This is a genomic window from Streptomyces sp. NPDC059454, assembly GCF_042749965.1.
In the GTDB taxonomy this organism is placed as follows: Bacteria; Actinomycetota; Actinomycetes; order Streptomycetales; family Streptomycetaceae; genus Streptomyces.
The window spans coordinates 1-43331 of the sequence record NZ_JBHYVC010000066.1 but is presented as its reverse complement, the minus strand read 5'-3'; the positions used below and the strand labels follow the sequence as shown (position 1 = coordinate 43331).

Annotated in this window: 33 protein-coding genes; 16 read left to right on the top strand and 17 right to left on the bottom strand. The window is 71.6% G+C overall.

Going from position 1 to position 43331, the window contains the following annotated elements; genetic code table 11:
- Window positions 1–149: 149 nt before the first annotated feature.
- Window positions 150–671, top strand: a complete 522-nt coding sequence (locus tag ACFXAE_RS30695; RefSeq protein ID WP_384721030.1) for a hypothetical protein — start codon at window positions 150–152, stop codon at window positions 669–671.
- Here the strand turns inward: ACFXAE_RS30695 and ACFXAE_RS30690 are convergent.
- From ACFXAE_RS30690 to ACFXAE_RS30680, 3 genes are all read right to left on the bottom strand, one after another.
- Window positions 664–1818, bottom strand: a complete 1155-nt coding sequence (locus ACFXAE_RS30690; protein WP_384721027.1) for a serine hydrolase domain-containing protein — start codon at window positions 1816–1818, stop codon at window positions 664–666. The two genes, ACFXAE_RS30695 and ACFXAE_RS30690, sit on opposite strands and share 8 nt — an antisense overlap.
- A gap of 150 nt (window positions 1819–1968) precedes the next feature.
- Window positions 1969–2679 carry a glycerophosphodiester phosphodiesterase gene (locus ACFXAE_RS30685; protein WP_384721024.1) on the bottom strand — a complete coding sequence of 237 codons (711 nt, stop codon included), beginning with the start codon at window positions 2677–2679 and terminating at the stop codon, window positions 1969–1971.
- 20 nt (window positions 2680–2699) lie between these two features.
- Window positions 2700–3761, bottom strand: a complete 1062-nt coding sequence (locus ACFXAE_RS30680) for an adenosine deaminase (RefSeq protein ID WP_384721021.1) — start codon at window positions 3759–3761, stop codon at window positions 2700–2702.
- 171 nt (window positions 3762–3932) lie between these two features.
- Here ACFXAE_RS30680 and ACFXAE_RS30675 point away from each other — a divergent pair, with 171 nt between their 5' ends.
- Window positions 3933–4649: a DUF4190 domain-containing protein gene (locus ACFXAE_RS30675; RefSeq protein WP_384721036.1), complete on the top strand. Its 717-nt coding sequence runs from the start codon at window positions 3933–3935 to the stop codon at window positions 4647–4649.
- An 84-nt stretch (window positions 4650–4733) separates the two neighbouring features.
- Here ACFXAE_RS30675 and ACFXAE_RS30670 read toward each other — a convergent pair whose 3' ends face one another.
- From ACFXAE_RS30670 to ACFXAE_RS30660, 3 genes are all read right to left on the bottom strand, one after another.
- A complete protein-coding gene (locus ACFXAE_RS30670) occupies window positions 4734–6179 on the bottom strand; it encodes an aldehyde dehydrogenase family protein (protein WP_384721018.1) in 1446 nt (481 codons plus the stop codon).
- A gap of 266 nt (window positions 6180–6445) precedes the next feature.
- The gene (locus ACFXAE_RS30665; protein WP_384721015.1) at window positions 6446–8002 is read right to left on the bottom strand and encodes a PucR family transcriptional regulator; all 1557 of its coding nucleotides are present in this window, start codon (window positions 8000–8002) and stop codon (window positions 6446–6448) included.
- Window positions 8003–8128: 126 nt separating this feature from the next.
- Window positions 8129–10252: an ATP-binding protein gene (locus ACFXAE_RS30660; protein WP_384721012.1), complete on the bottom strand. Its 2124-nt coding sequence runs from the start codon at window positions 10250–10252 to the stop codon at window positions 8129–8131.
- 355 nt (window positions 10253–10607) lie between these two features.
- Here ACFXAE_RS30660 and gabT point away from each other — a divergent pair, with 355 nt between their 5' ends.
- Together gabT and ACFXAE_RS30650 are read left to right on the top strand one after the other, a co-directional pair.
- Window positions 10608–11942 carry a 4-aminobutyrate--2-oxoglutarate transaminase gene (gene gabT, locus ACFXAE_RS30655; protein WP_384721009.1) on the top strand — a complete coding sequence of 445 codons (1335 nt, stop codon included), beginning with the start codon at window positions 10608–10610 and terminating at the stop codon, window positions 11940–11942.
- A gap of 432 nt (window positions 11943–12374) precedes the next feature.
- On the top strand, window positions 12375–13013 hold the full coding sequence (locus ACFXAE_RS30650) for a phosphatase PAP2 family protein (protein WP_384721006.1): 639 nt from the start codon (window positions 12375–12377) through the stop codon (window positions 13011–13013).
- Between the two features lie 27 nt (window positions 13014–13040).
- Here the strand turns inward: ACFXAE_RS30650 and ACFXAE_RS30645 are convergent, their stop codons facing one another.
- From ACFXAE_RS30645 to ACFXAE_RS30620, 6 genes are read right to left on the bottom strand one after another with little or no spacing between them, the layout of a single operon-like run.
- Window positions 13041–14459: an NAD(P)/FAD-dependent oxidoreductase gene (locus tag ACFXAE_RS30645; protein WP_384721003.1), complete on the bottom strand. Its 1419-nt coding sequence runs from the start codon at window positions 14457–14459 to the stop codon at window positions 13041–13043.
- 36 nt (window positions 14460–14495) lie between these two features.
- Window positions 14496–15296 carry an ABC transporter permease gene (locus tag ACFXAE_RS30640; RefSeq protein WP_384721000.1) on the bottom strand — a complete coding sequence of 267 codons (801 nt, stop codon included), beginning with the start codon at window positions 15294–15296 and terminating at the stop codon, window positions 14496–14498.
- A complete protein-coding gene (locus tag ACFXAE_RS30635) occupies window positions 15297–16223 on the bottom strand; it encodes an ABC transporter permease (protein WP_384720997.1) in 927 nt (308 codons plus the stop codon). It abuts the gene before it with no gap.
- Window positions 16220–17395 (bottom strand): ABC transporter ATP-binding protein, encoded by a 1176-nt coding sequence (locus ACFXAE_RS30630; protein ID WP_384720994.1) that lies wholly within the window; start codon window positions 17393–17395, stop codon window positions 16220–16222. The genes ACFXAE_RS30635 and ACFXAE_RS30630 overlap by 4 nt, the downstream gene beginning before the upstream one ends.
- A 4-nt stretch (window positions 17396–17399) precedes the next feature.
- Window positions 17400–18647 (bottom strand): spermidine/putrescine ABC transporter substrate-binding protein, encoded by a 1248-nt coding sequence (locus tag ACFXAE_RS30625; protein ID WP_384720991.1) that lies wholly within the window; start codon window positions 18645–18647, stop codon window positions 17400–17402.
- Between the two features lie 49 nt (window positions 18648–18696).
- Complete coding sequence (locus ACFXAE_RS30620) at window positions 18697–20232, bottom strand: gamma-aminobutyraldehyde dehydrogenase (protein WP_384720988.1); 1536 nt, start codon at window positions 20230–20232, stop codon at window positions 18697–18699.
- 197 nt (window positions 20233–20429) lie between these two features.
- On the opposite strand from ACFXAE_RS30620, the gene ACFXAE_RS30615 reads away from it, so the two are divergent.
- The gene (locus ACFXAE_RS30615) at window positions 20430–20999 is read left to right on the top strand and encodes an NADAR family protein (RefSeq protein WP_384720985.1); all 570 of its coding nucleotides are present in this window, start codon (window positions 20430–20432) and stop codon (window positions 20997–20999) included.
- A 64-nt stretch (window positions 21000–21063) separates the two neighbouring features.
- Here the strand turns inward: ACFXAE_RS30615 and ACFXAE_RS30610 are convergent, their stop codons facing one another.
- Window positions 21064–21522: a DUF4190 domain-containing protein gene (locus ACFXAE_RS30610; protein WP_384720982.1), complete on the bottom strand. Its 459-nt coding sequence runs from the start codon at window positions 21520–21522 to the stop codon at window positions 21064–21066.
- A gap of 231 nt (window positions 21523–21753) precedes the next feature.
- Entirely contained in the window at window positions 21754–24594 is a 2841-nt protein-coding gene (locus ACFXAE_RS30605; RefSeq protein WP_384720979.1) for a glycoside hydrolase family 3 C-terminal domain-containing protein, read from the bottom strand.
- A gap of 358 nt (window positions 24595–24952) precedes the next feature.
- Here ACFXAE_RS30605 and ACFXAE_RS30600 point away from each other — a divergent pair, with 358 nt between their 5' ends.
- The 7 genes from ACFXAE_RS30600 to ACFXAE_RS30570 all read left to right on the top strand — a co-directional run bounded on the left by ACFXAE_RS30600 (window position 24953) and on the right by ACFXAE_RS30570 (window position 35880).
- On the top strand, window positions 24953–26647 hold the full coding sequence (locus tag ACFXAE_RS30600) for an extracellular solute-binding protein (protein WP_384720976.1): 1695 nt from the start codon (window positions 24953–24955) through the stop codon (window positions 26645–26647).
- Window positions 26648–26674: 27 nt separating this feature from the next.
- Entirely contained in the window at window positions 26675–27709 is a 1035-nt protein-coding gene (locus ACFXAE_RS30595; RefSeq protein WP_384720973.1) for an ABC transporter permease, read from the top strand.
- Window positions 27706–28641: a carbohydrate ABC transporter permease gene (locus tag ACFXAE_RS30590; RefSeq protein WP_384720970.1), complete on the top strand. Its 936-nt coding sequence runs from the start codon at window positions 27706–27708 to the stop codon at window positions 28639–28641. The genes ACFXAE_RS30595 and ACFXAE_RS30590 overlap by 4 nt, the downstream gene beginning before the upstream one ends.
- A gap of 119 nt (window positions 28642–28760) precedes the next feature.
- The gene (locus ACFXAE_RS30585; protein ID WP_384720967.1) at window positions 28761–30950 is read left to right on the top strand and encodes a 1,4-beta-glucanase; all 2190 of its coding nucleotides are present in this window, start codon (window positions 28761–28763) and stop codon (window positions 30948–30950) included.
- A complete protein-coding gene (locus ACFXAE_RS30580; protein WP_384720964.1) occupies window positions 30950–32920 on the top strand; it encodes a beta-galactosidase in 1971 nt (656 codons plus the stop codon). Before ACFXAE_RS30585 ends, ACFXAE_RS30580 begins: the two co-directional genes overlap by 1 nt.
- Window positions 32917–35130 (top strand): glycoside hydrolase N-terminal domain-containing protein, encoded by a 2214-nt coding sequence (locus ACFXAE_RS30575; RefSeq protein ID WP_384720961.1) that lies wholly within the window; start codon window positions 32917–32919, stop codon window positions 35128–35130. The genes ACFXAE_RS30580 and ACFXAE_RS30575 overlap by 4 nt, the downstream gene beginning before the upstream one ends.
- Window positions 35131–35166: 36 nt before the next feature.
- Window positions 35167–35880, top strand: a complete 714-nt coding sequence (locus tag ACFXAE_RS30570; protein ID WP_384720958.1) for a hypothetical protein — start codon at window positions 35167–35169, stop codon at window positions 35878–35880.
- 513 nt (window positions 35881–36393) lie between these two features.
- Here the strand turns inward: ACFXAE_RS30570 and ACFXAE_RS30565 are convergent.
- Window positions 36394–37404, bottom strand: a complete 1011-nt coding sequence (locus tag ACFXAE_RS30565; RefSeq protein ID WP_384720955.1) for a LacI family DNA-binding transcriptional regulator — start codon at window positions 37402–37404, stop codon at window positions 36394–36396.
- Between the two features lie 318 nt (window positions 37405–37722).
- On the opposite strand from ACFXAE_RS30565, the gene ACFXAE_RS30560 reads away from it, so the two are divergent.
- Complete coding sequence (locus tag ACFXAE_RS30560) at window positions 37723–39663, top strand: acyl-CoA dehydrogenase family protein (RefSeq protein ID WP_384720952.1); 1941 nt, start codon at window positions 37723–37725, stop codon at window positions 39661–39663.
- Here the strand turns inward: ACFXAE_RS30560 and ACFXAE_RS30555 are convergent.
- Window positions 39628–40089 (bottom strand): PIN domain nuclease, encoded by a 462-nt coding sequence (locus ACFXAE_RS30555; protein ID WP_384720949.1) that lies wholly within the window; start codon window positions 40087–40089, stop codon window positions 39628–39630. The genes ACFXAE_RS30560 and ACFXAE_RS30555 overlap by 36 nt on opposite strands.
- Window positions 40086–40295: a type II toxin-antitoxin system VapB family antitoxin gene (locus ACFXAE_RS30550; protein WP_384720946.1), complete on the bottom strand. Its 210-nt coding sequence runs from the start codon at window positions 40293–40295 to the stop codon at window positions 40086–40088. Before ACFXAE_RS30550 ends, ACFXAE_RS30555 begins: the two co-directional genes overlap by 4 nt.
- A gap of 123 nt (window positions 40296–40418) precedes the next feature.
- On the opposite strand from ACFXAE_RS30550, the gene dxr reads away from it, so the two are divergent.
- The 3 genes from dxr to ACFXAE_RS30535 all read left to right on the top strand — a co-directional run.
- Complete coding sequence (dxr, locus tag ACFXAE_RS30545) at window positions 40419–41681, top strand: 1-deoxy-D-xylulose-5-phosphate reductoisomerase (RefSeq protein ID WP_384720943.1); 1263 nt, start codon at window positions 40419–40421, stop codon at window positions 41679–41681.
- Window positions 41682–41689: 8 nt separating this feature from the next.
- A complete protein-coding gene (locus tag ACFXAE_RS30540) occupies window positions 41690–42982 on the top strand; it encodes a M50 family metallopeptidase (RefSeq protein ID WP_384721033.1) in 1293 nt (430 codons plus the stop codon).
- 182 nt (window positions 42983–43164) lie between these two features.
- Window positions 43165–43331: flavodoxin-dependent (E)-4-hydroxy-3-methylbut-2-enyl-diphosphate synthase (locus tag ACFXAE_RS30535; RefSeq protein ID WP_344644859.1), on the top strand; the 167-nt coding region annotated here is incomplete at its 3' end.

Below are 43331 nucleotides of genomic sequence, written 5' to 3'. Positions count from 1 at the left end.
CACCCGCCACTACAACAACGTTTAGCCGCCCTTCCGTTGATTGCGGTGTAACGGGCGCCCCCGGACGGTGAACCACCGTCCGGGGCCGACGTGTCTCCAGGGGACGATTCTTTTTTGAACATGTTCAATTATCGGCGTACGCTCCTGCCATGAGCGACAGAGCCGCCCTGCTCAAGGGCATTCGCGCCTGGCTGGCCTTCTTCGTCGTCTGCCTGGTGCTCAGCGGCGCCACGGCCTTTCCGCTGGTGCACGAACTGCGCTGGACCGAGGACCTGCTCCGGTCCCTGTCGGCACCGGAGCACCTCCCCGCCCTCATGGACTGGATCGAGCGCGTGCGCCAGGGGCTCGACACCGCCGACGCCGAGTACCCCTTCCTCCTCTACGGCACCGACTGGCTCGCCTTCGCGCACCTCGTGATCGCCGTCGCCTTCTACGGCCCCTACCGCGACCCCGTCCGCAACATCTGGGTCGTCGAGTTCGGCATGATCGCCTGCGTCGGCATCATCCCGCTCGCGCTGATCTGCGGCCCGATCCGCGGCATTCCCTTCTGGTGGAGCGTCATCGACATGGCGTTCGGTGTGTTCGGCGTGATCCCGCTGTACGCCGTACGCCGGAAGATCAAGCGGCTGGAGGCGCTCACGCCGGACGCGGGTCCGGTGCTCGCTACTTGAGGGCGGCCTCCCGGATCCGGTCGGCGACCGGGTTCGAGGTCTCGTCCTTGGCATCGGTGTCGGAGAGCGAGTACACGAGAGTGAAGCTCAGGTCCTCGGTCGCGGCGATCATCGTGCTGTAGCCGGGGCGGGCGCCGCTCTTGCCCCAGTAGACCGTGCCCTGGAGCTCCAGGCGGGTCAGGCCCGCGCTGTGGGCGGCGTCCTTGATGGTCGTGGGGACCGTGAACATCTCCCGCAACTGCGGTTCGGGCACGATCTGCCCGCTGAAGAGGGCCGTGACGAGCCGTTCCAGGTCGGCGGTGGTCGAGATCATGTCTCCGGCCGCCCAGCGGTCGGCGACGTTCCACTCGGTGACGTCGATCAGCCGGGTCGTCCCGTCCGGTCGCTCGACCGTCTGGTATCCGCGGTGGTGCGGTCCCCGGATGCGGGGGTCCGTGCCGGGGAAGTACGTGTGCCGCATCCCGGCGGGACGCAGCACGAGCCGGGTGGCCGCGGAGGCGTACGACCGCCCGGTCACCTTCTCGATCAGCATGCCGAGGATCGTGTAGTTGATGTTGAGGTACTGCTGCTGATCACCGGCGGTGAACGCCGGTCCCTGCGCGACCGCCGTCTCCACGACCCGCCGCGGGGTGAGCGTGTCGTAGCGGTGCGCGTACAGCTCCTCGAAGGTGTCCCCCCAGCTGACGCCGGGCTGGATGCCGCTGGTGTGGTTCAGCAGGTTCCGTACGGTGACGGGCGTTTCGAAGTCGGGACCTAGCAGGCCGGGCAGGTAGCGCTCGATCGACGCGTCGAGGTCGACCTCGCCCTGGGCCGCGAGCCGGAGGACGGCGGCGGCCGTCACCACCTTGGTCGTCGAACCGGCCCTGAACCGCGCGTCCGGGTCGGCCGCCCGGCCGCTCTCCAGGTCCCGCACCCCCGAACTGCCCCGCCAGGAACCCTCGGTACCGCCCCGCCGGACGAGCGCGGCCGTGGTGCTCTCGTCGGGGAGCCCTCCGATCGCCTCGCACAGTGCCTTGTCCGACGGGGCGGCACTGCACACGGGCGCCGACGGGGCGGGGGAGGCGAACGCGGGCGCGGCGAGCGGGCCCGCGCCCAGGGTGAGGACGAGGGAGGCGGCGAGAAGGGTGGTGCGACGACGAGGGCGCATCGGTTGCTCCTCGGGGGAGTTCGGCGGAGGGACGCGATCATCCTCCGGCCGTGCGGGCCACCTCCGGATCGTCAGCGGGGAGGGTGCACACCCTGGCGCATCCCCGACCAACTCCCCTGAACGTGCAGGGGAGTTGTCGGGGGTTTGCCCTTAAGGCGACTGCCGCCCCGACCGGCCTCCGGTGTCACGCAGCGTGCACAGGACGTCGATGCGGTTCGTGGTGATCGAGTCGACGCCCAGGGCCAGCAGGCGGCGCATGGAGCGGCGGGTGTCCGGGGTCCAGACGGAGAGCAGGTAGCCGGCGTGGTGGACACGGTCCGCCAGGGCGCGGTCGACCAGGCTGAAGCGGTAGTTCAGCCAGCGCGGCCGGATCGCCTCCAGCAGACCGGCGCGGGCCGGTGCCAGGGTCGTGCGCGTGAGCGCGATCTCGGCGGACGGGTCCGCCGCCCGTACGGCGAGCATGGCGAGGGCGCCGGCGCAGTAGTAGACGCGGTCCTGGGCGTCCCGCTCGCGCACGGTGTCCACGACCCGGCGCACCGCGCGGACGTCCGGCGTGCCGGGCAGGTCGATCATCACCCGGCCGCCGTCCGTCGCCGCCAGCGCGTCGGAGAGCGTGGGCACCCCGTCGCCGGTGAGCCCGCGCACCTCCTCCCACGACAGCGACAGCAGCGGACGGTCGTGCCCCCAGAGCCGCTTCAGCGTGTCGTCGTGCAGCAGCACCGGGACGCCGTCCCGGGTGAGGCGTACGTCGATCTCCACCGCGTCCGCGCCCCGGTGGAGCGCGGAACGCAGCGAGGCGAGGGTGTTCTCGCGGACACGGTAGGGGTCGCCGCGGTGGGCCACGGCGGTCACGTTCTGCATGGCGGCCCTTCGCGGGGTGGTCAGGAGGCGAGCCAGGACGAGGTGTAGGCGTCGATCTCGGCGGCCAGCCGCGCCTTGCCCGCCGGGTCCATGAACGACGCCTCGACCGCGTTCTTCGCCAGGCCGGCCAGTCCCCGCTCGTCGAGCTCCAGCAGCCGCGCGGCGACCGCGTACTCGTTGTTGAGGTCGGTGCCGAACATCGGCGGGTCGTCGGAGTTGACGGTGACCAGGACGCCGGCCCGCGTGAACTCCTTGATGGGGTGCTCGTCGAGGTCGGTCACCGCGCGGGTGGCGATGTTGGAGGTGGGGCACACCTCCAGCGGGATGCGCCGCTCGGCCAGGTGCTGGAGCAGCTTGGGGTCGCGGGCGGAGCTGGTGCCGTGCCCGATGCGCTCGGCGCCCAGTTCGTTGAGTGCGTCCCACACCGTCTCCGGCCCCGTGGTCTCGCCGGCGTGCGGCACGGAGTGCAGCCCGGCGGCGATCGCGCGGTCGAAGTACGGCTTGAACTGCGGCCGGGGCACGCCGATCTCGGGCCCGCCGAGACCGAAGGAGACCAGGCCCTCCGGACGCAGCCGGTCGTCGGTGGCGAGCCGCAGGGTCTCCTCGGCGGACTCCAGCCCGGCCTCGCCGGGGATGTCGAAGCACCAGCGCAGCACGGTCCCGAACTCGGTCTCGGCCGCCTTGCGGGCGTCCTCGATCGCGTCCATGAAGGCACGTTCGTCGATCCCGCGCCGGGTGGAGGAGAACGGGGTGACGGTCAGCTCGGCGTACCGCACCTGCTGCCGGGCCAGTTCGCGCGCCACCTCGTAGGTCAGCAGCCGTACGTCCTCGGGGGTGCGGATCAGGTCGACGACGGACAGGTACACCTCGATGAAGTGGGCGAAGTCCGTGAAGGTGAAGTAGTCGGCCAGGGCCTCGGGGTCGGTGGGGACCTTGGAGTCGGGGTGGCGGGCGGCCAGCTCCGAGACGATGCGGGGGGAGGCGGACCCGACGTGGTGCACGTGCAGTTCGGCCTTCGGCAGCCCGGCGATGAAGGCGTGCAGATCGCGTGGGACGCGCGGCTCGACGAGACGGTCGGTCAAGGTTCCTCCCCGGAACGGCGTCCCCGGGCCGCACGGGCGGCGGGACGCGGATGATCGGCTGATCGGTGACTCGGGGTCATCGTAGGCGGTCGCGGGGAGGGGGCGCGGGGCGGCGCGGGGCGGCGGAGCCGTAGCATGGCCGGACGATCGAGGGCCAAGGGGGAACTCCAGATGACGGACGCGACGCAGCCGGGCGGGGACACGGGCGCCGACGACCCCTGGGCAGCCCCGGAGGACAGGACCTCACTGGACAAGGGCCGCACGTCCGGCACCGGCCGGCCGCCGGGGGCACCGGCCACGCCGACCGTCGCCGACGGGCTGTCCGTGCCGCGGCCACCGTCCGTGCACGACCAGCCCACCGTCGTGGGGATGCCGGGCGCCGGCTTCGTCCCGCCCGCCGGGGGCATGCCCCCGGGCGGCAGCGCGCCGTACGACACCCAGGGCTCCGCGCTGCCCCCGCCGCCCGTCGCGCCCACCGGCCCCGGCGCACCCGGCGGCTACGGATACCCCGGCTACCCGCCGGGCTACGGCTGGCCCGGCATGCCGGTGCAGCGGCAGAACGGCATGGGCGTCGCCGCCCTGGTGCTCGGCATCCTGGCCTGCTGCCTGTTCTGCCTGTACGGCGTGGTCTCCGTCGTCCTCGGCATCCTCGCCATCGTCTTCGGCATCAAGGGCCGCCAGAAGGCCGAGCAGGGCCTGGCCGACAACCACGGGCAGGCCCAGGCAGGCCTGATCACGGGCATCATCGGCCTCATCCTCGGCATCGCCGTGATCGTCCTGATAGCGGTCGGCGTCGTGGCCGCCATCAACAGCGAGGAGGACGGCTGGGAGGACGAGGACTACTACGGCGCCCACCGCCCGGTCGTCACCGCTCCCGCCCTCCGCTGACCGGACCGGTCGTCACGGACCGGATACGCCGACGGCCCGAGCCCCCGCACAGCGGGCTCGGGCCGTCGGTCTGCCGGAGGCGGGTCAGAGCGCGAGGCCCGTCAGGACCATCACGCGCTCGTAGGTGTAGTCGTCCATCGCGAACTTCACGCCCTCGCGGCCCACACCGGACTGCTTGGCGCCGCCGTACGGCATCTGGTCGGCGCGGTAGGAGGGCACGTCACCGATGACCACACCGCCGACCTCCAGGGCGCGGTGGGCCCGGAAGGCGGTCTGCAGGTCGTGCGTGAACACACCCGCCTGGAGGCCGTACTTGGAGTCGTTGACGGCGGCGAAGGCCGCCGCCTCGCCGTCCACCTTCTGTACGGTCAGCACCGGTCCGAAGACCTCCTCGCGGGAGATCGTCGCCTCGGCGGGTACGTCGGTGAGCACGGTCGGCGCGTAGGAGGCGCCGTCGCGCTTGCCGCCGGTGTGCAGCGTGGCGCCCGCGGCGGTGGCCTCGTCGACCCAGGACTCCACGCGCTGCGCGGCGGCCTCGCTGACCAGCGGGCCGACGTCCGTCGCGTCGTCGTTCGGGTCGCCGGTGACCTGCGCCTCGACGGCGGCGACGATGCGCGGCAGCAGACGGTCGTACACGGAGGCGTCGGCGATCACGCGCTGCACGGAGATGCAGGACTGGCCGCCCTGGTAGTTGGAGAAGGTCGCGATGCGCTGCGCGGCCCGGTCCAGGTCCTCGTCGCGTCCGAAGTCGGCGAGGACGACGGCCGCGCCGTTGCCGCCCAGTTCCAGGGTGCAGTGCTTGCGCGGCACCGAGTCCATGATCGCGTAGCCGACCGTCTCGGAGCCGGTGAAGGAGATCACCGGCAGCCGCTCGTCCCGGACCAGGGCGGGCATACGGTCGTTGGGGACCGGCAGGACGCTCCAGGAACCGGCGGGCAGCTCGGTCTCGGCGAGCAGCTCACCGAGGATCAGGCCGGAGAGGGGCGTGGCGGGCGCGGGCTTGAGGATGATGGGCGCGCCCGCGGCGATCGCGGGGGCGACCTTGTGAGCACACAGGTTCAGCGGGAAGTTGAACGGCGCGATGCCGAGGACGACGCCCTTGGGGAAGCGGCGGGTGAAGGCGAGCCGGCCCTGGCCGCCGGCGTCGGTGTCCAGGCGCTGGGCCTCGCCGCCGTTGAAGCGGCGGGCCTCCTCGGCGGCGAAACGGAACACGGAGACCGCGCGGCCGACCTCTCCGCGGGCCCACTTGACCGGCTTGCCGTTCTCCGCGGAGATCAGGCGGGCGATCTCCTCGGTGCGCTCGGCGAGACGGCGGCTGACGTGGTCGAGGGCGGCGGCACGGACGTGGGCGGGAGTGGCGGCGAAGTCCTCGCGGACGGCGTGGGCGGCGGAGACGGCGTCTTCGATCTGGGCGTCGGTCGGGACGCTCACCGTGCCGACGGTGCGGCCGTCCCAGGGGGAGGTGACGTCGAAGGCGGTCTCGCCGGTGGCCTGGCGGCCGGCGAGCCAGAAGGCGGTGGTGGAAGTCATGTGCGGGGTCCGGCCCTTCCGCGGTCGGGGGTGGTCCATGGGGTGTGGGGTCCACGGTAGGGGCGGGGTCGTCGCGGGAGGGTTGGCCGAGTCGTAGTGGTGGGGGTGTGCGGGTTCTACGGTTTGGCGGGGTGGGGTGGGGTGCGGGCTTTTGGGTTCTCGCCCCCGCCGCCCCTTCCCTTCCCGTCCCTGGGGGCTGCGCCCCCAGACCCCCCTTGTCCTCGAACGCCGGACGGGCTGACAGTGCCGGACGGGCTGTAGGGGCGCTACTCGGACGTCGTCGCCTTCAGGGCCAGCCACAACTCCATGCGGGTGTCCGGGTCGTCGAGGGAGCGGCCGAGGATTTCCTCCACCCGGCGCATGCGGTAGCGGAGGGTGTGGCGGTGGACTCCGAGGTCGGCTGCCGCCGCGTCCCACTGGCCGTGGCGGGAGAGCCAGGCGCGGAGGGAGGCGACGAGGTCGCCGCGGCCCGTCGCGTCGTGTTCGCGCAGGGCGCGCAGCAGTCCGTCGGCGAACGCCCTGACCGCGTCGTCGGCGAGCAGCGGCAGGACCGACCCGGCGGCCATGTGCTCGTGCTCCACCAGCACCCTCCCCCGTCGCCGCGCCACCGAAAGTGCCTGTTCGGCCTGCTTGTAGGCGGCGGACGCGGCGATCGGTCCGGCCGGTGCGGACAGTCCGGCGACCAGCTCGTCGTCGTCGGCCTTGCGGGCCGCCTCCCGCGCGGCGGCGTGATCGCAGCAGGCGGCCACGACGGCGCCGCCGTCGCAGGCCAGTACGACCAGCCGGTTCCCCTCCGGCACGACCAGGACCACCTCCCCGGAGCGGGCGGCGGCGGACTCCGCGACCTCGGCGAGGGCTCCGAGGGCGTCACCGTTCGCCTCGCCCCCCGCGGCCACGATGATCCGGAAGGGCGCGTCGAGCAGGCCGCCGTACAGGTCCCCGGCCACCGCGCGGGCGTGGTCCGGCTCCCCGGCGAGCAGCATGCGCAGCACGGCGCCGCCGATGCGCTGCTCGGCGGCGTGCAGGGAGCGGGAGCGCTCCGTGGTCAGCGTGAGCAGGGCGATCGCGGAGTGGACGGCGTACCGCTCGGCGGTGCCCAGGGCGGCGGCCGTGCCGACGGCGAGCGCCGCGCGGGGGCGCCGGCCGGTGCCGAGGGAGTGCAGTTCGACCCGGTCCTCGTTCTCCGGGCCGGCCACGACCGAGGAGGCGGGCGCGGGCCGCTCCCGCAGCCGGGTCACATCCGGGACGAGCCGCGCGGCGCGCCGCACCGCCCATTCCGGTGCCGTGGCCACGACGGCGCCCGAGGCGTCGTACAGCGCGGCCCACCCGTCGACCTGGGCGGCGAGTGCGGCCAGCAGCCCTTCGGGGCCTTCCGCCAGCGCCTGTCTGGTCAGTTCCCGCTGGGCCGCGAAGCCCGCGGTCACCGCGCGGTACTGGTCGGCGGCGATGGCGGCGGACACGGCCTTGCTGATGGCGAGGAAGGGGGTGCGGCGCGGTACCTCCAGGAGCGGCAGGCCCTCCGCGCGGGCCGCCTCGACGAGGGCGTCGGGGATGTCGTCGTAGTGGACGCCGACGGCGAAGCCGAGACCGACGACCCCCGCCCCCGCCAGCCGCCTCACATAGCGGCGCATCGCCTCCCGGTCCTCCGCGTCGAGTTTCAGCGCGGTGATCAGCAGGAGTTCCCCGCCCTCCATGTAGGGCACGGGGTCGGCGAGCTCACTGGCGTGCGCCCAGCGGACCGGCACGTCGAGGCGGTCCTCGCCCGCGCGCACGGTCAGTTTGAGCGCGGAGTGGTGGACGAGCGAGGCGAGCGTCGGGGGCATGGGTGCCTTGAGCCTTCGGGTCTGCGTCGGGTGTGTGAGAACACGGTGATCTTTTGGCCGCCGCGTATGAACGGCCTGTGCCGATTCTGCCTCACTGTACGGTCCCCGGCTGCCCGACCGGACAGCTCACCCCCGCAGGTCCACCAGCAGCGGCGGCGCGTGCTCGCCCTTGACGTCGGTCAGCGAGAGCACCGCGTGTCCGGCCGGCACCGCGTGCGCCAGCTCGGAGGCGGACCACCGTTCCCGCTCGACCTGCCGCACGGTGACCGCCCGCGCGGTCGGCGCCTTGCCGGTGATGGCCCGCCGCAGCGCGTGCACCGCCTTGCCCGCAGGGCTCTCCGCGATGATCTGCCGGTCGGTGACGTCCCGGGCCTCGGTCCATTCCTTGCCCCACACCTCGGCGAAGTCCTGGCCGTCCCAGGGGGTGACACCGGCCAGCGCCATCCGGCATCCGGTCGCCCCGAGCAGCGGTCCGCGCAACGGCCTGGGCACGTCGTCCAGGGTGCGCAGCGTCAGCACCGCGCCCGCGTTGGCCGACCGCAGCCGCTGGATGCCCCGCACGGCCTCCGGGGTGACCACGCCGGTCGCGTCGTCCAGTACCAGGCAGGCGAACAGCGAGCGGTCCTCGCGCACCGTCACGCTCGCCGTGAACTGGGCCAGGACCAGCCGCGCCAGCATCCGCGAGGCGTCCGCGTGCCCGCGCTGGGGCAGGTCGACGCGCACCCGCACCGGGTGGTCCAGCGCCTTGAGCGAGAACGGCCGGGACTGTCCGGACGTGTCGAAGAACCCCGCGAAGGCCGGCCGGTCCAGCAGCGCCACCCGGTCGGCGAGGACGCCGCCGACATCGCCGGGGTGGGCCAGCTGCCGCTCGCGGGCGTCGAGTTCGCGCAGCAGCGACTCCTGGCCCGAGGCCTGGAGCCCGGTGCGCAGATCGGCCAGCGGGCCGGGGGAGCCGTCGAGGAGCTGCCGCAGCTCGGGGACGGTCGGGAAGCGCCCGTGCACCGCGCGGAACGGGCCCAGGAGCTGGGCGAGGACGGTGGTGGAACGGCGGCTGTCGCTGCCCGGGTGCGGATCCGCCAGGTCCCCCACCAGCGCCTCGGCCAGGACGGCCGCGGCCTCGTCGGGGTCGGTGGTGCCGCCGTACAGGTCGAGGTCGTAGACCGAGTCGGGGCTGCCGATCCGTACGACGACGTCGTACGCGTCGGCCTCGCCGAGCCCCGCGCCCGCCGCGCCGACCACGACCACGGCGGCCTTCCCGGCCAGCGCGTGCAGGCACAGCGACTCAGCGAGTGGCCGGACGACACCGCCGGTCTTGCCGGAACCGGCCGGCCCGACGGCGAGGAGCGAGGTGCCGAGGAGTTCCGGGCCGAGGGCCAGGCCGGTGCCGCGGTAGCCGTAGGGGTTGCGGGGGTCGTCGGCGGTCGTACCGAGCCGCACCTGCCCCGTCAGCAGGTCGTGACGGGCCTGGCGGACCGGCAGGTCGCGCGCGCCGGAGGGGTGGACGCAGGCGGCGGCGCCGGCCGTGAGCACGGCTCCGGTGAAGGTGGCGAGGCTGTGCCGGCCGCCCAGCACGCCCTGCCAGGCACGGGCGATGCGGGCGTGGTCGACGTCCCGCATCAGCCCGGCGCGGGCGTCGGCGGCGAGCCGCTCGGCGGCGTCCACGGCACCGGCGGCGCGCAGGGCGGGCCAGGTGGCGGGGTCGGCCTCGGGGGCGGGCGGGTGCTGGTCCCGTACGGGGCCTTGGCGCCAGGCGGGCGGGCCGTAGCGGCGCCAGATCTCGCTCCAGCGGCCGAGGCGGCCCACGCCGACCATGATGATCCCGGCGACCAGCACGTAGTAGGCGTAGACGACCACGACGGCGCCGAAGCTGTGGGGCTCCGCCCAGGAGTCGGGGATCATCGCGTAGAGCGGCAGCAGCCACCAGCCGCCGAGGTAGCCGTTCCACAGGAGCGACCAGACGAGCCAGCCGACGAGGAACGCGATCAGGGCTCCGCTGAGCAGCTGGCGTCCCGGGACGCGCTCCGGTTCCTCCTCCGGGCGGGGGCGGTGCCCGAACCGCCACACGCCGGGGAGGGCCTCGGGGCGGGGGGTGCGGAGCCAGGTGAGGAACGCGGATCCGTCGGGCGGCGGGGGCGTGCCGGGTGCCCTTGTGGGGCGTGGGGGAGCCGTCGGTACGTCCGGTGGGCCCGCCGGGCGCGGCACGGGGTTCGCATGTGTGCCCCGCGCGTCCTGGGTACCGTCGCTGTTCATCGCCCTTGCCCCCTGAGCTGCCGCTCCATCCGCCGTCAGCGAGTCAATCTAACGCCCCGACAGGCGCAGTCCATCGCATACACGGTCCTGACCGCGGGCAGTCGTGCCTCCCCCAGTGCCTTGAAGGCCTGGGAGGTGCCCCCGGGGCGGCACGGGTGGCGCAGTGGCACCCCGCGAACGCGGCAGGTGAAACGCGCCCCGCCCAGCGGCACGACTGCCCGCGACCGGGTTATGTCCACCGCGGACAAGCCGGGCGTTCGGACAACGCCCACATGGAGCATGCCCACCCCCCGCTCCCCGCCCTAGCCTGCGAGAAAAGAACGCAAGCGTCCGAAACACCCCCCAGGAGCCCCGCATGACCGCACTTCCGCAGGAGCGCCGCGTCGTCACCGCCATCCCCGGACCGAAGTCGCAGGAGCTGCAGGCCCGCCGCACGGCCGCGGTCGCGCAGGGCGTGGGCTCCGTGCTGCCCGTGTTCACCACCCGCGCGGGCGGCGGCATCATCGAGGACGTCGACGGCAACCGGCTGATCGACTTCGGTTCCGGCATCGCCGTGACCTCCGTCGGCGCCTCCGCCGAGGCCGTCGTCCGCCGCGCCTCCGCCCAGCTCGCCGACTTCACCCACACCTGCTTCATGGTCACGCCGTACGAGGGCTACGTGGAGGTCTGCGAGGCGCTCGCCGAGCTGACCCCGGGCGACCACGCCAAGAAGTCGGCGCTGTTCAACAGCGGCGCCGAGGCCGTCGAGAACGCCGTCAAGATCGCGCGTGCGTACACCAGGCGGCAGGCGGTCGTCGTCTTCGACCACGGCTACCACGGCCGTACCAACCTCACCATGGCGCTGACCGCGAAGAACATGCCGTACAAGCACGGCTTCGGACCGTTCGCGCCCGAGGTGTACCGCGTCCCGGTCGCCTACGGCTACCGCTGGCCGACCGGCCCGGAGAACGCGGGCCCGGAGGCCGCCGCGCAGGCCATCGACCAGATCTCCAAGCAGGTCGGCGCCGAGAACGTGGCCGCGATCATCATCGAGCCGGTGCTCGGCGAGGGCGGCTTCATCGAGCCGGCCAAGGGCTTCCTGCCCGCGATCAGCCAGTTCGCCGAGGACAACGGCATCGTCTTCGTCGCCGACGAGATCCAGTCCGGCTTCTGCCGCACCGGCCAGTGGTTCGCCTGCGAGGACGAGGGCATCGTTCCGGACCTGATCACCACCGCGAAGGGCATCGCCGGCGGGCTGCCGCTGGCCGCCGTCACCGGCCGCGCGGAGATCATGGACGCCGCCCACTCGGGCGGCCTGGGCGGCACCTACGGCGGCAACCCGGTCGCCTGCGCGGGCGCGCTCGGTGCGATCGAGACGATGAAGGAGCTCGACCTCAACGCCAGGGCGAAGAACATCGAGGCCGTCATGAAGGCCCGCCTCACCGCCATGGCCGAGAAGTTCGACATCATCGGCGACGTCCGCGGCCGGGGCGCGATGATCGCCATCGAGCTGGTCAAGGACCGTGACACCAAGGAGCCGGACCCCGGGGCGACGGCCGCGCTGGCCAAGGCCTGCCACCAGGAGGGCCTGCTGGTCCTGACCTGTGGCACCTACGGCAACGTGCTGCGCTTCCTGCCCCCGCTGGTCATCGGCGAGGACCTGCTGGGCGAGGGTCTGGACATCATCGAGCAGGCGCTCGCGCGCATCTGAGCCGGCATCGGGGCAGGTGAGCCGCCCGGAACGGCCGCCGGAACCGGTGAGCGGCAGAGCGTGTGAAGAACGTGTGCGGGGTGGATGACGGGAGCCCGTCGGCCCTGTCGCGGGGCCCACCCCCTGCCGTAGGTTTCTCCGCGGATGAGAGATACACCCCGCCCACGGGGAACCGTGGGTGGTTCAGGCCGGGGCCTCCCCAGCTTCGACCTGGTCGTGCCCTCGCGCACACGAACCGGGGCCGGAAGGCTTCGGGTCTCCTCACGATCGGACGGTCGCCCGCCCCAAACCCCCCGGGGCGCGCGACCTGCCGATCGGGACGGCCGTCCGGGCGCATCACGCGGCAAGCCGTTCCCCGAAGGGCCAGTGCATACCCCCCCTTGCACTGGCCCTTCGGCGTGTGCCGGGCCCCCGCCTGCGAAGCTGTGCAGCATGCTGCTGCTGGGACCGCCCGTTCTCCTCTTCGCGCTGATCACCTGGCAGGTCGTCGCCGACGGTCCGCTGGTGGGCCTCGACGAGCGGCTGAGCCGGGAGCTGGTCCATCCGGACCGGGCCTCCGAACTCCTCGCCGACCTCGGCAACGTCCAGGTCGCCGTGCCGGTCCTGGTGATCGCGCTGGCGTACGTCGCCCGGCGCGGGCGTGCCACGGGCAGGGACCGCTGGTGGCTGCCGCCCGCGGCCGGAGTCCTGGCGATGGCGCTGGTGCCGGCGCTGGTCGCGCCCCTGAAGGAGTGGACCGACCGCCCCGGCACCCCGGCCGTGCCCCCGGCGGTCGGCTACTACCCCTCCGGTCACACGGCCACCGCCGTCGTGGCGTACGGCGCGGCGACGCTGCTCCTCCTCCCGCTGCTGCGGTCGCCGGCGGTGCGTCGCGCGCTCGTCGTGGCCTGCGCCGCCCTGGTAGCCGGCGCCTCGTTCGGGCTGGTGCGCCGGGGCTACCACTGGCCGCTGGACGTGGCGGCCAGCTGGTGCCTCGGCGCGGTGCTGCTGATCGGCCTGTGGCTGCTGGTCGGCCGGGGCGGCCACCGGAGGTCCGCCGGGGCTCCGGGCCTCCGATCCGGTACCGGCTGACCGGCCTGACGGCCTCGGTCCGCCGGCTCAGCTGTCGAAACCGAGACCCAGCCGGTCCATCGTGCGCAGCCACAGATTGCGGCGCCCGCCGTGTGTGTCCGCCCTGGCCAGGGACCACTTGGTGAGGGCGATGCCGGTCCAGGCGAACGGCTCCGGCGGGAACGGCAGCGGCTTCCTGCGCACCATCTCCAGCTCCGTGCGCTCGGTCCGTTCCCCCGCCAGCAGGTCCAGCATCACCTCGGCCCCGAAGCGGGTGGCGCCGACACCGAGCCCCGTGTAGCCCGCCGCGTACGCCACCCTCCCCGCGTGGGCCGTGCCGAAGAACGCCGAGAAGCGTGAGCAGGTGTCGATCGCGCCGCCCCACGCGTGGGTGAAGCGGACGCCCTCCAACTGCGGGAAGCAGGTGAAGAAGTGGTCGGCGAGCTTGGCGTAGGTCTCCGGCCGGTCGTCGTACTCGGCGCGCACCCGGCCTCCGTAGGGATAGACCGCGTCGTAGCCGCCCCACAGGATCCGGTTGTCGGCGGACAGCCGGAAGTAGTGGAACTGGTTGGCACTGTCCCCGAGCCCCTGCCGGTTCTTCCAGCCGACCGACGCCAGTTGGTCGGCGGTGAGCGGCTCGGTCATCAGGGCGTAGTCGTAGACCGGGACGGTGTAGGAGCGGACCCGTCTGACCAGGCTGGGGAAGACGTTGGTGCCGAGCGCGACCGTGCGGGCACGGATCCGCCCGTACGGGGTGCGTACGGTCATGCCGGCGCCGTACGGCTTCAGGGTGAGGGCGGGGGTGTGCTCGTGGACGCGGACGCCGAGGTCGAGGCAGGCCCGCTTCAGCCCCCAGGCGAGCTTGGCCGGATGGAGCATGGCCACGCCCCGGCGGTCGTACAGGCCGGCCTCGAAGGTCGGGGAGTTCACCTGGTCCCGCACGGCCTCGGCGTCCAGGTACTCGATGCCGTCGGCGAGGCCCTTGGCGCGGATCTCCTCGTACCGGTCCTTGAGTTCCCACGCCTGGTACGGCTCGGTGGCGACGTCGATCCCGCCGGTGCGTTCGAAGTCGCAGTCGATGGAGTGGCGGGCGACCGCCTCCTCGATGGCGTCGAGGTTGCGGGCGCCCAGCCGCTGAAGGGTGTGGATCTCGTCCGGCCAGCGGGTCAGGCCGTTGGGCAGGCCGTGGGTGAGGGAGGCGGCGCAGAATCCGCCGTTGCGGCCGGAGGCGGCCCAGCCCACCTCGCGGCCCTCCACCAGCACGACGTCCCGTTGGGGGTCGCGCTCCTTGGCGATCAGCGCGGTCCACAGTCCGCTGTAGCCGCCGCCGACGACCAGCAGGTCACAGGTCTCGGCGCCGGTGAGGGCGGGCTCGGGTCCGGGCCTGCCGGGGTCGTCCAGCCAGTAGGAGACCGGCCGGGTCTCGGAAAGGGATTTCGTCCAGCGGCTCATGGCGCTCGGGGCCATGATGTCAACTCCCTACGGGGGACTGCGGAGGTGTTTCTACGCCTTCTGCCGGTTGCGGCGGTTGCCGACGGCCATGGAGACCAGGACCAGGAGAACGGCGATGACGAACATGGCCGTACCGATGACATTGATCTGAACCGGGGTTCCGCGCTGTGCCGATCCCCAGACGAACATCGGGAAGGTGACGGTCGAGCCGGCGTTGAAATTGGTGATGATGAAATCGTCGAAGGAGAGCGCGAAGGCGAGCAGCGCGCCCGCCGCGATCCCGGGGGCGGCGATCGGCAGCGTGACCCGGACGAACGTCTGGAACGGGCCGGCGTACAGGTCCTGCGCGGCCTGCTCGAGCCGGGGGTCCATCGACATCACGCGCGCCTTCACGGCGACCACGACGAAGCTGAGGCAGAACATGATGTGGGCGATCAGGATCGTCCAGAAGCCCAGCTGGGCGCCCATGTTGAGGAACAGGGTGAGCAGCGAGGCCGCCATGACCACCTCGGGCATCGCCATCGGCAGGAAGATCAGCGAGTTCACGGCGGAGCGGGCGCGGAAGCGGTAGCGGACCAGCGCGAAGGCGATCATCGTGCCGAGGAGGGTGGCGCCGAGCGTCGCCCACAGCGCGATCTGGAGGCTGAGGGCCAGCGAACCGCACAGCCCCGAGACGCCGCAGGGATCACGCCACGCCTCCGTGGAGAACTCCTGCCACGCGTAATTGAAGCGGCCCTTCGGATGGTTGAAGGAGAACACCGTGACGACGACGTTCGGCAGGAGGAGATACGCGAGGGTCAGCAGTCCCGCGATGACGACGAGACGGCGCTTGAGCCAGTTGACGACGGCCATTTAAACCAGATCCTCCGTCCCGGACCTGCGGATGTAGAGGGTGACCATGAGGAGGACCGCGGCCATCAGGATGAACGAGAGTGCCGCGGCCGTCGGATAGTCGAGGATCCGCAGGAACTGCGACTGGATGACGTTGCCGGCCATGCGGGTGTCGGTGGAGCCGAGCAGATCCGCGTTGATGTAGTCGCCGGTGGCGGGGATGAAGGTCAGCAGCGTGCCGGAGACCACGCCCGGCATCGACAGCGGGAAGGTGACCTTGCGGAAGGTGGTCGAGGGCTTGGCGTACAGGTCGTTCGCCGCCTCGTGCAGCCGGGGGTCGATGCGCTCCAGCGAGGTGTAGAGCGGCAGGATCATGAACGGCAGGAAGTTGTACGTCAGACCGCAGACCACCGCGAGCGGCGTGGCGAGCACCCGGTCGCCGACGGTCCAGCCGAGCCAGGCCGTGACGTCCAGGACGTGCAGCGTGTCCAGGGCGCCGACCAGCGGACCGCCGTCGGCGAGGATCGTCTTCCAGGCGAGCGTGCGGATCAGGAAGCTGGTGAAGAACGGCGCGATCACCAGGATCATGATCAGGTTGCGCCAGCGTCCCGCGCGGAAGGCGATCAGATACGCCAGCGGGTAACCGAGCAGCAGACACAGCACGGTCGCGGAGGCCGCGTAGAGCACCGAGCGCACGAACTGCGGCCAGTACTCGGACAGCGCGTCCCAGTAGGTGGCGAAGTGCCAGGTGACCTCGTAGCCCTCCTCCAGGGAGCCCGTCTGCACGGACGTGGAGGCCTGGTAGATCACCGGCAGCGCGAAGAACACGAACAGCCAGAGCAGGCCGGGCAGCAGCAGCCAGTACGGGGTCCAGCGGCCCCGCCTGCGCGGTTGTTCCGTCTTTGGCGGGGCGGGCGCCAGGGGTGGCGCCTCGGTGACCGTCGTCATCGGGCGGCCTCTTCCTCGACGGTCTCGACGCCCGCGTCGATGTCCTGCGCCGCGTCGAGGCCGAAGGTGTGCGCCGGGTTCCAGTGCAGGACCACCTCGGCGCCGGGCACCAGCCGGGTGTCGCGGTCGATGTTCTGGACGTAGACCTCGAAGCCGGCGCAGACCGGGCTGTCGACGACGAACTGCGTGGAGACGCCGATGAAGCCGGCGCCGGCGATGCGGCCGGTGATCCGGTTGCGGCCCTCGGGTATCCCGCCGGCGTCGTCGGCGTGGGTGAGGGAGATCTTCTCCGGGCGCACCCCGACCAGCACCTTGCCGCCGGTCGTCGCGGGTGCGCTGTTGCGCGCCCCGGGCAGGACCAGCTTGCCGCCGCCCGCCTTGAGGACGATCTCGTCGCCGGACCTGGTGTCGACCTCGGCCTCGATGAAGTTGGAGGTGCCGAGGAAGTTGGCGACGAAGGTGGTGCGCGGGTTCTCGTAGAGGTCGGCGGGCGGGCCGAGCTGTTCGACGCGGCCCGCGTTCATCACGGCGACCGTGTCGGCCATGGTCATGGCCTCCTCCTGGTCGTGCGTGACATGGACGAAGGTGATGCCGACCTCGGTCTGGATGCGCTTGAGCTCCAGCTGCATCTGGCGGCGCAGCTTCAGGTCGAGGGCGCCGAGCGGCTCGTCGAGGAGCAGCACCTTGGGGTGGTTGATCAGCGCGCGGGCCACCGCGACGCGCTGCTGCTGGCCGCCGGAGAGCTGGTGCGGCTTCTTGCGGGCCTGTTCGCCGAGCTGGACCAGCTCCAGCATCTCCTCGACCTGCTTCTTCACGCTTCGGATGCCGCGCCGGCGCAGACCGAAGGCGACGTTCTCGAAGATGTCGAGGTGCGGGAAGAGGGCGTAGGACTGGAAGACCGTGTTCACCGGCCGCTTGTACGGCGGGAGCGCGGTGACGTCCTGGTCGCCGAGGTGGACGGTGCCGCTCGTGGGCTCCTCCAGGCCCGCGATCATCCGCAGGGTGGTGGTCTTGCCGCAGCCGGACGCGCCGAGCAGGGCGAAGAAGGAGCCCTGCGGCACGGTCAGGTCCAGGGGGTGTACGGCGGTGAAGGAGCCGTACGTCTTGCCGATGCCGGTGAGGCGGACGTCCCCGCCGTGGCCGGCCGTGGTGGTGTCTTCGGTCGTCTTCATCTCGTCACGCCCCAGTGAGCTTCGCGAACTTCTCTTCGAATTCCGTTTCTTCCTCGGCGCTCAGGGAGCGGAAGGCACGGGACTTGGCCTGCATGGCCTGGTCGGGGAGGATCAGCGGGTTGTTCGCCGCGTCCTCGTCGATCTTCGCGAGCTCGTCCTTCACTCCGTCGACGGGACAGACGAAGTTGATGTAGGCGGCGAGCTCGGCGGCCGGCTGCGGCTCGAAGTAGTAGTCGATCAGCCGCTCGGCGTTGGTCTTGTGCCGGGCCTTGTTGGGGATCAGCATGTTGTCGCTGGACGTCATGTAGCCGCTGTCCGGGATCAGGAACTCGATGTCCGGGTTGTCCGCCTTGAGCTGGACGACGTCACCGGCCCAGGCGAGACAGGCGGCGAAGTCGCCCTTGGCCAGGTCGGCGGTGTAGTCGTTGCCGGTGAAGCGGCGGACCTGCCCCTTGTCGACGGCCTTCTGCAGCCGGGCGATCGCCGCGTCGTAGTCGTCGGCGGCGAACTTCGCCGGGTCCTTGTCCATGTCGAGCAGGGTCATGCCGACGGTGTCGCGCATCTCGGTGAGGAGGCCGACGCGGCCCTTGAGCCTCGGGTTGTCCAGCAGGTCGGAGAAGGTCCTCACCTCGACGCCGTCGAGCGCCTTCTTGTTGCAGGCGATGACCGTGGAGATGCCCTGCCAGGGGTAGGAGTAGGCGCGGCCCGGGTCCCAGTCGGGGTTGCGGAACTGGGCGGACAGGTTGGTGAAGGCGTTCGGGAGGTTGGCCGGGTCCAGCTTCTGGACCCAGCCGAGGCGGATCAGGCGGGCGGCCAGCCAGTCGGTGAGGACGATGATGTCGCGGCCGGTGTCCTGGCCCGCGGCGAGCTGCGGCTTGACCTTGCCGAAGAACTCGGTGTTGTCGTTGATGTCCTCGGTGTACGTGACCTTGATGCCGGTCCTCTTGGTGAACGCGTCCAGCGTGGGGTGTTCGCGCCCGCTGTCGTCGACGTCCATGTACTCGGTCCAGTTGGAGAAGTTGACGGACTTCTCCTCCTTCGAGTGGTCCTCCGCCGAGACGCCGCCCCGGGTGTTGCCGGCCGGGGGGATGCCGCAGCCGCTCAGCGCGCCGAGTCCGCCGACCGCGAGCGCGCCGCCCGCGGAGGCGCGCAGCAGGGAACGGCGGGACAGGGCCGCCCTGCCGGTGCGGAAACTGCGCCGCACGGCGGCCACCTGGGCCGGTGAGAGGCGGTCGGGCTCGTACTGCTCCATGCGCGTGGTGCCCTTTCGGAGGGTGGCCGCGGGTCGGGCGGCCTGGCTGCTATCGGTCCCCGAAGACGGTGCGGTGCCAGTCCTTGCGGACCACCGCGGTGTTGTCGAGCATGACGTGCTTGATCTGCGTGTACTCCTCGAACGAGTAGGCGGACATGTCCTTGCCGAAGCCGGACGCCTTGGAGCCGCCGTGCGGCATCTCGCTGATGATCGGGATGTGGTCGTTGATCCACACGCACCCGGCCTTGATCTCGCGGGTGGCGCGGCCCGCGCGGTACACGTCCCGGCTCCATGCGGAGGCGGCGAGTCCGTACGGGGTGTCGTTGGCCAGCGCGATGCCCTCGTCGTCGGTGTCGAAGGGCAGGACGACCAGCACCGGACCGAAGATCTCGGACTGCACGACCTCGCTGTCCTGCGCCGCGTCGGCGATGAGCGTGGGGCGATAGTACGCGCCGTCCCGCAGTTCGCCCAGGGGTGCCTCGCCGCCGGTCACCACGCGCGCACAGGCGCGCGCCCGGTCGACGAAACCGGCCACGCGGTCGCGCTGGGCGTGCGAGATCAGCGGGCCGAGGTCGGTGCCGGGGGCGAAGGGGTCGCCGAGCCGGACGGTCTCCATCAGGGCGGCGGTGCGCTCGACGAACGCCTCGTGGAGCGGGCGCTGCACGTACGCGCGCGTGGCGGCCGTGCAGTCCTGCCCGGTGTTGATCAGCGCGCCCGCCACGGCGCCGTGGACGGCTGCGTCGAGGTCGGCGTCGTCGAAGACGACGAAGGGGGCCTTGCCGCCGAGTTCCAGGTGGAGGCGCTTGACGGTGGCGGTGGCGATCTCGGCGACCCGCTTGCCGACGGCGGTGGAACCGGTGAAGGAGGTCATGGCCACATCGGGGTGGCCGACCAGGTGCTCGCCCGCCTCCTTGCCGGTGCCGGTGACGACATTGATCACGCCGTCCGGGATTCCGGAGTCGGTGGCGGCCTGGGCGAAGAGGAGCGAGGTCAGCGGGGTGAGCTCGGCCGGCTTGAGGACGACGGTGTTGCCCGCGGCGACCGCCGGGAGGATCTTCCAGGCGGCCATCTGGAGGGGATAGTTCCAGGGGGCGATGGAGCCCACGACACCGATGGGCTCGCGGCGGACGTAGGAGGTGTGGTCGCCGGAGTACTCGCCGGCCGACTGGCCCGTCAGGTGGCGGGCGGCCCCGGCGAAGAAGGCGATGTTGTCGATCGTGCCCGGGACGTCGAACTCGCGGCTCAGCTTCAGGGGTTTGCCGCACTGCAGTGACTCCGCGCGGGCGAAGTCCTCCGCGCGGTCGGCGACGACGGCGGCGAACCGGTGCAGGGCGTCGGACCGCTCGCCGGGAGTGGCACCGGCCCACGCCGGAAACGCCTCCCGCGCGGCGTCGACGGCCGCGTCGACGTCGTCGGGGCCGGCGAGTTCGTACGTGTACACCTCGGTACCGGTGGCCGGGTCGACGACCGCGTGGGTCCGGCCCGAGGTGCCCTTCGTCAGGCGGCCCGCGATGAACTGCGCGCCGTCCGCGAACCGTTCCCGGGCGGGAAATCGTTCCGGGGAGGTGCTGCCCGGGTTGTGCATGTCGCTCTCCTCCGTGTCCCCGAGGGGGCGGCGTGGCTCCAGCTCGATTTGAGTGCCGATCCTGACAGAGCGGTGGGACTCCAACAAGTGATTCCGTTGTTTCCTTTTGGTTACGCGACGGAATCTGTCGACCGGGTGTCGAGTGACCGCGGAAAAGGCAGGACGGGGTGTCGGTGGTCGCTGCCAGAATCACGTGCATGGAGAGGATCACGGGGGTGTTGGACTCACGGGAGAAGCTGACCGAGGCGCTGCGGGCCGGGACGAGGGTCAAGTACCTGCACTTCTGGGGGCACCGGCCGCTGCCCGACGGCCGGATCGGGGCGAGCTGTCTGAGTCAGTGGTGGCCGTCGCCGTTCACGGTGGACGGCGTGGAGTACGCGACGGCCGAGCACTGGATGATGGCGGCCAAGGCCCGGCTGTTCGGTGACGTGGAGGGGGAGCGGCGGGTGCTGGCCGCGGAACATCCCTCGCAGGCGAAGAAGGCCGGGCGGCTGGTGCGGGGCTTCGACGAGGAGACATGGCGGCGGGAGCGGTTCGGCGTCGTCGTCGAGGGCGGCGTGCACAAGTTCGCGGCCCACGCGGACCTGCGGGGTTTCCTGCTGGGCACGGGCGAGCGTGTGCTGGTCGAGGCGAGCCCGGTGGACCGGGTGTGGGGCATCGGCCTCGCGGCCTCCGACGAGGGGGCGGGTGACCCGGAGCGCTGGCGGGGCCCGAACCTGCTGGGATTCGCGCTGATGGAAGTCCGGCGACGACTGCGGACCGGCTGAACGGGAGCCTTCGCACACGGCGCAGGGCCGGTCCGAACGGACCGGCCCTGCGGAGGACGAGCGTTCAGGACGCGGCGCCGATGCCTCCCATGACACTGGCGAACAGCAGGATGCCGAGCAGCGGCAGGATCACCGTGGCCACGATGCCGCAGACGAGCCCGGCGGTCGCCGAGCCCTTGTTGGTGGCCTCGCCGCGGTTCGCCTTCCCCCGGCCGACGGCGCCGAAGACGATCGCCAGGATGCCCAGGATCACGCCGAAGATCCACAGGAAGAAGGTGAGGCTGCAGACCAGGCCGATGATGCCCAGCACCAGTCCGGTGGTCCCCATGCCGTTGTTCGGCTGCACGGGCATCGCGTAGCCGGGCGTCTGCGGATAGGGCGCGGGGGGCATGCCCTGCGGAGCGGGGCCCGTCGGGTAGCCGTAGGACGGACCGGACTGTGGATAGCCGTAACCGGGGCCCGGCTGCTGCGGGGGCTGGGACGGCGGCCCGAACCCACCGGGTGCGGGATTGGTGCCGGACATGAAAACGCTCTCCCCTCCGTTAAAACTGACCTCGGCATCATAGGGACTGCACGGCTTCCCGAAGGACGGATTCCAGGGGCTCGGACCACTTCACGGCCCGTCTCCCGGACTGCTTCACGGACCGCCCCCCTGAAGCGGCACCCCGGGAAGGTCCGCGCCCGACGGAAAGGGACCCGGCACCGGTTCCCACCGGTGCCGGGCCCCTTCATCGCGCCGGCCGCGTCCGGACCCTCAACCGGAGAAGCCGACGTGCGCGAGCCGCAGCGGGCCGCGCAGTCGCAGGCGCACGTCGTGCACACCGTCGACGACGGCGAAGGACGCGCGGAGCGTGGTGTAGTCGTACGGGCCGGACGTGGGCGCTTCCGGCGACAGCTCGGCGAGCGCCGGCCCGCCGTCGAGGGACAGTTCGACCGTTCCCCCGCCGGAGACCTCGACGGTCACCTCCGTCACCCCGCCGTCGAAGTCGCAGCCCCGGAAGAGGAGCTCGCCCTCCTTGCCGGCCACGGCGGTGACCGAGTCGCCCGCCGTCTTCGTCCGGTCGACGATCTCGATGCCGCTCTGCTCGTCGAAGTCGGCACCGCCCAGCCCGTGTTCGAGAACGGCACGCGGAGCGGCCGGCTCACCGTCCAGCGTCACGGTGGCCCGTGCGCGCACGTCCTCGCTGGAGGCCCCGGCCAGCAGCTCGTACGCCCCCGGCTCCACCCGCCACCGGCCCACCGCCACGTCCCAGAACGCGAAGACGGACAGCGGCAGCACGAAGGACAGCCCGGCCGACTCCCCGGGCGCCAGCGTCACCCTCCGGTGCGCCAGCAGCTCGCGGCGCGGACGCGGGACCGAGGGGTCCACGGCCCGGGTGTAGAGCTGGGGCACCTCGTCGGCGGTGACGTCACCGGTGTTGGTGACGGTGAAGGAGACGTGTACCGCCGCCTCGACGACGTCCGCCGTCAGCTCCCCGTAGGAGAAGCCCGCGTACGACAGGCCGTGCCCGAAGGGGAACAGCGGCGTGCCCTCGAAGTACAGGTAGGTCTGCCGGCCGCCGATCACGTCGTAGTCGAGGAGGTCCGGCAGGTCGGCGTCGTCGGCGTACCAGGTCTGCGGCAGCCGGCCGGCGGGGGAGACGTCACCGGCGAGCACCCGGGCCAGCGCGGTGCCCGCGGCCTGTCCGCCGTGCGCGGTCCACAGCAGCGCCGGGAGGTCCGCCGCGTCCACCGCGTACGGGTAGGCGGAGGTCAGCACCAGCACCGTGTTCGGGTTGGCGGCACGGGCCGCGCGCAGCAGCAGCTCCTGCTGGGCGGGCAGCCGCAGCGTCGTACGGTCCTCGGTCTCGCGCCCGTTGATGTGCGGATCGTTGCCGGCGACCACCACGACCACGTCGGCGCCGGCCGCGGCGCGCGTGACCGCGTCCGCCCCGCGTTCGACGACGACCAGCTCGAAGACCTCGGGATCCTCCTCGGCAACCTTCACGCCGTCGGCGGCGACCTGCACGTGGCGTCCCGTCCCCACGTGCCTGAGGAGGTGACCGTCCCCGTGCGGTTCCAGCCGGAACGTCTCCTGCACGACCCAGCCGCCCGGCTGGTCGGCGGAGGCGCGCACGTACCCGTCCTCGGCGACCGAGAGGTAGCGGCCGTCGGGCGCCCGCAGGGTGAGCACGCCCTCGCCCCAGTCGGCCAGGGCGAGCTCGGTACCGTCCGCCCGAGCGGTGAGCGGCGGCAGGTCGGTGCGGCCCGCGAGCAGCGCCGGGTCGAGGGCGCCCTCGGCGCCGCGCGCCGTCTCGGCGGCCTCGGGGGCCGGCGGGACGTGCAGGAACGTACCTGCGGAGGTCTTCAGCAGCACCCGGTCCACGCCCTCGGCGAACTCCACGCGCTCGGCGCCGAAGCGCTCGTGGAGCCCCTCCAGGGGAGTGACGCGGTGGATGAGGCTGCCGCTGTACCAGTCGAGCTTGCACTCGTCGGCGAGCAGCCCGACGACCGCGATCCGGGTGTCCGGGGCGAGCGGCAGCGGGCCGTCGTTCTTCAGCAGGACGATCGCCTGCTCGGCGGCCTCCCGGGCGAGCGCCCGGTGCTCGGGGGTGTCGAAGGGCTGCTCCCCGGCGTACGGGTCCGCGCCCGGGTCGAACTCGCCGAGCCGGAACCGCACCGAGAGCTGACGGCGTACGGCCGTGTCGACGTCGGCCTCCGTCAGCAGGCCCCGCTCCAGCGCGCCCCTGATACGTCCGATGATCGTCGAGCTGTCGGTGCCGTGGTCGGTGAAGCTGTCGACCCCGGCCCGCAGGGCCGCCGCGGTGGCCTCCTCGTGGGTGTCGAAGTAGTGCTCGGAGTCGACCAGGTTGGACGGCGCTCCGGCGTCCGAGCAGACCAGCAGGTCCTCGTCGGTCCAGGCGCGCAGGTGCTCGCGCAGATACGGCGACACGTGGTTCGGGCGGCCGTTGACCAGGTTGTACGCCGGCATCACGCCGGCCACCGTGCCCGCCTCGACCGTCTCCCGGAAGGCACGCAGATCGTACTCGTGGAGCACGCGCGGGCGGACGGAGCTGGAGGTGGTGTCGCGCTCCGTCTCGTTGTTGTGCGCCAGCCAGTGCTTGAGGACGGGGGCGGTGCGCCAGTAGGCCGGGTGGTCGCCGCGCAGGCCCTGGGTGTAGGCGGTGGCGATCGCCGAGGTGAGCTTCGGGTCCTCCGAGTAGCCCTCCTCGCCCCGGCCCCACAGGGGGTGGCGCAGCAGGTTGACGGTCGGCGCCCAGACGTTGAGGCCGACGCGGTCGTCGCGGGTGCGCATCGCGCGGGTCTCGCGGGAGACCGCCTCGCCCACCCGGCGCACCAGCTCCTGGTTCCAGGTGGCGCCCAGGCCGACGGCCTGCGGGAACACCGTCGCAGGGCCCATCCAGGCGACGCCGTGCAGGGCCTCCTGTCCGGTGCGGAAGGCGGCGACGCCCAGGCGCTCGACGGCGGGCGCGAACTGGTGCAGAAATCCGATCTTCTCGTCGAGGGTGAGCCGCGACAGAAGGTCGTCGATGCGCTTCGCGAACGGCAGGGCCGTATCGCGGAAAGGCGGCGTAGGCGGCGTTTGTGCGGTCACGTGGAGTTCCCCTCGGGATGGAGCGACGAGGCGCTTTCGAAGCGCTTCGATGCTCATTCGGGGTGGGGGTGGGTGTCAAGGGATCCGAGGACAGCAGATCGGATGCCTCATGAAAGATCCATGGGCATGACGCCTGCATCGCAATCGCGCATACATCCGAGGAATCTTCGATGCGACTCTTGTGTGCCCCTGGGTGTTCACTTAACCTCGCAGCAACATCGAAGCGCTTCGACTGCGAGGCCCGCCATTCCGGCGCACCTTCCGCCGAACCACCGCTTCGGCTCAGCCAGTTCCACTGAAGACACCGCAGCCGACGGCCACCGCCGGGTGTCCTGGTGCGCCATGAAGGGTTGACGCAATGACGCCGAACGCCGCCCCCAACTCCTCCGGACCGAGCCGGAGAAGCTTCCTCGCCTCCACGGCGGTCGCCACCGCAGCGGTGGCCGGAGGAATGCCGCTGCTCGCCGCGTGCGGTGGATCCGACGGAGGTTCGCGGGACGGCACCACGTCGGGCAAGGACGCCAAGAAGATCCTCCCGGCGTACGTGGCGAGCAACGTGGTCACGCCCGACATCCCCAGCAAGAACGGTTCGGCGGTCGGCTTCACCGGCAAGCTCGACCTGGCGGGCCTGAAGACGTCGGTGCCGAAGAAGCTCGGCAAGGGCGGCAAGGTCACCGTCATGTCGCCGTTCTGGGGCTCCCCGCCCAAGGGCGGCAACGCCTACTACAGGTCGATGAACGACCTCATCGGCGTCGACGTGGTCTGGCAGAACCAGGACGGCAACACCTACGACCAGAAGCTCGGCGCCGTCCTCGCCTCCAGCGAGGTGCCCGACGTGGTGGTCGTGCCCGGCTGGAACATGACGGGCAAGATCCCCAGCGCCATCATCAGCAAGTTCGCCGACCTCGGCCCGTACCTGTCCGGCGACGCCGTCAAGGACTACCCGAACCTCGCGGCGATCCCCACCGACGCCTGGCAGCGGTCCATCTTCGGCGGCAAGCTGCGCGGCCTGCCCATGCCCTCCTCGTACGTGTCCGGCATCGTGCCGCTGTACCGCCAGGACATCTTCGAGAAGGAGGGCTACGAGGTCCCCCGCTCGTGCGACGAGTTCATGGAGCTGGCCAAGGACGCCACCAACGCCAGGGCCAAGCGCTGGGCCTGCCTGGACATGAAGTGGACCGCCTTCAACGCCTTCGGTGTGCTCTCCGGCAACGAGAAGTCGCTCGGCTGGAACCTGGCCGACGGCAAGCTGGTCTACCGCATCGAGACCGAGGAGTACCTCGAGGCCCTGGAGTGGACGCGCAAGCTGTTCGCCGCCGGCGTGGTGCACCCCGACGCCGAGCTGGGCAAGAGCAACGCCAGCGACCCCGGGCCCAAGTTCGCCGCCGGTGAATTCCTGATCTACAACCAGGACATGTCGCAGTGGTGGAGCCGCACCGCGGAACAGGCCACCCAGAACCCCGAGTTCAAGATCTGGGGCATGGACTTCTTCGGGCACGACGGCGGTGACCCCACGCTGTGGGCGCAGAACCCGGCGAGCATCTTCGCCTTCGTCAACAAGAAGGCGTCCGAGTCCGTGATCCGTGACGTGCTGGCCGTCGCCAACGTCACCGCCGCGCCGTACGGCACCAAGGAGTACATGGCCACCAACTACGGCGTGGAGGGCACCCACTACACCGTCAAGGACGGCGTGCCCACCAAGACCGACCAGGGCAACATCGACGTGATGAACGCCTACGTGATGATCGCGAGCCCGGCCGCGACCATCGCCCACCCCGACTTCCCCGAGGTCGCCAAGGGCCAGGTGGAGTGGCAGCAGCGGATGGGCGCCTTCACCAGGAAGCCCTCCTTCTACGGCATGCAGATCACCGAGCCCGCCCGCTACACCAACCTCTCCAACGACTTCGAGCAGCTGGAGGACGACGTCGTCCGCGGCCGCAAGAAGATCAGCGACGTGCAGCGGGCCGTCTCCGACTGGAAGAGCAAGGGCGGGGACGAGCTCCGCGACTGGTACAAGAAGATCCTCGACGAGAACGGCTCGGCGGCCGGCTGACCGGGTACCGAGGCAAGGAGAACCGCCGTGTCCCACAGCACGGTGCCTCGGAGCGACACCGAGGCCGAAGCGAAGGAGAACACCCCGGCGGCGCACGGCGGCGCCGCCGGGGCCACCGGGAAACCACCCGCCGGGAAGCTCAGCCTCCGGCTGAGGTTCAGACGCGACCGCGTCCTGCTGCTGATGACGCTGCCGGCCGTGCTGCTGGTGCTGCTCTTCAACTACGTGCCGATCCTCGGCAACGTCGTCGCGTTCCAGGAGTACGACCCCTACATCAGTGACAACGGGGTCGTCTCCATGCTGCACAGCCCGTGGGTGGGCCTGGAGAACTTCCAGCGCATCTTCGAGGACTCCGCCTTCTGGAACTCGGTGCGGAACACGCTGGTGCTGTTCTTCCTCCAGCTGGTGCTGTACTTCCCGATCCCCATCCTGCTCGCGCTGCTCATCAACAGCGTGGTCAGGCCCCGGGTGCGGGCGATCTCGCAGGCCATCCTCTACCTGCCGCACTTCTTCTCGTGGGTGCTGGTCATCGCCGTCTTCCAGCAGCTGTTCGGCGGCGCCGGACTGCTCTCCCAGCTGCTGCGCGACCACGGGTACGACGGGCTCGGTCTCATGACCGACCCGGAGACCTTCAAGTTCCTGGTCACCGCGCAGAGCGTGTGGAAGGACGCGGGCTGGGGGATCATCGTCTTCCTCGCCGCGCTGGCCTCGGTCAGCCCCGACCTGTACGAGGCCGCCGCGATGGACGGCGCGAACCGCTGGCGCCGCATGTGGCACGTCACGCTGCCCGCGCTGCGCCCGGTGATCGCCCTGCTGCTGGTGCTGCGCGTCGGTGACGCCCTGACGGTCGGCTTCGAACAGATCCTGCTGCAACGTGACGCCGTCGGACCGGGGGCCGCGGAGGTCCTCGACACCTTCGTGTGGTGGAACGGTGTGCGCAACCAGGACTTCGGCTACGCGGCCGCCGCGGGGCTGGTCAAGGGCGTCATCAGTCTCGGCCTGGTCCTGATAGCGAACAAGGTGGCCCATCTCATGGGCGAGCAGGGGGTGTACAAGAAGTGACCGCCGTCATCGACAAGCCCGTACGCACGCCCGGCCGCTGGGCGGCCCCGCCCCGGCCGGCGTGGGAGGAGAAGCCCAGCCGGGCCGGGATCGCGGGCAAGGGTCTTGTCCTGTTCCTCGCCTGCTTCGCCATCCTGTTCCCGCTGTGGATCGTCGTGGCCACCAGCCTGTCCACCCGCAAGGCCATCGACGAGGCCGGCGGGCTGGTGATGATCCCGACGGACATCACCTTCATCGCCTACCAGGAGCTGCTCAGCGGCGGCCAGGTCACCCGGGCCGCGCTCGTCAGCATCGGCGTCACCCTCGTCGGCACCGTGTTCTCGATGGCGGTGTCGGTGCTGTGCGCCTACGGGCTGTCCCGCAGCGGCTCCGTCGGCCACCGCTGGCTCCTCATGGTGCTGCTGGCCACGATGTTCTTCAGCGCCGGCCTCATCCCCACCTACCTGCTGGTGCAGTCCCTGGGCCTGATGGACAGCTACCTCGCGCTGATCCTGCCCAGCGCGATCAGTGTCTTCAACATCCTGGTGCTGCGCGGCTTCTTCATGGGCATCTCGCAGGAGCTGATCGACAGCGCCCGCATCGACGGCGCCGGGGACCTGCGCATCCTGCGGCAGATCGTGCTGCCGCTCTCCCGCGCGGTCGTCGCGGTGATCACGCTGTTCTACGCCGTCGGCTACTGGAGCGCCTGGTTCAACGCCTCCCTGTACCTGAACGACCAGGACATGCTGCCGCTGCAGAACGTCATGATCCAGCTCGTGCAGAAGCAGGAGGCGCCGGTCGGCCTGGGGCAGGCGATCAAGACCGGTGAGCTGTCCGGTCTCGCCGTGCAGATGGCTGTCATGGTGATGGCGTTGCTGCCGGTGGCCGTGTTGTCGCCGTTCGTCCAGAAGCACTTCAAGAAGGGCATGCTCACGGGGGCCGTCAAGGGCTAGCGCCCTGAGCTGTGGGGGAACTCGCGTGGTCTTCGACTGCCGGTTCGCTGTGGTCGATCGCGCAGTTCCCCGCGCCCCTCAGGTTCTCCACCCATCCCTGATTACGAGGTCATCCTGTCATGTTCGCGTCCTCCCTCAGCCGGCGTGCCGTTCTTGCCGGGACCGCCGCGGCCGCCAGTCTTCCGCTTCTCGCCGGTCACGCGAAGGCCGCCGGGTCCTCCTCCTACCGCTGGCGCAACGTCGTCATCGGCGGGACCGGGTTCATCACCGGTGTGCTGTTCCATCCCTCCGTGCGCGGGCTCGCCTACGCCCGGACCGACATCGGGGGCGCCTACCGCTGGGACGACCGGCGCGACCGCTGGATCCCGTTGCTCGACCACATCGGGTGGGACGACTGGAACCTGCTCGGCGTCGAGGCGATGGCGGTCGACCCCGCCCACCCGGACCGGCTCTACCTGGCCTGCGGCACCTACGCCCAGGCGTGGGGGAGCAACGGTGCCGTCCTGAGCTCGGACGACCGCGGCGCCACCTGGCGGCGCACCGACCTCACCGTGAAGCTCGGCGCCAACGAGGACGGCCGGGGTGCCGGTGAGCGGCTGCTCGTCGACCCCCGGGACAGCGACACCCTGTGGCTCGGCACCCGGCACGACGGACTGCTCAGGTCCACCGACCGGGGCGCCACCTGGGCGCCGGTGAGCGGGTTCCCGGCCACCCCGTCCGCCACCGGCCAGGGCATCACGCTCCTCATCGCCGCCGGGCGCACCGTCTACGCCGGCTGGGGCGACGGCGGCGGTGCGAACCTCTTCCGCACGTCCGACGGCACCGCCTGGGAGGCGGTCCCCGGGCAGCCGTCCGGTACCGCCGCGCGCGTGCCGATCCGGGCCGCCTACGACCGGCACACCCGCGAGTTGTACGTGACCTATGCCGACGCGCCCGGCCCCAACGGCCAGTCCGACGGCAGCGTGCACAAGCTGCGCACCGGCGGCGACGAGTGGACCGAGGTCACCCCGGTGAAGCCCGGCGGGACCACCGGCGAGGGCTCCGCCGACACCTTCGGCTACGGCGGGGTCGCCGTCGACGCCCGCCGCCCCGGCACCGTCGTCGTCTCCACCAACAACCGCTGGGCGGCGGTCGACACGCTGTACCGGTCCACCGACGGCGGCCGCAGCTGGCGCTCGCTGAAGGACACCGCCGTGCTCGACGTCTCCGAGACGCCGTACCTGAAGTGGGGCGAGGACGAGCCCAAGTTCGGCTGGTGGATCCAGGCGCTCGCCCTCGACCCGTACGACTCGGAGCACCTCGTGTACGGCACCGGCGCCACTCTCTACGGCACCCGCGACCTGCGCCACTGGGCCCCGCGGATCCGCGGCCTGGAGGAGGCGTCCGTGACCCAGCTGGTCTCGCCCCCGGTCGGGAGGGCGCACCTGATCAGCGGGTCGCGGGACATCGGCGTGATGTACCACGAGCGGCTCACCTCGTCCCCGGCGCACGGCATGGCGACGAACCCCGTCTTCGGATCGGCGACGGGACTCGCGCAGGCGGCGCGCAGACCGGAGTACGTCGTCCGGGCGGGCTGGGGCGAGAACGGCAACGGTGCCTTCTCCCACGACGGCGGGCGGACCTGGGCGCCCTTCGCGGCCCAGCCCTCCATCGCCAAGGACGCACCGGGGCCGATCGCCGCCAACGCCGACGGCAGCGTGCTCCTGTGGTCCTTCGTGCACTGGGACGGCACCAGGTACCCGGCCCACCGCTCGGCGGACAACGGCACCACCTGGTCCGAGATCGCCTCCTTCCCGAAGGGCGCCACGCCGGTCGCCGACCCGGTCGACCCGACGCTCTTCTACGCGTACGACACCGACACGGGAACGCTGCTCGCCAGCACCGACGGCGGCCGTTCCTTCACCGCCCGGGCGACCGGGCTGCCCTTTGGCGACAGCCAGTTCAAGCTGGTCTCGGCGCCCGGCCGCACCGGCGACCTGTGGCTGAGCACCAAGGGGAACGGGCTGTACCGCTCCACCGACGGCGGCGTCACCTTCACCAAGGTCGACAGCTGCCGGGCCTCCCACACCCTCGGTTTCGGCAAGGCCGCCGACGGCGCCGGCTACCCGGCGATCTACCAGGTCGGCTCGACCGGGGCGATCACCGCCGTCTACCGCTCCGACGACGAGGCGAGGACCTGGGTGCGCGTCAACGACGACGACCACCAGTGGGGCTGGACCGGCGAGACCATCACCGGCGACCCGCGCGTGTACGGCCGGGTCTACCTCGCCACCAACGGGCGCGGCATCCAGTACGGGGAGCCCGCCTGATGCCGAACCTGAGCGACGCCACCCGCGGCCGCCTCCTCTACGGCGGCGACTACAACCCCGAGCAGTGGCCCGAGGAGATCTGGCACGAGGACGTCCGCCTGATGAAGGAGGCCGGCGTCAACTCCGTCACCCTCGGCGTCTTCTCCTGGTCGAAGCTCGAACCCCGCCCGGGAGAACGGGACTTCGGCTGGCTGGACCGGCTGATGGACCTGATGCACGAGAACGGCATCGGTGTGGTCCTCGCCACCCCGACCGCCTCCCCGCCGCCCTGGATGGGCCGGCTCCACCCGGACACCCTGCCCCGTGACGCGGAGGGCCGGACCGAGTGGTGGGGCGGACGCCAGCACTTCTCGCACTCCAGCGCCACCTACCGCCGGCACGCCGCCGCCATCACCGAGGACCTGGCCGCCCGCTACGGCGCCCACCCCGCCCTCACCCTGTGGCACATCAACAACGAGTACTGCACCTACGACTGGGGCGACGAGGCCGCCGCCCGCTTCCGCACCTGGCTGCGCCACCGCTACGGCACCCTCGACGCCCTCAACACGGCCTGGGGCACCGCCTTCTGGAGCCAGGGCTACGGCGACTGGGCCGAGGTGCTGCCGCCCCGGCACGCGCACTACCTGAAGAACCCCACCCAGGTGCTGGACTTCAAGCGCTTCACGTCCGACATGCTCCTGGAGTGTTACACCGCCGAACGCGACATCGTCCGCCGGCACACCCCGCACCTCCCGGTCACCACCAACTTCATGCCGCTGTGGGCCGGCCAGGACGCCTGGCGCTGGGCCGAGGAGGAGGACGTCGTCTCCGTCGACCTCTACCCCGACCCGCGCGACCCGCTCGGCGCCCAGAGCGGCGCCCTGGTCCAGGACATGACCCGCTCCCAGGCCCGCGGCCCGTGGATGCTGATGGAACAGGCGGCCGGACCGGTCAACTGGCGCCGCGTGAACCATCCCAAGCCGCGCGGCCTCAACCGCCTGTGGTCCCTCCAGGCCGTCGCCCGCGGCGCCGACGCCGTCTGCTACTTCCAGTGGCGCCAGTCCCGGCAGGGCGCCGAGAAGTTCCACTCCGGAATGGTCGGCCACGCCGGCGAGCAGGGACGTACGTACCAGGAGGTCAAACAACTCGGCGCGGACCTCGCCCGGATCGCCCCGCACGCCACCGGCGGCCGGATCGCCGCCGATGTCGCCGTGCTGCACGACTGGCACTCCTGGTGGGCCGGCGACCAGGAGGCCCGGCCCTCCCACGAGGTCGACCACCCACAGGTCCTGAGCGCCTGGCACCGCGCCCTCTGGCAGGCCCACCTGACCACCGACTTCGCCCACCCCGAACACGACCTGACCGGCTACCGGCTCGTCGTCGTCCCGCAGCTCTACCTCCTCACCGACGCGGCCGTCGACAACCTTCTGGCCTACGTGCGCGGCGGCGGCACCCTCGTCTGCGGGTTCCTGACCGGCGTCGCGGACCAGGACGACCGGGTGCGGCCCGGCGGCATGGACGCCCGGCTGCGCGAGCTCTTCGGCATCCGCACCCTGCACGAGTGGTGGCCGCTGGAGCCGGGGGAGAGGGCCGACTGCGAGGGCGGTCTGCGCGGCACCCTGTGGTCCGAGGAACTGGAGCCCGACGGCACCGCCGACGAGACCGTCCCCTACCGGGGCGGGGAACTCGACGGACTGCCCGCCGTGCTGCGCAAGGGCCGCGCCTGGTACGTCTCGACGCTCCCCGAACCGGAGGCGCTGCGCGCGCTCCTGACCCGTGTCGCCGCCGGTGCGGGCGTGCGGCCGGTGCTCGACGGACTCCCGGACGGAGTCGAGGCGGTCCGCCGCGGTGAGCTGCTGTTCCTGCTCAACCACGACCGCGAGCCGGTCACCGTGGACGTCCCGGGAACCCACCACGACCTGCTGACGGAGACGACCGTGACCGACCGCATCACCCTCGGCCGCTACGGCGTGGCGGTGCTGAAACCATGAGCGCCGCGCCCGTCCACGGAACCTGGGAACCACGACCGGCCACCCGCTGGGAGGACGCCTTCCTGAGCGGCAACGGCCGTCACGGCGCCCTCGTGTTCGGCGATCCGGACGACGACCGGACCGTCGTCACCCATCACACCCTCGTCCGTCCGGGCGAGGGCGACGGCCAGAACCGGCTGCCGCCCCGGCTGGCCGAGGCACTGCCCGGTCTCCAGGACCGGCTGCTCGCCGGTGACCCGACCGCCGCCGAGGGCTTCACCGACGGCCGCCCGCTCCAGTGGGTGCAGCCCTTCCACCCCGCCTTCCAGCTCCGCGTGCGCCGCCCGGACGACGACTCGGACCGGGGCGGATACCGCCGCACGGCCGACTTCGCCACCGGCGTCGCGGAGGCGACCCGCGCGGGCTGGACCAGCCGGGTCTTCGTCTCCCGCGCCGACGACGTGATCGTCCAGCACGTCACAGGACCCGGACTCACCCTCGACGTCTCCCTGGACCACCGGCTCCCGAACGCCCCCACCGGCCTGGGCGTCGGCCACGGAGCCGTCCTCACCCCCGAGGGCGCCCTGCTGAGCCTGCGCGCCCGCTACCCGGGCAGCGCCCTCGCCTGCACCGGCGTCACCCTGGTCGCCGTCACCGGCGGCCGGACGGCGCTCGCCCCACCGGGCGTGCGCGTCGAGGGCGCGCGGTCGGTGCTGCTGCTCACCCGGGTGCGGCGGCACACCGGAGAACTCGACGTGGTCGCCGAGGGCCGCGCCCTGCGCGATCTGCTCGACGACGCCCCCGGGTCCTCGTACGACGACCTCCTCGCCCGCCATCTGCCCCTGCACCGTACCGCCTACGAACGCGTCACCCTGGACCTGGCCGCCGACCCGGACGAACGCGCGCTGCCGGGATCGGAGTTGCTCACCCGGCCGCGCAGCGCCGCCCTGCTCGAACGGCTCTTCGCGGCCGGCCGCCACCACCTGCTGTCCTCCAGCGGCCTGTTCCCGCCCCGCCTCACCGGACTGTGGACCGGCGACTGGGACACCGCCTGGTCCGGCGCCTTCACCAACGACGCCAACCTCAACCTCCAGACCGCCTCCGCCGCCGCGGCGGCCCTCCCCGAGGTCACCGAGGCGCTGGCCGCCCTGATCCGGCGGCAGCTGCCCGACTGGCGGGACAACGCCCGCGCGGTGTTCGGCGCCCGGGGCGTCGTCGCGCCCGCCCACAGCGACGGCGAGTCGGGGCACTCGTACCACTTCAGCCGCGAGTACCCGCTGCACCTGTGGACCGCCGGCGCCGACTGGCTGCTCAAGCCCCTCGTCGACCACGACGAGACCCGCGGCGGACGCGACCCGCACACCGCCGCCGCGCTCGCCGAAGTAGCCCTGTTCTACGAGGACTTCCTCACCCGCACCGACAGCGAGGGCCGACTGGTCGTCGTGCCCTCCTACTCGCCCGAGAACCGGCCCGCGAACGCGAGCTGGGGCACCGTCAACGCGGCCATGGACCTCTCCGCGGCCCGGCACGCCCTGCGGGCCGCCGCCGCGTACCACCCGGAGCACGCCGACCGCTGGCGGGCGCTCGCCGACCGCCTCCCGCCGCACCGGATCAACGCCGACGGCGCGCTGGCCGAATGGGCGTGGCCCGGCCTGGAGGACTCCTACGACCACCGCCACCTCAGCCACCTCTACGGCGTCTGGCCCCTGGACGAGATCACCCCCTACGACACCCCGGACCTGGCCGCCGCCGCCCACCGCGCCCTGGAACTGCGCGGCGCCGAGAACGACTCCGCGCACGGCCATCTGCACCACGCGCTGATCGCGGCCCGCCTCCGGGACGGCGAGCGGGTCGCCCACGCGCTCGGCCAGGTCCTCGACGGCGACTTCTTCCACGCCTCCCTGATGAGCGCGCACTACCCGCACCGCCACGTCTACAACGCCGACGCCGCCCACACCCTGCCCGCCGTGCTGATCGAGGCGCTCGTGCAGTCCACCCCCGACCGGCTGGTCCTGCTGCCGGCGCCGCTCCCGGCGTACCCGAGCGGCGAACTGCGCGGAATCCGCACCCGGTTCGGCGCCGAGCTCGACCTCACCTGGTCCCCGGACGGCGCCACCGCCGTCCTGCGGCCCAGCCGCACCCACCGCATCACCCTGTGGACTTCCGCCGGCGCCGAGCCGCTCGACCTGGTCGCCGGAGAAGACCGCGTCCTCACCACGAAGGCGCGGTGACCCCCCGCGATTCCCCCCACCCATGGAAGGAACGCCATGGCAACAAGCACCCTGAGCAGGATCACCAAGGCCCTGCTGGCACCCGCCCTCGCGCTCGGCGCGACGGTCGGTCTCGCCTCCGCCCCCGCGCACGCCGCCGTCTGGAACACCTGCGACCAGTGGGGCAACACCGGCCTGAACGGCTACACCCTCTACAACAACATCTGGGGCTCCGGCGCCGGCGCCCAGTGCGTCTGGGCCAACTCCGGCACCAACTGGGGCGTGTGGGCGAACCACCCCAACACCGGCGGCATCAAGTCCTACCCGAACGCCAAGAAGGTGATCAACAAGTCGATCACCTCCCTCTCCTCGCTCACCAGCAGCTACAACGTCACCGTCCCGTCCTCGGGCGCGTACAACACCTCGTACGACATCTGGGACACGGACTACGACTACGAGATCATGCTCTGGGTCAACCACAACGGGGCCGTGGGTCCGCTCGGCTCCTCGCAGGGCACCGTGAGCCTCGGCGGCCACACCTGGAACGTGTACAAGGGGAACAACGGCGCCAACGAGGTCTTCTCGTTCCTGCGCGCCTCGGACTCGAACTCCGGCACCGTCGACATCCTTCCCGTCCTCAGGTGGATCAAGGACACCAAGGGCTGGATGGGCAACGAGACCATCGGTGACGTGCAGTTCGGCTACGAGATCACCTCGTCGGCCGGTGGGCTGGACTTCCGCACCAACAACCTGACGGTGTCGGGCGGTTAGTCACCGCACCTTTGTGCCGCCCGCACCGGTGTCCGGTGCGGGCGGCCTCGTGCTTCCCGGCGACCCCGGCCGCCATGACGCCGCGCAGGGGCCGGTACGGGAGCCGTCGTCGTATCCGCCGGCGCGCACAGGTTCTCCGGCGATCAGGCACGCCCCGTGCTTCCGCCCCACCGGGAAACCCGAGGAACCGTCATGAACCCGCCCCGCCCCGACACGTCCGGAACCGGCGCCGACCGCCCGATCAGCCGCAAGAACCTGCTCCACGCGGCCGTCGCCGCCGGAGCCGCCGCCCCGCTGCCGGCCACGGGCACGGTGGTGCTCGCCGGCGGGGAGACCGGCCCTCAGGGGCGGCCCCTGACGCCCACCCCTGCCGCGACGGCGGTGACGACCCACGCCCGACCGGATGGAGGGCCCCTGCTCCAAGCCGGACTCGCCCCTGCGCACCGGCCTCATGGCCCCGGGCGCCCCCGGCATCCGGCTCACCGTCGGCGGCCGCGTCACCGGGCGGGTGAGCTACCGGGCGGGCGCCGGGCCCGAGCTGGTGCGGACCGTCAGTTCGGGCGCGATCAGCACGACCTCGTCGCCGCCCCGCCCGTCGAGCTTGGCGACCAGTTGCTCCACGGCGAGCCGGCCCATCTCCTGCGCGGGGACGGCGACCGACGTCAGCCGCACCGAGGCCTGCACGGCGACCTGCTCCGGGCAGATCGCGACCACCGAGACGTCCTCGGGCACGGCCCGCCCCTGCTGCCGCAGCAGGGCGAGCAGCGGTTCCACCGCCGACTCGTTCTGCACGACGAAGCCCGTGGTGCCGGGGCGTTCGTCGAGGATCCGGGCCAGGGTCACGGCCATCGCGTCGTACCCGCCCTCGCACGGCCGGTGCAGCAGCCGCAGCCCCAGCTCCCGGGCCCGGCCGCGCAGTCCGTCCAGGGTGCGCTCGGCGAAGCCGGTGTGCCGTTCGTAGACCGCCGGGGCCTCGCCGATGACGGCGATGTCGCGGTGCCCCCGATCGGCCAGGTGCTCCACGCACAGCGCACCGGTGGCCTTGAAGTCGAGGTCGACGCAGGTCAGCCCGGTGGTGTCGGCGGGCAGCCCGATGAGCACCGCCGGCTGGTCGGTCTCTCTCAGCAGCGGCAGCCGCTCGTCGTCGAGTTCGACGTCCATCAGGATCATGCCGTCGGCGAGTCCGCTGCCCGCGACCCGGCGCACCGCGTCCGGGCCCTCCTCACCGGTGAGCAGCAGCACGTCGTACCCGTGGGTGCGGGCCGTGGTGGCCACCGCGATGGCGATCTCCATCATCACCGGCACGTACATGTCCGTACGCAGCGGGATCATCAGCGCGACGATGTTCGACCTGCTGCTGGCCAGGGCGCGGGCCCCGGCGTTCGGGTGGTACCCGAGCTCGTGGATGCTCCGCTCGACCCGCTGCCGGGTGTTCGCGGAGATGGACCGCTTGCCGCTGAGGACATAGCTCACCGTGCTCGCGGAGACTCCGGCGTGCTGGGCGACCTCGGCGAGGGTGACCATCCAGTCTCCAAGCTTGTGAAGCGCTTCGACAATGCGCGCAATGTGTAGGGGCAGGTGAGGGTGGTTCGACAGTAGCCCCACAGGAGGACGGGTGTCCATAGGCTGTCGAAGCGCTTCGACGGCCTTCTTCGGGGCCAGGTCGGACCAGAGGGGCACCGGAGGAATTGTCCCTCACCCCCGCCCACCCGCCGAGTACGGGAGCATCGGCCGTACGGCCGCACGAAGGGTGGCGGGGCGGCTACGGATCGGGTACATACGATCGGGTAGCACCAGTCAGTAATGTAATGACACCATCCCATTCGCGGCGAGGTGAGCCTCATGTCCGCAGCACCCGAGTCTCCGTCCCGGCCCACGGTCACCGAACGTGAGGCCCGTCAGGTGGCGGAGGCCGCCCGGGAACAGGACTGGCGCAAGCCCAGCTTCGCCAAGGAACTGTTCCTCGGCCGCTTCCGACTCGACCTGATCCACCCCCACCCCCTGCCCGCCGACGAGCACGTCCAGCGCGGTGAGGAGTTCCTCGCCAAGCTCCGCGACTTCTGCGAGACGAAGATCGACGGCACCCGGATCGAGCGCGACGCCCTGATCCCCGACGACGTGATCACCGGGCTCAAGGAGCTCGGCGCCTTCGGCATGAAGATCGACACCAAGTACGGCGGCCTCGGCCTCACCCAGGTCTACTACAACAAGGCCCTCGCCCTGGTCGGCTCCGCCAGCCCGGCGATCGGCGCGCTGCTCTCCGCGCACCAGTCGATCGGCGTCCCGCAGCCGCTGAAGATCTTCGGTACGCAGGAGCAGAAGGAGACGTTCCTGCCCCGCTGTGCCCGTACCGACATCTCGGCCTTCCTGCTCACCGAGCCCGACGTCGGCTCGGACCCGGCGCGGCTGGCCACCACCGCCGTACCGGAGGGGGACGAATACGTCCTCGACGGGGTGAAGCTGTGGACCACCAACGGCGTGGTCGCCGACCTCCTCGTGGTCATGGCGCGCGTACCGGAGTCCGAGGGCCACCGGGGCGGCATCACCGCGTTCGTGGTCGAGGCGGCCTCCGAAGGCGTCACCGTGGAGAACCGCAACGCCTTCATGGGCCTGCGCGGACTGGAGAACGGCGTCACCCGCTTCCACCGGGTCCGCGTCCCCGCCTCCCACCGCATCGGCGAGGAGGGCCAGGGCCTGAAGATCGCCCTGACCACGCTCAACACCGGCCGGCTGTCCCTGCCCGCGATGTGCGTCGGATCCGGGAAGTGGTGCCTGAAGATCGCCCGTGAGTGGTCGGCGGCCCGGGAGCAGTGGGGCAAGCCGGTGGCGCTGCACGAGGCCGTCGGCTCCAAGATCGCGTTCATCGCGGCCACCACCTTCGCCCTGGAGGCCGTGGTCGACCTCTCCTCGCAGATGGCCGACGAGGACCGCAACGACATCCGCATCGAGGCCGCCCTCGCCAAGCTGTACGGCTCGGAGATGGCCTGGCTGATGGCCGACGAACTGGTCCAGATCCGCGGCGGACGCGGCTTCGAGACCGCCGAGTCCCTGCGGGCGCGCGGCGAGCGGGCGGTCCCGGCCGAGCAGATGCTGCGCGACCTGCGCATCAACCGCATCTTCGAGGGCTCCACGGAGATCATGCACCTGCTGATCGCCCGCGAGGCCGTCGACGCCCACCTCTCGGTCGCCGGCGACCTGATCGACCCCGAGAAGTCCCTCGGCGACAAGGCGAGGGCGGGCGCGGGCGCGGGCCTCTTCTACGCCAAGTGGCTGCCGAAACTCGTCGCCGGGCCCGGACAGCTCCCCGGTTCCTACGGCGAGTTCAAGCACGGCATCGACCTCTCCCCGCACCTGCGCCATGTCGAGCGCACCTCCCGCAAGCTGGCCCGCTCCACCTTCTACGCCATGTCCCGCTGGCAGGGGAGGATGGAGACCAAGCAGGGCTTCCTGGGGCGGATCGTCGACATCGGCGCCGAACTGTTCGCCATGAGCGCCGCCTGCGTCCGGGCCGAGCACCTGCGCGGCCGGGGCGAGAACGGCCGCGAGGCCTACCAGCTCGCCGACGCCTTCTGCCGCCAGGCCCGCGTCCGCGTCGAGGAACTCTTCGGCCGCCTGTGGACCAACACCGACGACCTCGACCGCAAGGTCGTCAGGGGCGTGCTCTCCGGCACCTACGAGTGGCTGGAACAGGGCATCATCGACCCCTCGGACGACGGCCCCTGGATCGCGGACGCCACCCCGGGCCCCTCACAGCGGGAGAACGCCCACCGGCCGATCAGGTGACAGTCGGTCACAAACTGCCCGGGGCGCCAGCCACTGGGTCGGCTGGCCCGTCACCGACGCGATGGCCTCGAAGTCGTTGTCGTAGTGCAGCACGGTGAGGCCCTGCAACTCGGCGGTCGCGGCGATCAGCAGATCGACCGCGCCCGCCGAGCGGTGTCGGCCTTTCGCCGTGAGCTCCTTCTGCACGGTCCAGGCGCGTGTCAGCGCCCGGTCGTCGAGCGGGGCCCGGCCGAACAGCTCATCCAGGTCCTCGACCAGTTGCTCGCGCTCCTCGGTGTTTCCGGCGCTGTACAGAAACTCGATCTCGGTGACCGGGCAGCGGGCGATGACGCCCTCCGTCAGTGGGCTCTCCCAGTGAGCACGGGCCGGTAGCCGGAGGATTCGCACCAGGGCGCTGTTGTCGATGAGGAAGGTGGCGGCAGTCATCGGCGATAGTTCGCCTTGTCCAAGAGCACGTCGAAGTCGCCCGCGTCGGCGCGTGCGGCCAGGCGGGCCGGCGCGAGGGCGCGCTTCTTGCGTTCGACACTGTCCCTCAGTGCCGCATTCACGGTGTCCTTCTTCGCCTTGGTGCCGAATGCCATGGCCGCCTTCGCGAGCAGTTCCTCGTCGATGTCGATCAGGGTCTTGGCCATGACAGCACCTCCATATATCCAAAGTTGATTACGGTATATCCGCGTGGGCGGGTCCGACGGCCTGCCACGTACCAGAACGGCACCCCTGTCCTTCAGGGCACTCGGTACGGACACAATGGGGGGATGACCGACAGTCCAGCCCCCCTCGCCGACCCGCACCTCGTCCACGACCCCGTGGCGGGAGACGGCCCGAAGGACGTGGTGATCCTCGGCTCCACCGGGTCGATCGGCACCCAGGCCATCGACCTCGTGCTGCGCAACCCCGACCGCTTCCGGGTCACCGCCCTGTCCGCCCACGGCGGCCGGGTCGCCCTCCTCGCCGAACAGGCCCACCGACTGCGGGTGCGTACCGTCGGTGTCGCCCGCGAGGACGTCGTACCGGAGCTGCGCGAGGCGCTGTCCGACCGGTACGGGGCGGGGGAGCCGCTGCCCGAGATCCTGGCCGGGAAGGACGCGGCCACCCGGATCGCCGCCTCCGACTGCCACACCGTCCTCAACGGCATCACCGGCTCCATCGGCCTCGCCCCGACCCTCGCCGCCCTGGAGGCGGGCCGCACCCTCGCGCTCGCCAACAAGGAGTCGCTCATCGTCGGCGGCCCGCTGGTCAAGGCGCTCGCCAAGCCCGGCCAGATCATCCCGGTCGACTCCGAGCACGCCGCGCTCTTCCAGGCGCTGGCCGCCGGAACCCGCGCCGACGTCCGCAGGCTCGTCGTCACCGCCTCCGGCGGCCCCTTCCGCGGCCGCACCAAGGAGCAGCTGGCGGACGTCACCGTCGAGGACGCCCTCGCGCACCCCACCTGGGCCATGGGTCCGGTCATCACGATCAACTCCGCGACCCTCGTCAACAAGGGCCTGGAGGTCATCGAGGCGCACCTCCTCTACGACATTCCCTTCGACCGCATTGAGGTCGTCGTGCACCCGCAGTCGTATGTCCACTCGATGGTTGAGTTCACGGACGGATCGACACTGGCCCAGGCGACGCCCCCCGACATGCGCGGGCCCATCGCCATCGGTCTCGGCTGGCCCGAACGGGTCCCCGACGCGGCCCCGGCCTTCGACTGGAGCAAGGCGTCCACCTGGGAGTTCTTCCCCCTCGACAACGAGGCGTTCCCCTCGGTGAACCTCGCCCGGCATGTCGGCGAGCTCGCGGGAACCGCCCCGGCGGTGTTCAATGCCGCGAACGAGGAGTGCGTGGAGGCGTTCCGCGCCGGCGCGCTGCCGTTCAACGGGATCATGGAGACCGTCACCCGGGTGGTCGAGGAACACGGCACCCCGGCGACGGGAACCTCACTGACCGTGTCGGACGTCCTCGAAGCGGAGACCTGGGCGCGGACGAGGGCCCGGGAACTGACAGACCGGACGGCGAGCGCGGAGGCGCGTGCATGACGACCCTGATGTTCATCCTCGGCATAGTCGTCTTCGCGGCGGGCCTGCTGTTCTCGATCGCGTGGCACGAGCTGGGCCATCTGTCCACGGCCAAGATGTTCGGCATCCGCGTGCCCCAGTACATGGTCGGCTTCGGCCCGACCCTCTGGTCGCGCAACAAGGGCGAGACCGAGTACGGCGTCAAGGCGATCCCGTTCGGCGGCTACATCCGCATGATCGGCATGTTCCCGCCCGGCCCCGACGGCCGCCTCGAGGCCCGCTCCACCTCACCGTGGCGCGGCATGATCGAGGACGCCCGGTCCGCCGCCTTCGAGGAGCTCAGGCCCGGCGACGAGAAGCGCCTGTTCTACACGCGCAAGCCGTGGAAACGGGTCGTCGTGATGTTCGCCGGCCCGTTCATGAACCTGATCCTCGCCGTGGCGCTGTTCCTCACGGTGCTGATGGGCTTCGGCATCCAGCAGCAGACCACCACCGTCAGCTCGGTCTCGCAGTGCGTGATCTCGCAGAGCGAGAACCGCGACGACTGCGAGAAGTCCGACCCCCAGTCCCCGGCCGCCGCCGCCGGGATGAAGGCCGACGACAGGATCGTCGCCTTCGACGGGGTCCGGACCGACGACTGGGGCACCCTCTCCGACCTCATCCGCGACAGCGCCGGCAAGAGCGTGCCGATCGTCGTCGACCGCGACGGCCGGGAGGTGACCCTCCAGGCGACGATCGCCACCAACATGGTCGCCAAGAAGGACGGCAACGGCGCCTACGTCGAGGGCGAGTACGTCAAGGCCGGCTTCCTCGGCTTCAGCGCGGCCACCGGCGTCGTCAAACAGGACTTCGGCGACTCCGTGGTCTGGATGACCGACCGGGTCGGCGACGCCGTCGACTCCCTCGCCGCCCTGCCGTCCAAGATCCCCGCCCTGTGGGACGCCGCCTTCGGCGACGGCCCGCGTGAACCCGACTCCCCGATGGGCGTCGTCGGCGCGGCCCGGGTCGGCGGCGAGATCGCCACCCTCGAGATCCCCGCCTCACAGCAGATGGCCATGTTCGTGATGCTGCTCGCGGGCTTCAACCTCTCCCTGTTCCTGTTCAACATGCTCCCGCTGCTGCCGCTCGACGGCGGACACATCGCGGGCGCCCTGTGGGAGTCGCTGCGCCGCAACCTCGCCAAGGTGCTGCGCCGCCCCGACCCCGGCCCGTTCGACGTGGCGAAACTGATGCCGGTGGCCTACGTGGTGGCCGGGATCTTCGTCTGCTTCACCCTCCTCGTCCTGATCGCGGACGTGGTGAACCCGGTGCGGATCTCGTAGCCCCGCACGCGACACCTGCCGTTCACGATGGCCTGGAACCCTTTCGTTCCGGGCCATCGCCCTTTGGGCGGGTTTACGACCGTGATGTGCCCGGGTGCCGGCCATTGCCGTAATCTCGGAGCCCGGAGCCCGCTGCTCACGGGGAGCCGGACCTTGATCCACGACTTGGGGTTGCACAGCAGATGACTGCGATTTCTCTCGGCATGCCGTCCGTTCCGACCAAGCTCGCCGAGCGCCGGAAGAGCCGGCAGATCCAGGTCGGATCCGTGGCGGTGGGCGGGGACGCCCCTGTGTCCGTGCAGTCGATGACGACCACGCGTACGTCCGACATCGGCGCCACCCTCCAGCA

Excerpts from the sequence above, each read along its gene's own strand:
- ACFXAE_RS30550 (WP_384720946.1), bottom strand. The coding sequence starts at position 40,295 with ATGGCCAAGACCCTGATCGACATCGACGAGGAACTGCTCGCGAAGGCG.
- gabT (WP_384721009.1), top strand. The coding sequence starts at position 10,608 with ATGACCGCACTTCCGCAGGAGCGCCGCGTCGTCACCGCCATCCCCGGA.
- ACFXAE_RS30695 (WP_384721030.1), top strand. The coding sequence starts at position 150 with ATGAGCGACAGAGCCGCCCTGCTCAAGGGCATTCGCGCCTGGCTGGCC.
- ACFXAE_RS30685 (WP_384721024.1), bottom strand. The coding sequence starts at position 2,679 with ATGCAGAACGTGACCGCCGTGGCCCACCGCGGCGACCCCTACCGTGTC.
- ACFXAE_RS30610 (WP_384720982.1), bottom strand. The coding sequence starts at position 21,522 with ATGTCCGGCACCAATCCCGCACCCGGTGGGTTCGGGCCGCCGTCCCAG.
- ACFXAE_RS30560 (WP_384720952.1), top strand. The coding sequence starts at position 37,723 with ATGTCCGCAGCACCCGAGTCTCCGTCCCGGCCCACGGTCACCGAACGT.
- ACFXAE_RS30540 (WP_384721033.1), top strand. The coding sequence starts at position 41,690 with ATGTTCATCCTCGGCATAGTCGTCTTCGCGGCGGGCCTGCTGTTCTCG.
- ACFXAE_RS30665 (WP_384721015.1), bottom strand. The coding sequence starts at position 8,002 with ATGCCCCCGACGCTCGCCTCGCTCGTCCACCACTCCGCGCTCAAACTG.
- ACFXAE_RS30650 (WP_384721006.1), top strand. The coding sequence starts at position 12,375 with ATGCTGCTGCTGGGACCGCCCGTTCTCCTCTTCGCGCTGATCACCTGG.
- ACFXAE_RS30570 (WP_384720958.1), top strand. The coding sequence starts at position 35,167 with ATGGCAACAAGCACCCTGAGCAGGATCACCAAGGCCCTGCTGGCACCC.
- ACFXAE_RS30630 (WP_384720994.1), bottom strand. The coding sequence starts at position 17,395 with ATGAAGACGACCGAAGACACCACCACGGCCGGCCACGGCGGGGACGTC.
- dxr (WP_384720943.1), top strand. The coding sequence starts at position 40,419 with ATGACCGACAGTCCAGCCCCCCTCGCCGACCCGCACCTCGTCCACGAC.
- ACFXAE_RS30555 (WP_384720949.1), bottom strand. The coding sequence starts at position 40,089 with ATGACTGCCGCCACCTTCCTCATCGACAACAGCGCCCTGGTGCGAATC.
- ACFXAE_RS30600 (WP_384720976.1), top strand. The coding sequence starts at position 24,953 with ATGACGCCGAACGCCGCCCCCAACTCCTCCGGACCGAGCCGGAGAAGC.
- ACFXAE_RS30660 (WP_384721012.1), bottom strand. The coding sequence starts at position 10,252 with ATGAACAGCGACGGTACCCAGGACGCGCGGGGCACACATGCGAACCCC.
- ACFXAE_RS30585 (WP_384720967.1), top strand. The coding sequence starts at position 28,761 with ATGTTCGCGTCCTCCCTCAGCCGGCGTGCCGTTCTTGCCGGGACCGCC.
- ACFXAE_RS30640 (WP_384721000.1), bottom strand. The coding sequence starts at position 15,296 with ATGGCCGTCGTCAACTGGCTCAAGCGCCGTCTCGTCGTCATCGCGGGA.
- ACFXAE_RS30620 (WP_384720988.1), bottom strand. The coding sequence starts at position 20,232 with ATGCACAACCCGGGCAGCACCTCCCCGGAACGATTTCCCGCCCGGGAA.
- ACFXAE_RS30635 (WP_384720997.1), bottom strand. The coding sequence starts at position 16,223 with ATGACGACGGTCACCGAGGCGCCACCCCTGGCGCCCGCCCCGCCAAAG.
- ACFXAE_RS30580 (WP_384720964.1), top strand. The coding sequence starts at position 30,950 with ATGCCGAACCTGAGCGACGCCACCCGCGGCCGCCTCCTCTACGGCGGC.
- ACFXAE_RS30565 (WP_384720955.1), bottom strand. The coding sequence starts at position 37,404 with ATGGTCACCCTCGCCGAGGTCGCCCAGCACGCCGGAGTCTCCGCGAGC.
- ACFXAE_RS30615 (WP_384720985.1), top strand. The coding sequence starts at position 20,430 with ATGGAGAGGATCACGGGGGTGTTGGACTCACGGGAGAAGCTGACCGAG.
- ACFXAE_RS30575 (WP_384720961.1), top strand. The coding sequence starts at position 32,917 with ATGAGCGCCGCGCCCGTCCACGGAACCTGGGAACCACGACCGGCCACC.
- ACFXAE_RS30625 (WP_384720991.1), bottom strand. The coding sequence starts at position 18,647 with ATGGAGCAGTACGAGCCCGACCGCCTCTCACCGGCCCAGGTGGCCGCC.
- ACFXAE_RS30670 (WP_384721018.1), bottom strand. The coding sequence starts at position 6,179 with ATGACTTCCACCACCGCCTTCTGGCTCGCCGGCCGCCAGGCCACCGGC.
- ACFXAE_RS30690 (WP_384721027.1), bottom strand. The coding sequence starts at position 1,818 with ATGCGCCCTCGTCGTCGCACCACCCTTCTCGCCGCCTCCCTCGTCCTC.
- ACFXAE_RS30675 (WP_384721036.1), top strand. The coding sequence starts at position 3,933 with ATGACGGACGCGACGCAGCCGGGCGGGGACACGGGCGCCGACGACCCC.
- ACFXAE_RS30645 (WP_384721003.1), bottom strand. The coding sequence starts at position 14,459 with ATGGCCCCGAGCGCCATGAGCCGCTGGACGAAATCCCTTTCCGAGACC.